Origin of the sequence: Streptomyces sp. ALB3, from assembly GCF_044385685.1 — a bacterium.
In the GTDB taxonomy this organism is placed as follows: domain Bacteria; phylum Actinomycetota; class Actinomycetes; order Streptomycetales; family Streptomycetaceae; genus Streptomyces.
The window spans coordinates 622,253-679,665 of record NZ_JBISCE010000046.1 but is presented as its reverse complement, the minus strand read 5'-3'; the positions used below and the strand labels follow the sequence as shown (position 1 = coordinate 679,665).

Sequence of the window (57,413 nt, the reverse complement as noted above, 5' to 3'; positions counted from 1 at the left end):
CCCCGTCGGGGTGTCGGAATCGGACGAAGGTCCACACGCCGGCGGACACGGCGGGGAAGTCTCCGGGGGGAGACGCCATAACCGGGGGAAGTTATGCACATTCAGGATTTGCATGGGCCGAGCGCTGTCGCCTCTTCTGCTGAGGGCCACGGGCGCCTGAGTTCCATGGGAGCGGTCGGGACGGTCGCCGCGGTCGGAGCGACGGGCGGCGCGGCCCGCTCGGCTCCGCTCCGCGTGGACGCACAGCGCAATCTCGAACACGTCCTTCGCGCCGCGCGTGAGGTGTTCGGCGAGCTGGGTTACGGCGCGCCGATGGAGGACGTGGCGCGCCGCGCGCGGGTCGGGGTCGGCACGGTCTACCGGCGCTTCCCGAGCAAGGACGTGCTGGTGCGCCGGATAGCCGAGGAGGAGACCGCGCGGCTGACCGATCAGGCGCGCTCGGCTCTGGGCCAGGAGGACGAGCCGTGGTCGGCGCTCTCCCGTTTCCTGCGGACCTCGGTGGCGTCGGGCGCGGGGCGCCTGCTGCCGCCGCAGGTGCTGCGCGTGGGTGCGGAGCAGGACGAGCAGGCCATGGCGGCGGCACCCGGAGGGGCCGGCGGGGAGACGCGCGTCCCGCATCAGAGACAGGGCGTGGACCAGCCCGGCCTGGGGACGGAAGACAGGCGCACCGCGGACGAGGAGGGGATCGACGACCCGGGGGCTGCCGAGCTGCTCGAGGTCGTGGGCAGGCTGGTCGACCGGGCCCGTGAGTCGGGGGAGCTGCGGGGCGACGTGACGGTGGCCGACGTGCTGCTCGTCATCGCCACGGCGGCGCCGGCTCTGCCGGATCCCGCTCATCAGGCAGCCGCATCGGCCCGGTTGTTGGACATCCTGCTGGAAGGTCTCCGCTCCCGACCGGCGTAGGTGCCGCCGCGCGGGTGCGTCTCGGGCAACCTCGTAGGCGGACGGTGGGCGGGGCCACGGCTCGCGACGGCCGCGCGTCCGGGCGGTTCTCCGACGCGGGAGTGGGCCCCGGCCCTCCCTGGGAAGGGCCCCTGCCTGGGAAGTCCCGGGCCCGTCCTGTGTCCGCCAGGCGGCCGGGCGGCCGTTCGCTCCTTCCCCGTCGGTACGACGCCACTCCGCCCTCGTCCCGGAGACACCACGGACGAGTGGTTGCTTCTGTTCGGGGTCCGTCGCACCAGGGCTCTGTGGCACTCTGGCCCCGTATTCGGGTCCGAAGGTGCATACGGGGGCTTCCGCGATGAGCGGTGACGCGCAGCAGGACGAACCGGCCGACGGTGGCGCTGCCGCGGACAGGAGCGGCGAGGGCAGTGGGGACACGGGGCCCGAGGCCGCCGGTCCGTCAGCCGCTCGTGTGCCCGGTCCGCCGAACCGGCTGTCATCTGCGGCCCGTTCGGGTGCCGTCCGGCCGGGCGGCACCGCCGGATGCCGCCCGGGTGCGGCGCGGCCGGACGGCCATGTCGGGAGCGGCACCGTGCTGCCCGGCCCGTGGCCGTCGGCGTCCCCGGCCGCCGGGGCGTCCGCCGGCCGGGCGCGGCCGGAGCCCTCGACGGACACCGACGCGGCGTACGCGGTCCCGCTCCAGCGCGAAGGACGCGTGGGGTCCGCCGATCCGGGCCCGTCCGACGCGCAGTTGGTCCGGAGCGTGCGCGCGGGCGACGACCGGGCGTACGAGGAACTCTTCAGGCGTCATGCGGGGGCGGTGCGCCGCTACGCCCGTACCTGCTGCCGGGACGCGCACACGGCCGACGACCTCACTGCCGAGGTGTTCGCCCGGACACTGCAGGCGGTGCGCGGTGGGAAGGGGCCGGAGGAGGCCGTCCGGGCCTATCTCATGACGGCTGTCAGGCATGTGGCCGCCGCGTGGACCCGTAGTGCGAAGCGCGAGCACCTGGTCGACGACTTCGCGGTGTTCGCGGCGCAGGCGACGCGCTCCGCCGATCTCCCGGAGTCCGACACCCTCGACCTCGGCGCCGACGTCCTGGCCATGCACGAGGCGGACCGGTCGATGGCCGTGCAGGCGTTCCGCAGTCTGCCGGAGCGCTGGCAGGCCGTGTTGTGGCACACCACCGTCGAGGAGGAGTCACCGAGCGAGGTCGCTCCGCTGTTCGGCCTCACGGCCAACGCCACGGCCGTCCTGGCCGTCCGGGCCCGGGAGGGCCTCAAGCAGGCCTACCTCCAGGCCCACGTGAGCCAGTCCCTGACGTCGGGCGGTGACTGCGCGCAGTACGCCGACCGGCTCGGTGCCCACACCCGCGGCGGACTGCGGACCCGCGCCCGGCGCGGGCTGCGCAGGCATCTGGAGGAGTGCGCCAGGTGCCGGATCGCCGCCGGTGAGCTGGACCGTGTGAACGCCGGCATCCCGGCCCTCCTCCCGGTCGCCGTCATCGGCTGGTTCGCCGCGGGATACTCCGTCAAAGCGGCGGGCATCGTGGCGGGTGGCGCGGCGGGGGCCGCCGGAGCCGGAGCCGCGGCGGCCACGGGAGGCGCCTCGTCCGGGGGAGGCACGGCGGGCGGAGCCGCCGCCTCGGAAGGGCTCGGTGCTCCGCTGAAGGCCGGGATCGCCGCCGCGGTGGCCGTGGCGGCCGCGGCCGGTCTCGTGTGGGCCCTGGCCGGTGACGACCGGCCTGCGCCGGAGCAGAAGCAGGTGGCCAAGCCACCGGCCGCAGCACCCGCCGATCCCGCCCCCACACCACCGCGGCGGACGCCTGGCCCGCAGCCGCCGGCGCCGCCCGCCCCGCCCACGCCCGAGGCCCCGGCGGCCCCCGAGCCGACTCCCACTCCCACGCCGACACCGCCGCCGGCTCCGGAGCCCGCCCCCGAGCCCGCCCCGCCGGCGCCCGGACCGGCACCGGCGCCGGTGCCAGCCCCGCAGGAACCCGCACCGCCCGCACCGCCCGCACCACCCGCGCCGCCCGCGCCGCCCGCGCCGCCCGCGGCGGAGGACTACCGGGTGAGCGACCTGGCGTACTCCGTCACCGGTGACCACTCCGGGCCCGAGATCCTCCTCGGCCGGAGCAGTGGTGTGTTCTGGCAGCGCCACGGGCTGTCGATCGCCTCCACGACGTACGCCCACGGTGTGACCGCCCCCTCCCGCTCGTCGGTCACCGTCCAGCTGAACCGGGCGTGCACCGCCTACGAAGCGATGGCCGGGGTCGACGACCTGACGCTGGGGCTCGGGGCGGTGCGCTTCTCCGTGTACGGCGGTGACGGTGCGCGGCTGTGGCGGTCCCCCGTGGTGCGGGGCGGCGACCCCGCCGTGCCGGTGAGCGTCGGCATCCAAGGCCGGCGGGCGATCCGGCTCGTCGTGGAACCGTCAGGACCGCTGGGCGGGGTCGCGCTGGCCGACTGGGCGGAGTCGCGCATCAGCTGCCGTTGAGCTCCCCGGCGGTCCCGGCCAGGGGACCGAGGACGTCGTCCGGTGCCGGGTGAGGCCAGCCACGGTGGCGGGGCGGCAGGGGCGCAGGGCGAGGGCGGTGAGCGGGGGTGCGCGTCCGCGCACCTGCGACACGCACCGCGTCGCCGTGCTCGTCCCGCACCTCGGTGACGCCCGTAGGCGCCTGGAGGGTCTGCGCACGCGACGTCCGTAGCGACGCCGGGCCGCCACGCCTGCGGGTTCCGGCAGCCCCGCACGCTCGCAGGGGCCGGCGGCGGGCCGTTACGCCTGAAGGGGTGCGGCGGGCCGTTACGCCTGAAGGGTGCGGCGGGCCGGGACGACGCCCCCCGCGACCGCCCGTTGCCGGGGGGCCGCCGTGCCCGTCCAGCAGGTGCCCCGGCGGGTGACGAGACGGCGGAGCCAGAGCTCCGTGGACGCCAGCTCGGCGAGCCCGTCCAGGGGGAGGGGTTCGCCCTCGGAGGCCGCGCGCAGCGCCTTGCGCACGACACGCGCCTCGACCAGGCCCGCGTCCGCGAGCAGTGGGGCGTCGAAGAGGGCGATCAGTTCCGGCAGGGCGGTGCGAAGCCCGATGCGCCCGGCCGCGGTCGAGGTGGCCTGGGACGGGGCGCCCCAGCCGGGTGGCAGGTCGTGGATGCCTGCGCCCGCGAGGACCCGGCGCAGGATGGCGGCCCTTGCACCCGGCTGGACCCGCAGCGACTCCGGAAGGGCGCGGGCGGCCCGTACGACCTGGTTGTCGAGATAGGGGGCGTGCAGCCGCTGGCTGCGGATCTCCGCGGCCTGTTCCAGGATCCGCTGGTCGGCCGCGTGCCGGGCCAGCGCCGCCCGTGCCCTGGCCTCCCCCGGGCGCTGGACCGACGCGGGCCGGATCGCCGCCTCCTGGAGACGAACCGATACTTCCGCGAGTGCCTCCCCGGTGAGCCAGCGGGCGGCCGGGCCGGGTCGTGACCAGGCGAGGGAGGCGAGGGAGGCGTCGGCGGGGGTGTCGAGGTCGGGAGCGTCACGATTCGCCTCGGGCAGCAGGGACGCGGCCGTTTCCAGCCCGGTGCGGTACGACGTACGGGCCAGCCTGCGGGCGGCCCGGTAGACGGCCAGCGGCACGAGGAGGGAGTGCGTGGAGGGCCCCTCGGCCCTGGCGAGCGCGGCGACGGGGCGCAGGAGGTGGCGTCTGCGCCGGTCCATGAGGAGGTCGGCCAGCCGTGCGGGGTGTGCGTCGAGGACCTGACGGGCGCCGTGCCCGACGAAGTGGTCGGCGCTGCCCGCGGCCAGCCGGCGGCGGTGGCGTTCCGCGACGACCAGGGAGGGGGCGGGCTCGTCGGTGAGCGGGCCGCTCTCCAGCGACGCGTACGGCAGGGCCTCCTCGCCCGCCGCCACGACGACGTGGTGCAGGCGGGGGTTGGCCGCGATGACCCGGGCGCGTTCCAGCTCGTCCTCGTGGCCCTGCGCGGAGAGGTCGTTGAAGGTGACGGCGAGGAGCCGCTCGCCCGCCCCGGTGCCGTGGCCCAGCACGGTGCCCGGCAGTCCGGGCAGTCCGGCGGCCAGCAGGGCCAGCGTGGCGGAGGCACTGCCGCCGGAGAGGTCGGCGCCGATGCCGGGGACCGGCGCCCCGCGGGCCGCGCGACGGTCGGCGGGTCCCATGCCCGGGACGGGCCCGGGGTCGGGCGGCAGGGTCTCCGGGGCGTGGCGCGGGGCCGTGAGCCGCGCGCGTACGGCCTCGACCAGTGCGTCGCGCACGCCTTCGACGGCACTCACCGGATCGGTCTGGGCGGCCGCCACGGCGAGGGAGGCGACCGCCTCGTACCCGGTGACCTCACGCGAGCCCTCCCGCAGGATCAGCGCGTGCCCGGGCGGGATCCGCTTCACCCCCGCGTACGGTGTGCCGTCGCCCAGTGCCTCCGGGGTCTCGGGGCAGGCAAGAAGCGCCGCGAGGTGGCCGATGTCCAGCTGCGCCTCGATGAGGTCGGCGAGCGGCAGGGCGGCGGTGGCGTACGCGGTGCCGTTGGCCCAGGGGGTGTGGAAGACGGGCCTGGCTCCGGCGAGGTCCCCGGCGACGGTGATGCGGCGGCCGATCTGGACGACGGCCGTGTAACTGCCGGGCCAGGCGGTGAGGTGGCGCAGCGCGCCGCCACGGGCGGCCAGCAGCCCGACGCGGAGCTGTTCGTCGCTGGCGCCGCAGCAGCCGAGGACGGCGAGGCGCGCGGTGGGAGCCCCCTCGGGGGTCGCGGCCGTGATGACGCGGATCTCGTCGGGGCGCCAGTCCCCCACCGCCCAGAGCGGATCCGGGTCGCCCCAGAGGAGTTGGGAGCCGACCGGATGCACGGTGCGCCCCTCCCCGTGGTGGCCGACCGCGCCCACGGTGCCGAAGCTCGCAGCGAAGCTGCTCCACCCCACCAACCAACGCATCGCCGCCTCCACAGGCCGTGGACGAACCGGCGTACCAGGACACGGGAACGCCGTTGCGGGACATGCTGCCACGACAACGGCGCCCTGGAGGGGGTACGGGCGGCGCACACCGGATGCGCATGCGCCCCTGGCAAAGGCCTGGCCACCGCGCTGCGGGCTCCTCCGCAACGGGACCCGGGCTCCGGGGAGTTGCTGCCGCCCGCCCAGGATGCGGCCCCCGCCTCGGCCGGGTCGCGGAACAGGTGCATTCCAGCCATAGCCGGGCGGCTTCGCCGACCCCTCCCCGACCGATGCTATTCGGCCATTCTCCGATCGCGAGGGAACCGCGCGTTTCGCCTCCGGGCGCTTCCGGCGGCACCCACGCGCACCCCGCCCCGGGACGCCGGACGGCTCCCCCGCCGGCCCCCGGCAGCGCCCCGGACGCATCGCCGGGGAGCCATGACGTGCGGGCCGGCGCATCCCCCCGGTGCGCCGGCCCGCACGTCGGCTTTTCGCGACCCCGCCCGTACGGCGCACAGTCCGGGAGGTGTTCGTCACCTCCCGGACCGGTTCGCCGCCCGCGGGGATTGGGGCGGCGGTCTCCCCCAGCCCACCGTGTCCAGTCCGGCGGGCCGACCCACGCAGGACCATCGAAGCGCTTGCTCACCGGCCGGGCCAGAGCGCACGGCCGGGCGCACGGCCACACATCAGGAGCACGGCGCCCCCACCTCGCGCCGCACGGACAACATTCCCGCCATACGGAGGTCTGCCCCTTAACGGTGGGGATGCGGCGAACTACGCTGGGTTTACCGATGTTCTCAGCAGGGCGGCATATTCCACGGGGCTCGGCCAAATGCGTGTGCGGCCGGAGTGCCCGGGACCGTACCTGGGGAGAACACGGTACGAATGCCGCGCGCCTGACGGTGACGCGGCTGCCGTCTGTGTGTCGAGGGGTGGCGCATGTCCAGGGAGCAACGCGGGCCGAACGAGAAGCTCGGCACGGTTCTCGCCCTCGCGGGAATCAGCAACGCCGGGCTCGCCCGGCGGGTCAACGACCTCGGAGCGCAGCGCGGTCTGACACTTCGCTACGACAAGACCTCGGTGGCCCGGTGGGTCGCCAAGGGCATGGTGCCGCAGGGCGCCGCACCCCATCTCATCGCGGCGGCGATAGGGGCCAAACTCGGCCGTCCCGTCCCGCTGCACGAGATCGGTCTGGCCGACGCGGATCCGGCCCCCGAGGTCGGTCTGGCCTTCCCCCGCGACGTGGGTGAGGCGGTGCGGTCGGCGACCGACCTGTACCGGCTGGATCTGGCGGGCCGCCGGGGCGGCGGTGGGATCTGGCAGTCACTGGCGGGTTCCTTCGCGGTGAGCGCCTATGCGACCCCCGCGTCCCGTTGGCTCATAACCCCCGCCGATCCGTCGGTCGCGCGGGACACCACCGACGCCCGGGCCGCGATCCTCGGCCCGCGGGGCGCACCCGGGGCGCAGGGCGGCGTGCCCGTCCAGCCGGGCCCGGACACGGCGGGCGGTGTCGACGGGCCGCTGCTGCGCGTCGGCCACAGCGACGTGACCAAGCTGCGTGAGGCGGCACAGGACGCGCGCCGGTGGGACTCCAAGTACGGCGGCGGCGACTGGCGGTCCTCCATGGTCCCGGAGTGCTTACGCGTCGACGCCGCGCCGCTCCTGCTGGGCTCCTACAGCGACGAGGTGGGCAGGGCCCTCTTCGGCGCCTCCGCCGAGCTGACCAGACTCGCCGGCTGGATGGCCTTCGACACCGGCCAGCAGGAAGCGGCCCAGCGCTACTACATCCAGGCGCTGCGCCTGGCCCGGGCCGCCGCCGACGTACCGCTGGGCGGTTACGTCCTGGCGTCGATGTCCCTGCAGGCGACGTACAGGGGCTTCGCCGACGAGGGCGTGGACCTCGCGCAGGCGGCGGTCGAACGCAACCGGGGGCTCGCCACCGCGCGGACCATGAGTTTCTTCCGGCTCGTGGAAGCGCGGGCCCACGCCAAGGCCGGCGACGCACCGGCCGCGGGGGCCGCGCTCCGGGCCGCGGAGAGCTGGCTGGAGCGCTCCCGGGCCGGCGACTCCGACCCCGCCTGGCTCGGGTTCTACTCGTACGACAGGTTCGCCGCCGACGCCGCCGAGTGCTACCGCGACCTGAAGGCGCCCCGCCAGGTGCGGCGCTTCACCGAGCAGGCGCTGTCGAAACCCACCGACGAGTTCGTCCGCTCCCACGGGCTGCGGCTCGTCGTGTCCGCGGTCGCCGAGCTGGAGTCGGGCAACCTCGACGCGGCCTGCGCGGCGGGGACGCGGGCGGTGGAGGTGGCGGGACGCATCTCCTCGGCGCGCACCACCGAGTACGTGCGCGACCTGCTGCACCGGCTGGAGCCGTACGGGGACGAGCCCCGCGTGGCCGAGCTCCGGGAACGGGCCCGTCCGCTTCTCGTCACCCCGGTGTGAAGGGGCCACCGGTGCGTCCCGGTTTCGCCTGATCCGGGGAGGGGACGCCACGCCACGCACACGCCGTCCCTGGTTTGAGCCCGTTGTCAGTGGGTCAGTGCACTATCGGGGTGGGAGGTGGCGTGATGATGACGCACGCGGCGTACGACTGCGATGTGCTGGTGATCGGTGGCGGAATCGTCGGTCTGTCGACCGCGTACGCGATCACGCGCACCGCGCCGGGCACCCGGGTCACGGTGCTGGAGAAGGAGTGGGGCCCGGCCAGGCACCAGACCGGGCGTAACAGCGGGGTCATCCACAGCGGCATCTACTACCCTCCGGGCTCGCTCAAGGCGCGCTACGCGGTGCGGGGCGCCGCCGAGCTGGTCGACTACTGCGCCCGGCACGGGATCGCCCACGCGGTGACGGGCAAGCTCATCGTCGCCACCGGCAGCGACGAGCTGCCCAGACTGCACGCCCTGGTGCAGCGCGGCCGGGCGCACGGGCTGCCGGTCCGGGAGCTCGGCCCCGCACAGATCGCGGAGTACGAACCCCGGGTGCGCGGTCTCGCGGCGATCCGGGTCGGTACGACGGGGGTGTGCGACTTCGCCGCGGTGGCCGTCAGCTTCGCCGCCGGGCTGAGCACCTCGGGCGGACAGATCCGTTACGGCGCGGAGGTCGTCGCCGTCGACCGGCGCCCCTGGGGTGTCGCGGTGCGCACGTCCGACGGCCAGGTGGTCAGGGCCCGGGTGCTGGTCAACTGCGCGGGGCTGCACAGCGACCGGGTGGCGCGGCTCGCGGGCGACGACCCGGGCGCACGCATCGTGCCGTTCCGCGGGGAGTACTTCGAGCTGGCCAGGCCGGAGCTGGTGCGTGGGCTCGTCTATCCGGTGCCGGACCCGGCTTTCCCGTTCCTGGGGGTGCATCTCACCCGGGGCGTCGACGGCACGGTCCACGTCGGGCCGAACGCCGTGCCGGCGCTGGCCCGCGAGGGATACGGCCCGGCGGTCGTCCACCCGCGCGAGCTGGCCGCCACGCTGACCTGGCCCGGGTCCTGGCGGATCGCCCGGCGCCACTGGAGGTACGGGGCCGGCGAGGTGCACCGTTCCCTGTCGAAGAGCGCGTTCACCCGGGCCGTCCAGCGGCTGCTGCCCGAGGTGACGGAGGCGGACCTGCGGCCCTCCCCGGCCGGGGTCAGGGCCCAGGCGGTCCTGCGGGACGGCACGCTGGTCGACGACTTCCTGATCCGGGACGCCCCGCACACCGTGCACGTGCTGAACGCCCCGTCTCCCGCGGCCACCGCGTCCCTGCCCATCGGGAGGGAGGTGGCACGACGGGCGCTGCTGCGGGCTCGCGCGACGGGGTGGACGCCTCCCGCCGTAGAATCGGGTCATTGTGTCTGATCCTGTGAACCCCACCCCAGAGACGCCCGGCTCCGCGCCGGAGACGCCGGCCGCCGCCGGACCGGACTCGGACGCGGCGGCGCGCCGCGCCGCCTCCTTCGAGCGTCAGCGCAGGCTGCGTCAGGAGCCCCGCTTCCCCGGAGGTCCGGCCGCCGACCCGGCGGGCTCGCACCACGAGCGCCGGATCCGCAGCTTCCAGCCCCGCCGCAGCCGGGTGACCGCCGGACAGGAGGACGCCCTCCAGCGGCTGTGGCCCAAGTGGGGCCTGGACATCGACGGCCGCCGCGTCCTCGATCTCCCCGCTCTCTTCGACGGGCTCCCGGTGGTGCTGGAGATCGGCTTCGGCATGGGTGAGGCGACGGCACAGATGGCGGCCGACGACCCGGACACCGGCATTCTGGCCGTCGACGTCCACACACCAGGCCAGGGCAACCTGCTGGGTCTCGCGGACCGGGCGGGAGTGTCGAACGTCCGGGTCGCCAACGGTGACGCGATCATCCTGCTCCGCGAGATGCTGGAGCCGGCCGCCCTGGACGGACTCCGGGTGTACTTCCCCGACCCGTGGCCGAAGAAGCGGCACCACAAGCGGCGGCTGATCCAGCCCGACTTCCTCGACCTGGTGGCGCAGCGGCTGAAGCCGGGCGCGGTCGTCCACTGCGCGACGGACTGGGAGCCGTACGCGGAGCAGATGCTCGAAGTCCTCACGGCGCACCCCCTGTTCGAGAACACCCAGGCGGACGGCGGCTACGCGCCCAGGCCCGCCTTCCGTCCGCTGACCCGCTTCGAGGGGCAGGGCCTGGACAAGGGTCACGTCGTGCACGACGTGCTGTTCACCCGTCGCTGATCAGCCATCACCCGGCGCTCCGCCCCGCGCGGCGTGGCCAGGTGCCGGTCGTCGTCGTTAGGGTCGTCGGGTGTCCCAGGGGTCCGTGCACCACCAGCAGCCGGCCGTCCCGGTTCTCGAGGAGCAGCAGCTCGACGAGTTCCTGGGCGCCGTCCCGGAGCGAGGCCAGTGGCGTTACCGGCCCCGCCGCGTCGGCATGCTCTGGCGCAGCAAGGCCTTCCGCGCCGGTGCGCTGATCACGGTCCTCGCTCTCTGCGGTCTGGTGATCCTGGCTCTGGTGCGTCAGCAGACGGGCACCGAGGGCTTCCTGGTGGGGCTGGGGCTGGCCGTGCTGCCCGTGCCCCTGCTGATGGGCGCGTTCCGCTGGCTGGACCGGGTCGAGCCGGAGCCATGGCGGAACCTGCTGTTCGCCTTCTCCTGGGGCGCGTGTGCCGCCGCGCTCGTGGCGATCATCGCCAACACCTTCGCCACCCGGTGGATAGCGACGGCCACCGCGGATCCGGCGAGCGCCGACACCCTCGGGGCCACGGTCGTCGCCCCCGTCGTCGAGGAGGCCGCGAAGGCCGTCGCGGTCCTGTTGATCTTCCTCTTCCGCAGACGGCAGTTCGGCGGGATCGTCGACGGCATCGTGGTCGCCGGTTTCACCGCGACCGGCTTCGCCTTCACCGAGAACATCCTCTACCTGGGCAACGCCTTCGGCGAGGACCAGCAACAGGGGACCACGGGGTTCGCCTCGGTGACGGCGGGGACGTTCTTCGTCCGCGTGGTGATGTCACCGTTCGCGCATCCCCTGTTCACGGTGCTCTCCGGCATCGGCTTCGGCATCGCGGCACTCGGCGGGCCGCGCCACCGGGTGCGCCGCGTCCTCCTGCCCCTCCTGGGGCTCGTCCTCGCGATGGGCATGCACGCCCTGTGGAACGGCTCGTCGGCCTTCGGACCGTACGGCTTCTACCTGGTGTACGGCGCGTTCATGGTGCCGTCCTTCGGTCTCGTGACCTGGCTGGCCGTCTGGTCGCGCCAGAGGGAGCTGCGCACGCTCTCCACCGAGCTGCCGGTGTACGCGGCGGCCGGCTGGCTGACCCCCGCCGAACCGCTCGCGCTGGCCTCCATGAAGGCACGCGGCATGGCCCGGGACATGGCCAGGCACTGGCACAGCCTCCCGGATCGGGCGCGCGGCAGGGAAGCGGCCCGCGCCGTCGCGGAGTACGAGTCGTTCGCGACCTCGCTGGCCATGCTGCGCCGGAGGGCCCGCCACGACGGCGCCGGACCCGACTTCGCCCTCCGTGAGCAGGAGTTGCTGCACCACCTCTGGCACCGCCGGGACATCGCGGGACCCGCCCTGGCCTACGCGGCCCACGCGACGGGCCGGCTCAGCACCCGGCGGCCGTCGGTGCCGCCTCCGTTCCCCCGCCAGTTCCCGCACGGCGGCCCGCCGCCGCAGCAGCTTCCGGCACCGCACCGGCACTACGGCGGATACAACCCGTACATGGAGGACGGCGGACACCGCCCACCGCCCGGCTGACCGGGCCCGGCCGCTCCTGCGGAGTACCGGGCCCGGTCGTCCACGGCCGCACCTGGGTCAGGCTGATGCCTCCGTCAGGTCCGCCAGCTGCCGCTCGGTCAGCCGGAGCCCGTCCACCGCCATCAGTGCGGGCAACTGCTCGACCGTACGCGCGGAGGCGATGGGCGCGGTCACGGTCGGCCGGGAGGCAAGCCAGGCCAGTGCGACCGTGGCGACCTCGGCGTCGTGCTCCCGGGCGGTCCTGTCGAGCGCCGCGAGCACCTTGCGTCCGCGCTCGGTCTCCAGGTGCTTGCCCGCGCCCTCGGCCCTCGCGCTCTCGACCGGGGCACCCGTCCGGTACTTGCCGGTGAGGAAGCCCGAGGCGAGGGCGAAGTAGGGGACGGCGGCGAGACCGGCGCGGGAGGCCGTGTCCTGGAGCGCGCCCTCGTAGGTGTCGCGCGAGACGAGGTTGTAGTGCGGCTGGAGCGCTACGTAGCGGGCCATGCCCTCGCGCTCGGAGAAGTCGAGGGAGGCCTGGAGCCGCTCCGGGCTGATGTTGGAGGCGGCGATCTCCCGCACCGTGCCGGCCTTCACCAGCTGGTCGAGCGCGGTGATGATCTCCTCGACGGGCACGCTCTCGTCGTCGAAGTGCGTGTAGTAGAGGTCGATGTGGTCGGTGCCGAGCCGGCGCAGCGACGCCTCGGCCGCCTCCTTGACCGTGGTGGGCGAGAGACCCTTGTACGCGGGGTGGGCGCCCACCTTGGTGGCGATGACGACATCGTCGCGGCGGGAGCGGGCCGCCAGCCACCTGCCGATGAGGGTCTCCGACTCACCGCCCTCGTTGCCCGGCACCCAGGCCGAGTACGAGTCGGCGGTGTCGATGAAGTTGCCGCCGGCCGCCACGTAGGCGTCGAGGACGGCGAAGGTCCGGTCCTCGTCCGCCGTCCAGCCGAAGACGTTGCCGCCGAGAGCGAGAGGGAAGACCTTGAGGCTCGAGGAACCGAGCGGGCGCAGAGAAGTCATACCCGGGGACAACCAGTCGGCTGAGGCGACTATTCCGGTTCGGCTGGACACGGTCCGGGAAGACCGCCTCCCCGGACGGACCGGCGGCCCTGACGTCGGGGGGTCGTGCGTCAGGGCCGCCGGGGTTCGGTGCGCCGGCTGCCGACGCGCGGGGTCTTCCGTACCGATCGGGCCTGCTCGGTACCGGGCCGGACGGAAGACCCCCGGGGACTCAGATGGTGAGGCCCTTGCCGCGCAGCCAGCTCATCGGGTCGACGCCCGTGCCGTCCGCGGTGTGGATCTCCAGGTGCAGGTGGGCACCGGTCACGTTGCCGGTCGCACCGACACGGCCGATCGTCTGGCCGGTGGTGACCCGCTGACCGGCGGTCACGTCCATCGAGGACTGGTGGCAGTACCAGACCTCCGTGCCGTCGTCGAGCTCCAGGACCGTGCGGTAGCCGTACGACCCGGAGTAGCCGGCGGACTTCACCGTACCGCTGTGCACGGCCTTGACCGGGGTGCCCGTCGGAGCCGCGAAGTCCAGCCCGGTGTGGTGGCCCGAGGACCACATCGAACCGGCCTGACCGTAGGTCGAGCTGATGTAGTACGACGAGGTCGGGACGGCGTAGCTGGCGGCGAGCTTCGCGAGACGCTCGGCCTCCGCCTTCTTCTTCGCCGCCTCTTCCGCCGCCTTCTTCTCCGCGGCGGCCTCGGCTTCGGCCTTGCTCTGCTGCTTCGCCGCCTGGACCGCGGCTGCCTCGACCGCCGCCTGCTCCTGTGCCGCCCTGGCCACGGCATCGGCTCCGGCCTGCTGCTGCTCGGCCTGCTGGAGGATGCGGGCGCGCAGCGCCTCCCCCGCGTCGGTGGTGCCCTGCTCGGCCTCGGCGGCGGTGATGCCCGCGGTGGTGAGCGGGGACGACGCGGCGACCGTCGCGTGGTCCGGGTCGGCGTCACCGGACATGAACGCGCCCACGCCGGGAAGGGACTTGGCGTCGGGGAGATTGTCCGCGATGGAATCGGGAAGGGAGATGGAGACGGGCGGCTTGCTCTGCGCGGTGGCCATGCCACCGGCTCCGACGGCCGCGATGACGCCGACACCGAGGACGGTGGAGCTACGGGCGAGACCGCGCTGCTTGGCTACACGGTGCCGGCCGCGTACGGGACGGACGGACTCCTCGGTGGGATTCCATTCGTCCCACGTCCTGTCCTCATCGGCGAGGCCGCCGGTCCTGAAGGATGACGGTGCCTCGGGGGCAGGCTGGTTGGACGCCACGTGGGCGCGCTCCTTTCCTTCCTTCTCGCCTACCGGGTTAGCTGACGGGTTCGGAGCAGGAAGGTCTCCTACGGGCCCCTTCGCCTCTCACGAGACACAGGTGCCCGATTCACCCCATGTAGGTGGTTCCCCGGTTCCCTTGCGGAATTCGGCGCTGCGCACGGTGCCGTCTCTTGCGACGGCGGCTACAACCGCGCTGCGTTATCGAACGTTAATAGACGACCGGGTCCGATTCCAAGCTGTTCCCACAGATCGTTGATGGCTCTGGCCCGGACTTTCAGGGACCAAAGGGGCTCAAACGGGCGAGTTGAGTACACCTCATTCGGCCATCACTTTCTGACGTTGTGTCAACTGTTATGCGCAGTGAGGTCCTTCGACTACCGACGGTCGCGACCGGTCATTCACTGTCCCGCCGCACGATCTTCACCGTCGTCCGGCGTTCCTGCTGTCCCCGCGCGGGGCGGCCGACCGCGAGGAGTGCCAGGTCGTCCGTGGACCGGCCACCGGTGTGCAGCCGTACGTCGTCGGTGAGCGCGGACAGGAGTTCGTCGGGTCCCGGGAAGAGGCGGCCGCGCAGCCGGGCCGCCGGGTCGTAGAAGACGCCCTTGGCGTCCCGCGCCTCGGAGAGACCGTCGGTGAACGCCAGGAACATCGCCCCGGCCGGCAGCGTCCACTCGTCCGACCGGTCCGGCCACGCGTCCAGGCCCATCCCGAGCGGCAGGGCGGGCACGGTGGGCGACAGCACGTCCAGCGCCCCGTCCTCGTGCAGCACGAGCGGCTCGGGGTGACCGCGGTTGACGACCCGCAGTGTGTCCGAACCCGCCGGGATCTCCGCCAGGACGGCGGTGACGAACCCCTCCATCGAGTCGAGCCCGCCCCGTCGCGAGCCCTCACGGGCCAGTGCCCGCTCCAGCCGCTGGACCACCCCCTCCAGCGACAGCTCCTGCTCGGCGGCCTCCCTGAACGCCCCGATCACGACGGCCACGGCCGCCACCGCGTCCAGCCCCTTGCCCCGCACGTCCCCGACGACCAGCCGCACCCCGAACGGCGTGTCCGCGACGGCGAACAGGTCACCGCCGACGAACTCGTCCGCCTGTGCCGCCTCGTACCGCGCCGCGACCAGCAGCCCGCCGATCCGGTCCTCGGGCGTCGGGAGCACCGCGCGCATCGCCGTCTCCGCGATCACCCGGGCCGAGGCCAGCTGCTCGTTCCCGCGGCGCACCACACGGTTGATGACCAGGGACAGCGCGGCGACGGTGACCAGGGTGAGCAGGTCGGTGACCGGCATCACCTCGGTGAGCACGCCGTCCGAGACACGGATGGCGAGCACGACGAGGATCGCGGCCGCCCCGATCCGGACGGTGCCCGCCAACGAGAAGAAGGGAGCGGCGATCAACGGGGCGGCGGCGAAGAGCGGGACGGCGGTGACCTGGGACGGCGTCGCGAGGTCGACGATCACGCCGACGCAGATCATCAGGGCGGGCAGCACGCGCACGAACCGCCGGGAACGGACGTTCCCCGCAGCGCCCCCTCGCCGTCCGTCCGGCTTCCCCACCTGTGCACTCCCACCTGGTCCACCCACGGCTGCGGACGGTACCGCGCCCCGTCCGGCCCGACCGGAGCCACGCCGCGCGGCGACCCGTCTTCGGCCGAGGAGAAGAGCGCCGGAGCCCCGTCCTCCGTGGGTCAGTCGGAGAACCGGTGCTGCGCGTGGATCGTCAGTGCGTCCCGTGCGGAGACGGCATGTCCGTCCCCGTACCGATCGTAGTTGCTCCCGGAGCGGAGACCCGTGACGTGCGTACCCGTGAGGCGCACGCGCCTGCCCGTGAGGCGCACGCGCGGGTTCCCCGGCCACCGACGGCAGAGGTACCGGCATACGACGGAGGCCCGGATCCTCGAAAGGATCCGGGCCTCCGTCTTCAGTAGCGGGGACAGGATTTGAACCTGCGACCTCTGGGTTATGAGCCCAGCGAGCTACCGAGCTGCTCCACCCCGCGCCGTTGTGATTGCAACTCTACGCCATCCCGGACGGTGCTCCGACCACGTCAGGCCACCGCTCGCCACCCCGCTCACCGCCCGGTGACCACCCCGCGTGCACCCGAGACGCCAACACACAGCGGTGCCCGCGTAGTTGCCGGGCACGGCGGCGTGCCCAAGAGTGTTGCCGCACCCCCCGAATCCCGTGTCATTCCTGCCTGAAGGGCTTCCGTAATGTCCACATCGCACAGACCCGCCCCGATTCACCCGGCCGCGCCGTCGCCCCTGCGCGTGTCCCTCGTCAGCGGAGCGTTCGGCGCCGTGTTCGGCTCACTGATCAGCGCCGCCGTCAACTACCTGGTCATCGGCGTGCCCGGCAGTGCCTCCGTCAACGCGCTCAACCACGGGATATCGGGCCTGTTCAGCGGATTCGCGGCCGGGTTCATCGGGCTCATGGTGCATCTGCGCAAGAGCGAGGCACCGGCCCTCCCGGTGCCGTCGCGGGAGGACACCGCGGCCACGCAGCAGGGATGAGCCCACCGCCGCGCCCCGGTCCGCACACGCCACCCCGTGCGAACCGGACGGGGCGGGGGCGCGGCACCCCGCGATTGCGGGGCTTCCTGAGCGGCGGGACTCTGGAGGAGCAAGCTTTCGGTGTTCGGTCCCGTCTGCGCGGCATCCCCAGTGTCGGCGCCGGCCCAGCAGCCTCACCCGATCCGATCGTGCCAGGGGAGGCCGGGCGCACCCGCGCTAGGAGACCACCATGGACGGCACCCTTCTCGAGTCGATGAGAACCGCTCTGCGGGGACCGGTCATCGGCCCGGACGACGAGGAGTACGGGCAGGCCCGCGCGGTCTACAACGCCATGATCGACAAGAAGCCGGCGGCGGTGGTCAAGTGCCACGACACGGCGGACGTCATGGCGGCGGTCGACTTCGTCCGCGAGAACGGCCTGGACGTCGCCGTCCTGGGCGGCGGCCACAGCGGCCCCGGCCTCGGGCTCTCCGACGGGGCCGTCACCCTCGACCTCTCCCCCATGCGGGGTGTGCGGGTCGACCCGGCCACCCAGACCGCGCAGGCCGACGGCGGCGCGACACTCGGCGACTTCGACCACGCCACCCACGCGTTCGGTCTCGCCACCCCCGCGGGCATCATGTCCACGACCGGGATCGGCGGTCTCACCCTCGGCGGCGGCCACGGCTACCTCACCCGCAAGTACGGCCTCACGGCGGACAATCTGGTGTCCGCGGACGTGGTCCTGGCCGACGGCAGCTTCGTCGCCGCGAACCCGAGCGAGCACGCCGACCTGTTCTGGGCGCTGCGGGGCGGCGGCGGCAACTTCGGTGTCGTCACCTCGTTCGACTTCGAGCTGCACCCCGTGGACACGGTGGGGGTCGCCATCACCCTGTGGCCCCTGGACCTCTTCCACGACGTCATGCACTGGTACCGCGACTTCCTGCCGCAGGCGCCTGACGACCTCTACGGCTTCTTCGCCTCGCTGACCGTCCCGCCCGGGCCGCCCTTCCCCGAGGAGATCCACGGGCAGAAGATGTGCGGCGTCGTCTGGTCCTCGACCGCGGACCCGGAAGCGCTGGAGGAGACCCTGGCCGCCGTCGGCGAGCCGGGACCGCCCGCGTTCCACTTCACGGCGCCGATGCCCTACCCGGCGCTGCAGTCCATGTTCGACGCGCTGATGCCGGCCGGGCTCCAGTGGTACTGGCGCGGCGCCTTCTTCGACCGGATCACGGACGACGCCGCCGACGTGCACGCCTCCTTCGCGGAGAGGCTCCCCACCGGACTGTCGACCATGCACCTGTACCCGGTCGACGGGGCGGCCGGCCGTGTCGGCCCCGACGACACCGCATGGGCCTATCGCGACGCGCGCTGGTCAGGCGTCATCGCCGGCATCGACCCCGACCCGGCCAACGCGGCTGCGCTGCGGGAGTGGGCCGTCGGCTACTGGGAGGCGCTCCACCCGCACTCCATGGGTGGCGGCTATGTGAACTTCCTGGGGACCGGCGAGTCCCAGGACCGCGTCCGGGCCACCTACCGCGGTCACTACGACCGGCTCTCCGAGGTCAAACGGGTCTACGACCCGCACAATCTCTTCCACGCAAACCAGAACATCGAGCCCGCACCGCCGCACTGACCGTCATGCCGGAGTCCAATTCCGGGTGGAAGCCGTGCCGGGAGGGTTACAGTCTGCATGCACCGCATGATGATCCGGCCGCCCCCGGAGCGGCGCGGGACCGGTAGCGGCACTTCGTCGCCGTACCGGTCGGGACCAGTCCGGCACATTCCGCAGTGGCTCGGTCACGGGGCTCTCACCGCACACCTACGTACAGGACTCCTGAGATGACCGACATGCCTGCCCGCACGACCCAGCGGCGCCCCGCCGGCACGTCCGCGACCGCGACCGCGACCGCCGAGCCGGGCGCTCCGGCCCCGCTGCCCACGCCCCAGTACGCGGGCCTGTTCATCGAGCCCGACCTGCCGCCGGTCACCGACGAACCCGAATGACCGGGGGACCGTGAGCCGCCCCGGGTGACCGGTCCGGCCGCACGGTCGTTGGGTGACCATGCGCATCCGTATCGGCGTGGTCGTCTTCGCAGTGGTCCTGCTGATCGCCGCGTTCATCTCGAACATCCCGTCCGAGGCAGAGACCGAGCTGGCCTGCCGCCGGGCCCTCGACAACACGTCGACGTGGACCGACCGGCCGGACATCTGCCTGGAGGTCTCCGCGGAGACCTACCGGACGTTCCTCCTGATGTACGAGCTGCGGGAGGAGGGCCTGGACTAGACGGGCCCGGGCCGCAGGGGGCCGGGACTCCCTGCCACCCGCCGGAGGCCGTCCGGACCGGTCAGGCCGGTCAGGCCGGGAGATACCGCCGGACGGCTCCCCGGACGGGTGGCCCCGCCCCCGCGCGACGCCCCCGCACGACGCCCGGTCACAGCCACCGGGACCGAGCCGGGCAGGCGCGCGGCGGAAGGGGCACGGGGAAGGGGTGCCGACCCGACGGTGCGCCCTGCGGACGGGGCGGGCAGCACCCCTCGGCCCGTCAGCCCTGCTGTTCCTTCCACTCCGCCTGAGCCTCGTCCAGGCGCTCGGCGAGCGTGTCCAGGAAGTCCTTGGCGCTCGTCCTGCCGAGCAGCACCTTCTGGAAGCCCGATTCGCTGTCGGCCTTGGAGAGGGTGTTCCAGTCCGGCAGGTAGTAGGGCAGCTGCACGATCTTGGTGTCCCCGGAGAACAGCGCCTCCGCACCGAGCTTGGTGGTCTCGGCCTTGTCGAGCCAGGGGTCCTCGGCGGCCTCCTTGTTGGCCGGGATGAGCCCCGCGGACTCGCTGAACTTCGAGTTCGAGGCGTGGGAGGCGGCGAACTCGATGAACTTCCAGGCCGCCGCCTTGTTCTCCGACGACTTGACCAGCCCCAGCCCGGAGACCGGGTTGGAGACCATCACCCGCCTGCCGTCGGCCAGTTCGGGCTGCGGGATGCCACGGAACGCCTCGACACCGAGCGAGCTGACGTGGTCCTGGTAGGAGCCCAGGTTGTGGTTGAGCATGGCGATGCTCCCCGAGTCGAACTGGGCGACCATCTTCGTGAAGTCGTTGTTGAGGTCGGCCTCCGGAGTGGCCTTCCTGTAGAGGCCGGCGTACTTCTCGAGCGCCGCGACGTTCTTCGGATCGTTGACCGTGGTCCTCGTCCCCGACTCGTCCCAGAAGGATTCGATGCCCGACTGCCCGTACATCGCGTCGAGGGCCTGGGCGATCGAGCCGGGGCCACCGCGGATGGTGTAGCCGAACCGGTTCTTCTGCTTGTCCGTCAGCTTCGCCGCCGCCTGGTAGAACTCGTCCCAGGTGTCCGGCGCACCCAGCCCGGCCTTCTCGAACAGGTCCGTGCGGTAGTAGAGGACGCCGTTGGTGGCGGAGATCGGCACGGTGTACACCTCGTCCCGGCCCGCGGCGCTCCGGACGTTCTCGAGCATCGCGTCGTTCAGCTTGCCCTTGAGGGAGCTGCCCTCGATCCGGTCGTCCAGCGGCTCCAGCGCGTCCTGAGCGGTGATCCCCGCGACCATGGCTGCGCCCACACCGCCGACGTCCGGCAGGCCTCCGCCCTGGATGGCGGTGTCGTACTTGGACTGCGCCTCGGTGGAGGCGATGCCCACGTACTGCACGTCGATGTCGGGGTTCACCTTCTCGAAGTCGGCGATGATCTCCTTCCAGATCGCCGTCCGGACACCGCCGTTCTCGTCCCAGAACACGATCTTCCCGGTGCCCGGGCCTTCGGCGCCCTTCGCGCCGGTGATGCCGCTGCCGTCGTCACCGCAGGCGGTGGCCGTGAGGGCCAACGCGGAGACCAGGGACATCGCGGCGGCGAGACGGCTGGTGCGGGGGTTGATCATGGTCGGCTCTCTTCTCTCGGTGCTCACCTGTGGGGGGCTGGGCAGCAGGGCGCCGCAGCGTGAAGCAGTGCGGGACGAAGGGACTGCGGGGACGACGGGGTTGCGGGGGAACGGACAGGACCACGGCAGTCCTGAGGAGCTGGAGGGGACCCCTGCCGGGGCACGTGCGAACGGAGAACACCCTCCTGCCGGGTGCGTACGAACCGGAAGCCCGCCCTCCTGCCGACACGCGTGCGACCGCCGCTCCCCCGACGCCTCCCCGGCCCGGACACCACCGGCCGACGCGGCGCCGGCCCTCTCGGTCCGGGCCGACGGGGGCGCTCAGCGTCTCCTGCGACGCCGGGGGCGGCAGGGGAGAGGACTCAGGACTGGCTGCATGCGGCGCTCGGCTCTCATATCGCGTCTCATATATGACATACGAAGGGCAACGCGACGAACGTAAGTCGGCACACTTCCCCGGTCAATGCCCGTGCAGGAGAAAGTTCTTGCGCCCGGGCACGCAGAAGCGCCCCATCCCCGGCGGAGCCGGAACCGGATGGGGCGCTCTGATGGTCGTACGGGACGTGCCGGCGGACGTGATCAGGCCTCGACCGAGACCTTGCCGGCCGTGGCGGGGCCCGTCCTGTCGCCGTCGGCCGTGGGGCGGACGAGGCCCGGGATGAACGCGGCGACCGCTGCCGCGACGAGGGCGACTCCGCAGCCGATCATCAGGCCGACCCGGAAACCGTCCTCGGAGGCGAGCGAGAACCCGCCGAGGTCCATGGTCATCTGCGCCAGCACCACACCGATCACGGCTGAGCCGATGGTGGTGCCCAGGGAGCGCATCAAGGTGTTGAAGCCGTTGGCCGCGGCGGTCTCCGAGAGCGGGACCGAACTCATGATCAGGGCCGGCATCGCGCCGTAGGCGAGGCCGACGCCGCTGTTGATGACGATACCGACGATCATCAGGCCCCAGGCGGAGCCCATGAGGAACAGGGAGATGCCGTAACCCAGCGAGATCACCAGTGCGCCGAGGACGAGCGCGATCTTGGGGCCGCGCGCATTGATCAGTTTCCCGCCGAGCGGCGAGACGATCATCATCATCACGCCACCGGGAGCCATCCAGAGGCCGGCGGCGAGCATCGACTGCCCCAGGCCGTACCCCGTGGCCTCGGGGAACTGAAGCAGTTGCGGCGCGATCAGCATGAACGCGTACATGCCGACGCCGACCAGGATCGACGAGACGTTGGTCAGCAGCACGCGCGGGCGGGCGGTGGTGCGCAGGTCGACCAGCGGGTCGCGGGTACGCAGCTCGTAGAACCCCCAGCCGCCGAGGGCCACGACCGCCACGGCGAACAGACCGAGCGTGGTACCCGAACCCCAGCCCCAGTCCGCGCCCTTGGAGATCGCCAGCAGCAGGGAGACGAGGCCGATGGCGAGCCCGATGGCTCCGGGCGCGTCGAAGCGCTGCCCCTTGGCGCCGGCAGGGACGTCCGGCACGAAGCACCGGATGAGGACGGCGACCACCAGCGCGAGGACCGCGGAACCCCAGAACAGCACGCGCCAGCTGGTGTACTCCGCGACGGCGGCGGAGATCGGCAGCCCGAGGGCGCCGCCGATGCCCATGGAGGCACTGACGAGCGCGATGGAACCGCTGAGCTTCTCGGCGGGCACCACGTCGCGCAGCAGTGCGATACCCAGCGGCACCATGCCCATGCCCATGCCCTGGAGCCCGCGCCCGATGATCATCGGGACCACGGAGGAGGCGAGCGCACACACCACCGAGCCGGCGATCAGCGGGACCGCGCAGGCCAGCAGCATCCGCCGCTTGCCGAGCAGGTCACCGAGCCGGCCGGTGACCGGCACGCACACGCCGGCGACCAGGAGGGTGACCGTGACCACCCAGGCCGCGTTCGAGGAGGAGGTGTCGAGGATCCGCGGCAGCTCGGCGATCAGCGGGGTCACCAGCGTCTGCATCACCGCGGCGACGCTGCCGGCGAGCGCCAGTGTCGTGATCACACCGCCTGCGCGGGCTGTGGGCTGGGGGGCATCCATATCGCGGGTCCTCGGCTATCTGTCGGTGGAAGACTTGGCATCGTACACGCCTATTGCATCATGCATATGGTGTGGCATATGCACTTCGCCGTGACCATACGATGAAGCCGGCACGCACGACGGCACGACGACACACCGGCCTCGCCCGGCAGGAAGCAGGAGGTGCCCGCAGATGAAGAGGGCAACGCAAGAGGTCGAGTACGAACAGATGCTGCTCAGCCGCCACGGCCTGCTGGCCCACAGGAAGGGGCGCCGCAAGGACGGCCTCCTGGAGCGCAGCGCGTACGTCCTGCTGAGCCGCATCCGCGTCCAGGGCCCCATGTCCGTCGGCGAACTCAGCGAGGCCTTCGACCTCGACGTCTCCACCCTCAACCGGCAGACAGCCGCGGTCATGCGCGCCGGATTCGTCGAGCGCATCCCCGATCCGGACGGGGGCATGGCGCGCAAGTTCCGCATCACCGAGGAGGGCGCGAGGACCCTCGACGCGGAGCGGGAGGGCATGGTCAGCGCCCTGGAACGGGTCATGGCCGACTGGCCCGACGAGGACATCTCCGCCTTCGCCGGCTATCTGCGCCGCTTCAACTCCGACATCGAACGCATCGGCGGCCGCCCCTGGCCGAGGCCCTGAGCCGCGCCACGGGCATGCGCCCCTCCCTCCGGACGGGCATCCATGCGGACAGTATCTGACCGCATCGGGTGTCATCGTGCGTGTGCGGCCGGGAGACCGGCGACGGACGACGTAGGGAGACGGGCATGACGTTCCTGGTGGCGGGCGCGACCGGCACGGTCGGGCGGCAGGTGGTGGCGGCACTGCGGGAGGCCGGCGCGCCGGTTCGGGCTCTGACCCGGAAGCCCGGGGCCGTGTCGTTCGGCCCGGGGGTCGAGGTGGTCGGCGGCGACCTCACCGACGCCGCGTCGCTGGCGTCGGCGCTGCACGGCGTGGCCGCCGTGCACCTGATCAACTTCGGGGGCGACGACTACGCCCCTCTGGACAACGGCGCGGACCTGGTGGCGGCCATCGAGGACGCGGGAGTCCGCCGGGTGACCATGCTGGCAGGCTGGTCGGAGTCGACCCTCGAGCCGGCCGTGCGGGCATCAGGGCTCGCGTGGACCATGGTGGCGCCGACCGAGATCATGGCCAACGCCCTGGAGTGGGCGGACGAGGTACGCGGTGGACGGGTCGAGCGGCCGTACGGGGACTCACGCACCGCCATGGTGCACGAGGGGGACATCGGCGCGGTGGCCGCCACCGCGCTGATCGAGGACGGACACGCGGGCGCGGAGTACCTGCTGACCGGTCCGGAGCGGATCTCACTGCGGGAGAAGATCGCCTTGCTGGGCTCGGCGGCCGGCCGGAAGGTCGAGTTCGTGGAGCTGACGCCGGACCAGGCGCGGGTACGGATGCGGGCGCAGGGCGTGCCGGCGCACATGATCGACTTCCAGCTGGAGGTGTTCGCCGCGCCGCCGGTCGAGTACAACACCCCGAACGGCGTGATCGAGAAGGTGACGGGACGTCCGGCACGCGGCTTCGCCCGGTGGGCCCGGGAGAACGCGGCCGCGTTCCGCTGAGCCGCCCCCGGCTCGTCCACTCCCGGCCGGGGCTCCGCCGCGCGCTCGCCGGCACTCCGGTGGAGCACGGGGTGGCGAAGGCATCCGCCCGGCCACGCATCGCTCACGCACAAGCGCGAGACGATGTACCGGCCAGAACCGTGTCACCAGGAGCGAACGGCGGCGACCGACCCTCCAGCCTGTACGGCGAGCCGCCTCCGTTGCGGCAATGGCCGGTCAGGAAGTCACGGGTCGCGACGCATCGCGTCTAGGCGCAAGCAGTGTCATTGCCGCGATCCCTGCCGTGAACAGGAGCGCGGCGGCGACGGCGGCGCCAGGGGAGCTCACTCCGTGCAGCGGCCAGGTCCAGGGAAAGGGGCGTCCCCCGGGACCGAGGCCGATGAGTGCGCAGAGAACGGGCACGAGGGCGACGGTCAGCGGACCGTACACGCGCCCGGCGAGGTACTGAACGATGAGCCCTACACCCAGGTATCCGAGGAGATTCCGTGCCGCGGCGAGGGACATGGAGGAATCCGCCGCACAGGCGGCGCCGAGGCCCAGGGTGGCGGCCAGCAGGGCAGTTGCCGCCAGCATGCCGGCCTGGTACCGGGTCACGGGACGGACCGCGGTGGTGTCGTAGATGCGAGGCACCCGGTCGAGCGCGTGGAGAGCGAATGCCGCGGGGACGGCGGGGAGTACGAGGGCCACGGGGATTCCTGCGCTCCTCCCGGCGAGGAGGGAGGGGATCGGCAGGGCGGAGCCGCCGAGGAGTGGTACCAGCAGCATGGTGGCGATGAGGACTGCTGCGGTGAGGGGTGTGGCGTGTGCGCGGTGCCACCAGTTCACGATGCGGCTGCCTCGGTGTAGGAGGCGGGGGCGAGGTCGGGCAGGACTTCGCAGTCGTGGACGGAGCGCATGTTGCGTTCGTACCAGGCGTGCTGGGTTTGTGTGGGCAGGGCGCGGATCTGTTCGGCGAGGGTGATCGCTTCGAGGGGCCAGCGCCGGGCGAGATCGCTCTTGGGGACGCCGCCGGCGAGGGAGAGCCAGGCGTATATGGCGATCACGGCTTGGTCGCCGGGGTATGCGGCGCCTTGGCGCAGTGCGCACGGGGGTGCTTCGTCGGGCAGTGGACTGGTGGCGACGTTCGAGGCGACGTTGGCCTTGTCGGGCTGGGAGTCGCCGAACTCGATCTGCCGGGCCGGGGTGACGCCGACACTGGCCAGCTGGGCGGTGGTCTCCTGGGCCCACTGGCTGATATCTGTCCGTCGGGTGTTCTGCTCGGGCCACAGACAGATCTGCGGGTTGTGCCCTGTGCAGGTGCGCAGGGCGGTGTCGCGGGGCTGGGTGCCATGGAACCCGAGGGGAACGGCCAGGGCCAGCGCGGCAGTGGTGGCTACGGTGAACCCGGTCAGGGAGAGCAGGGGGCGCCAGAGGCGGTGGTGCAGTGCTGAGCTGAGGACGACGGCCGTCACGATCGCGAGAGAGAAGGTGACGGTGGCCGCCAGGCTGCGGATGGAGGGTTCCTGGTCGAGGCCGCAGCACTCGGTGACGCCTTGTCCGTTGAGGTGGCGCAGCCAGGGGAGGCCGCCCAGGGCCGCCGGCCAGAATCCCCACAGGTAGCCGAAGATCAGCATGGTGGCGGCGCCGAGAAGTCTCGGCATGCGGGATCCGACGAACCAGCCCAGGGCGATGTGGGCCAGGACCACGCTGTAGGAGACGGCGAGGATCGCCGGGTTCGGGAATCCTGACGTGGACGTCACCGATGCCATGACGACGGCGAAGGGGGCGATCATCGCGATCAGGCCGAGTAGGGCGATGGGGCCGAGGTGCAGGGTGGCCACGCAGAGCAACCCGCGGGCCGGGGCCAGCACGGTGATCCCGCCCTGCTTGAGCCGGGCTGCTTCCCAGGCCGCTCCCGCCCCGCACGCGGCGCTGATGAAGCCGACGACGACCGTGGTCCGGGAGCTGATGGAAGGCCAGTAGGCGATGACTGACTCGGTGTTCTGCGCACTGAACCACACCAGCACGGGCACCAGGACGAGGGCGGCCCACGCTGCGGGACCGGAACGCAGCAGTGCCGAGATACGCACGGTTCAGACCTCCCCTCGGACCATGCCGCGGTAGGCGCTTTCCGCCCGCCGCTCGTACGGGGTGCCGGCGGGGGCGGTGGAGAAGAAGTCGCTCACCGGCCCTCGGAACACTGGCCGGCCGCGGTCGAAGACGATGACGGTGTCGTAGATGTCGGCGAGGTCCTCGGTCTGGTGCGTGGAGACGACGAAGTGCACCGAGTTGCTCAGTTCGGCCAGCAGATCCCGGAAGACACCGCGCTGGACGGGGTCGAGGCCGGCGGTCGGCTCGTCCAGGAGCACGACCTCGGCCTGGTGAACCAGCGTCTGCGCGATGCCCAGGCGGCGCAACTGTCCTCCGGAGAGCTCATGGCTCTTACGCCGGCCCAGTTCCGTGAGGCGGACCCTTCCCAGCGCGGTGGCCGAACGGTCCCATGCCTCGCGTTTGGACAAGCCTTTCAGCCAGCCCACGTAAGCGGCTTGCTCCCGCACCGTCAGGGCCGGAATGGCCTTCACTTCCTGCGGCAGCCAGCCCACCTTCTGCCGGAAAGCCCGACGGTCCCGTCGCCGGACACTGTCCAGACGCCCCAGAGTGATGTGCCCGGATACGGGGGCAAGGGAGGACGCTCCGAGAGAGAGCAGCGTCGACTTCCCCGCCCCGTTCGGGCCGAGGAGGACTGTGCAGCCTTGCGGGAGGTCCATCGTCAGCCCGTCGAGCACGGGAGTGCCGGACCGGTAGGCGAAGGAACAGTCCGTGTAGTGCAGTGGCACGCGAACCCCAGGTGAGTGATGACTACAGGCCCAGACGGTGGTGAGGGGCGAGTGGTTGCAGCCACTCACCCCTCACCACCGCGAACAGGCCAGTGGCGAACAGTGACCGTGGAGACGCTGAGGAACGCGGCAGTCGTGTCCTGCGCGTCAAGCGGCACGAAGGGTGGGACGGCAGTAGCGGTGTGCGGGTCACCCCGTTGAGTGGCCAGGAGAGGACCTCGACCCGGTCGCGCTGCATGACCCAGGCGCCCGTCGGACTGTCGTCGGCCGGGAGGTCCTCATCCAGGGCGCCGGCCAGGAGGACGTCCGCTTCCATGGCCCGCTCCAAGCTGAGAGCAGTGCGGGCGTGCTGCCCGACTGCAGGAGCTGGTGGCGGTGCATGAGCATCAGCCTGCCCGCCCCGCGACGCAGGCGAGTGCCCCATGAGCGTCGCCCGCCTCTGCGGCACCCGATGACTCCGTCCCGGCCGACGCGACCTCCCCAGGCAACCCCGGCCGGGACGGTTCGATCCCCCCAACAGCAGAGGAGAACCACCGTGACCGTATTACCCGTGATCGCCCGCGTACTCATCACAGACGCAGAAATCACCAACTGCCGCAGCACCGTCATGGACGCCGACCCGGACATGACCGAGGAGATCGCCGGCCGCATCGTGGAGGAGGGCCTCAAGTCCGTGGCCGCCTGCGCGCAGAACCCGGCAACCGGACTGGACCCGTCGCGTCGCTTTCTCGGGGCAGCAAGGGGCCAGCAGTGCTCACGCAAGAGGCCCGGAAAAGGGGGACCCCAGCTCTCATGTGCCCTGAGCTGGGGTCCAGTGGTAGGCCGTGTGGGACTCGAACCCACAACCAACGGATTAAAAGTCCGCTGCTCTGACCAATTGAGCTAACGGCCCCTGATGGATCACCCCCGAGCATAGCTCCCCCGGGCCCGGCAGCCGATCGGGTATCGGGTGCCGGGCCCTGTCGTGGTCCGGGCGGGGTGGGTCAGCCCTTCGATTCGCCCTTGCTCGTGCGCTTGTGCGCCGGGGCGTCCGGTTTCAGGAACCAGTGCCGGGCGGACACCAGCCACCAGACGGCGGCGAAGCCGAGGACCACCAGGACGGCCAGGGGCGCGTAGTTGAAGCTCTCCCAGGTCACCGGGGACACCTGGGGCAGCATGAAGAGCACCGTGATCACCCCGACCCACGTCACCGCGACGATCCCGATGGGCCGGGACCACCGGCCCAGGTGCCAGGGGCCCCGGACGAAGTCGTCGCCCCGCAGCAGCCTGAGCAGGGTGGGGATGACGTAGGCGATGTAGAGGCCGATGACCGCGATGGAGGTCACGGCGGCGTACGCGGTGACGTTGATCAGATACGGGAGACCGAGGGCCAGGGCGCCGAGAGCGGCCAGCCACACCGCGGCCACGGGGGTCCGGGTACGGGGACTCACCGTGTGCCACACCCGGGAGAAGGGCAGCGCCCCGTCGCGCGAGAAGGCGTAGATCATGCGGCTGTTGGCGGTCACCGAGGCCATCCCGCAGAACAGCTGGGCGCCGATCACGACGAGCAGCAGGAGCTTTCCCGTGGTGGCGCCGAGCGCGTCCAGCAGGATCTGGGCCGGCGGGGCGCCGGTCGGGGAGTTCAGGGCGCCGTCGTACGACTGGATGGCGAAGGTGAAGCCCAGGAGGAGGACGAAACCGGCGATCCACGACGTCCAGATCGACTGCACGATGCCGCGCGGTCCCGCCACGGCCGCGTCGTGGGTCTCCTCCGTCATGTGGGCGGAGGCGTCATAGCCCGTGAAGGTGTACTGCGCCATCAGCAGGCCGATCATCACGACGTAGAAGCCGCTGCCCCAGCCGGTGTTGTTGACGAACTCGGTGAAGACGTACGACGCCGACCGGTGCGAGTCCGGCACGAAGGTGAGCGCGCCCACGATGACGGCGACCCCGAACACGTGCCACCACACGCTGACGTTGTTGAGGACGGCGACGATGCCGACCCCGAAGGTGTTCAGCAGGCCGTGCAGGACCAGGATCGCGGCGAAGAGCAGGATCGTGCGGCCGGGAGTGACCTCGAAGCCGAACTGCAGGTTCAGGTACGCCCCGAGGAAGGACGCCGCCCCGAAGTCGATGCCCGCGGTGACGGCGACCTGGCCGAGCACGTTGAACCAGCCCGCGAACCAGGCCCACGCCGCCGCCGAACGCGGTGGGGCGAGGCGGTGCGCCCAGAAGTACAGGCCCGCCGAGGTGGGGTACGCCGAACAGATCTCGGCCATCGCCAGGCCGACGAACAGCGTCATCAGTCCGACACCGACCCACCCCCAGGTGATGACGGCGGGGCCGCCGGTGTTCATGCCGAACAGATACAGCGTCAGGCACCCGGAGAGCACGGAGATGATCGTGAACGAGACGGCGTAGTTGGAGAAGGCGGACATCCGGCGGGCGAGGACCTGGGTGTAGCCGAGCTCGGCCAGCCGTTCCTCGTCCGTGGGCGCGGCGGCGGGGGCGGACGTGGGCCCGGAGCCCGGCGGGACATCCGGCGGCGGGGCCGCGACTGCGGCGTCATCGTTTGTCATGCCCCCAGCGATGCCCTCGCCGGGGGCACGGCATGCGCCCCTCACTCCACGCGTTGCGCGGCTAGAGGATCGTGGGGTACGCCGTCCAGCCCGGCCCCACCTTGGCCCGCGCCTCGAACGTTCCCGTCCCCGTCCCGTCGTACCGCCAGAGCACCCCGGACGTGTCCCTCGCGAGCAGGTCGTTCCGTCCGTCGCCCGTGATGTCGCCGACCGGGGCGAGCGCGTCGTACTGCTGCCAGCCGGAGCCGATCCGCACCTTGGCGGCGACCCTGCCCGTGCCTGTTCCGGCGTAGCGCCACAGGACTCCGGCACTGTCGCGGACCAGCAGGTCACCGGCACCGTCGCCGGTCAGGTCACCCGCGCCCACGACCGTGAGCCCGTTCCAGCCGACACCGATCTGGGTCCGTGCCTTCAGCCTGCCCGTACCGTCGCCCGGATACAGGAAGAGGTAGCCGGTGGAATGCTGACGCGCCAGCAGGTCCGCCACCCCGTCGCCGTTGAGGTCACCGGGCGCGAACATGTCGTACGCCTTCCAGCCGGAGCCGATCACCTCGTAGTCCGTGGGGGCCCCGCTGCCGTCGGCGCACGGGCCGTCGAGCCGCATCAGTGTGCCGTCGTTCTTCGCCGCGAGGTAGTCGTTGCACCGGTCGCCACCGAGGTCGCCGGTCGGAAGGATCCTTGTCGCGGCCGTGTCCTCGAAGCCCCAGTGACCGCTGAGCGGACCGACGGTTCCGGGCAGCCGTCCGTCCCGGCGTCCGATCGCACCGTCCGCCATGACGACGAAGAGGTCGCCCAGCCCGTCCCTGCCGAAGTCACGCCAGGCCGCCGCGCCCGTGGTGAACGAGACCTCTCCGCTCCGGACCAGCGCGGCGCCGTGCCCGTCGGCCGGCTGCACGGTCAGTGTCCAGCCGTACCGGCCGTTGACGGCGGGGCGGCCCGTGTCGTCGAGGCCGTCCCACTCGGCCGAGAGCCCGCCCCTGACCTCGCCGCCCGTGACCGTGCGGACCACGTTCCCGGTCCGCCGGTCCGTGAAGACGGCCTTCCACGACGAGGCGGGTTTCGACAGCTTCCCGCCGTACGTCCAAGCGCCCGAGACGGCACCCGGCAGGCCCGTCCACGCCTCCTCATGAGCCGACAGAGGCTGGGTGGGCACCCCGGTGGGCACGATGTGCACCCGTTGGCCCGCGTCCACGTAGGCGAGGTGGCCGCCGTACTTGTCCACCGTCCACGCCACCCGGCGCTGCGGGTCCGTGGTCGCGGGAAGGTCCCCCACGACGCGGGACACCTCGGAACCGGCGGCCGCCGAGGCCACCAGGTCGGTCAGCGTCAGCAGCCCGGCCGCCTTGTCGTGGCGTACGAGGTACCCGTCGCCCAGCAGCGCCTCGCCCGCGAGCACGGTCTGCGGCTTCCCCGTCGTCCGGTCGAACACCCCGGCCCGGCCCGCCGCCGGACACGACCAGTACAACCAGCGTCCGAGTGCCTGCAGATCGTCCGGCGCGCAGCCGGTGCCGAGGGACAGCGTCGCCGTGGTCCTGCCCGTGGCCAGGTCGTAGGAGGTGACCGTGCCCGGCTCCGTCCCGGCGCTCCACAGGGTTCCGGCCCACAGGGCGGACGCCACGGGTGTCCTGGTCAGGAGCTTCTGCCCGCCGTGGGTCCGGTAGACGATCTGCTGGTTCGACGCCGCGTGCGTGTAGACGGAGTAGGCGCCGTCGGTGTCCGTGAGGGTTCCCCCGGTGAGCCCCGTGTGGAAGGAGCTCGCGCGCGACACCCGTATCTCGTCGCCGGCGCCCGAGGGCTGCCGGTTGAGGACCACCGGCTCGCCGTCGCCGGTGCCGTGGATGGCGTGACAGTCGGGATCCCCGGGCCCGCAGTCGCTCACGAACGAGATGAACGACTCGGTGGCCGGCCCGTAGGCGGGCGTCCCCTGGACCGCTGTCGAACGCTCGGTGCCCACGCGGAGCGTGCGCGGGCTGGAGGCGACGGTGAGCTTGCCCGCCGCCAGGCCGATTCCCTCCAGGTCCACGGGCAGTGCGGACAGGTCGACCACGCGGGTGGGCTGCGGGACTCCGTCCGGCCCTTCCACGACCCGGTACACCCCCCAGGTCGTGTCCGTCGCGTAGCCGGTGGCCCCACCGACGACCACGGCTGAACCGTCCTGCGCCGCCGCGATGTCCGTCCTGGCCGTCTTGAGCACCTGCCGGGCGGGACCGCCGTCGAGGGGCGTCGCCATCAGCGCGCTGCCACCCTTGTTGTGCAGCAGCCAGTCGCCGACGACGGCGAGGTGGTAGCTGTTGCGTTCGGCCGGCGCCGGCGCGGTGAGGACCTTCGGAGTGGCGCCGAGGTCGGAGCGGGGGACCACGCTGATCGTCGAGTCCGCGCCGTAGGAGAACCAGACCACGTGCCGGGGCGTCAGCAGGTAGCCGGGCGCGGCACCGCTGATGTGGGCGGAGCCGCCCGCGTCCATGTGCGCGGTGTCCACGTCGACCAGCGCCATCCTGGCGACGCCCTCATGGACGAAGCGCAGCAGGATGCCGTCCTCGTCACCCGCAGCCGCGGCCTGGGACAGGAAGTACTTGGAACCCTCGGGAAGGCCGGTGACCGTGCGGTCCCGGGTCGTCCCGTCGTCCCGGGCGTCCAGGAGGTGGGCCTCGGGGGCCGCCGTGCTGGTCGTCCCGCCGGACTCCACGGTCTGCAGCTTCACCGCGACGACCGTGTGCCCGTACACACCGGAGAAGGTGAGGCCCTCCGGGATCGTCACGAACTCCGTCGTGCCCGCCGCCATGTCGCGCAGCTCGACCTCGCCGTCCCGCAGATAGGCGATGGTGTCGGTCCCGGTCCCGTACATCCGGGTGACGGCACCCGTGCCCGTCGGTCCCGCGGGGAAGTGGACGCCGTCCGAGAGACGGGTCCAGCGGTAGTCGGCCTTGCCGGGGACGCGGCTGAAGACGCCCAGCTCACCCACGGCGTCCGCCTCACGGGCGCCGTTCGTGGAGACCAGGGTGAAGGGCTGTACGGAGCTCCGCAGTCCGGCCGGCACGACCACGGGGTCGGCGGCCTCCGCGGCAGATGACGGAACGGCGTTCTGCGCGGCCTGCGGCGCGGCGGAGACCGCCGGCGACAGACCCGCGGTGACGGACAGCACGAGCGATGCGGCGACGACGCCGGATCTGAGGGCGCGGTGGGCCACTCGGGTTCCTCCCCTGGACTGACACGAGTACGCAGGCATGGAGGACCGAGGAATGGCTGTCGTAGAACCGGACCGCCCCCCGGGCGCACTCGGCCGCCCGCCACTGCCCCCCGGCAGTACCCCCACGCAGGTCGACGGATCCTAACAGGGCCGGCACAGGCGCGGTCAGGGGATGACGCGGCAGGGGATGACGCGGCAGGGGATGACGCGGCAGGGGATGACGCGGCAGGGGATGACGCGGCAGGGGATGACGCGGCAGGGGATGACGCGGCAGGGCCCGTACAGCACCCAGGTGCTGTACGGGCCCTGCCGCGTCAGTCGGTCAGCGACGGTCAGCCGTTGCGCTTCCAGCGCGGCTTGTCGTCGCGGCGGCCGAAGGTGCCGGTGCCGGTGCCCGTGCCGGTGCCACCGCGGTGGTCGTCACGGCGGCCGGTCGGGCGGTCGCTGCCGCCGGAGCGGAAGCCGCCCGAGGGACGGTCGTCACGACGGTCGCGGTTGAACGGACGGTCGCTGCCGCCGGAGCGGAAGCCGCCGGACGGACGGTCGTCACGACGGTCGCGGTTGAACGCCGGGCGGTCGTTGTCACGACGCTCGAACGGACGGCCGCCCCGGTCGTCACGACGGTCGCCACCGGTGCTGCCACCGGAGCGGAAACCACCGGACGGACGGTCGTCACGACGGTCGCGGTTGAACGCCGGGCGGTCGTTGTCACGACGCTCGAACGGACGGCCACCCCGGTCGTCACGACGGTCGCCACCGGTGCTGCCACCGGAGCGGAAACCACCGGACGGACGGTCGCTGCTGCCGCGGAACGACGGACGGTCGTTGCTGCCCCGGTAGCCGGCACCGCCGGAGGGACGGCCACTGCGCTCGCCGACACGGTCGTTGCCACCGCGGTAACCACCACGGTCGCCACGGTCGTTGCCGCCGCGGTAACCGCCACGGTCGTTGCCGCCCCGGTCGTCACGGCGGTTGAAGTTGCCCCGGTCGTCGCGACGGTCGTCGCGTGCGGCCGGCTGCTCGGGCACGGACACGGCCGCGACGAGCGCGGCCTCGGCCTCGGCGGCCACCTCGGCCACCGCCGCCTCCGGGTCGTCGCCCCGCTCGCGGGCGGCACGGGCGACCAGCCTGTCGGCCTCCTCGCGCAGCTCCACGGCGCGCCGCTGCACGCGCTCCAGCTGCTTGGTGAGGTCGGCGGCCTCGCGCTCGGCCTGCTTGGCCGCGTTGTTCGCGGAGTCCGCCTGCACCTCGGTCAGCGAGCGGGCGCCGGTGATCTCGGCGACCTCGGGCTCGAAGACGCCCGCGCCCTGCACGATGTGGCGCGAGGCGTCGACGCCCGCGTCCTCCATGAGGCGGAAGATCTGGCGGCGCTGGTGCGGAAGCGCCAGCGAGACGACGACACCGGACTTGCCGGCACGCGCGGTACGGCCCGAGCGGTGCAGGTAGTCCTTGTGGTCACCGGCCGGGTCCACGTTCAGCACGAGGTCGATGCCGTCGACGTGGATACCGCGGGCGGCGACGTCGGTGGCGACGAGGGCGTTGACATAGCCCTTCTTGAAGTCCTCGAGGACGCGGGTGCGGGCACCCTGCGTCATGCCGCCGTGCAGCGCGTCGGCCTTCACGCCGGACTCGATGAGCTGCTCGGCGATGCGGTCGGCGCCCAGCTGGGTGCGGACGAAGATGATCGTGCGGCCCTTGCGGGCGGCGATCGCGGCCGTGACGGGAGCCTTGTCCTTCGGCTTCACGACGAGGACGTGGTGCGACATGGTCGAGACGTTGCCCTGGGCGCTGTCCACCTCGTGGGTGACCGGGTTGCTCAGGTAGCGCTTGACCAGCGTGCCGATCTCGTTCTCCATGGTGGCGGAGAAGAGCATGCGCTGGCCGCCGCCGGGGATCTGGTCGAGCAGCTCGGTGACCTCGGGCAGGAAGCCCAGGTCCGACATCTGGTCGGCCTCGTCGAGGACCGCGACCTGGACGTTCTCCAGGGAGCAGGCGCCCCGGTTGATGATGTCGCGCAGACGGCCCGGCGTGGCGACGAGGACGTCGACACCGCGCTCCAGCGCGTAGATCTGGTTGCCCATCGACGTACCGCCGCAGACGACCTTCATCTTGAGGCCGAGCACGTCACCGTACGGCTGGAGGGCGTCCGCGACCTGCATCGCGAGCTCACGGGTCGGCGTGAGGATGATCGCGCGGGGCTTCTTCTTCTCGGTGTGGCCACCGGACAGCGCGGCCAGGGTGGGCAGACCGAAGGAGAGCGTCTTGCCGGAGCCGGTCCGGCCACGGCCCAGGATGTCCTTGCCGGCCAGGGCGTCCGGGATGGTCGCGGCCTGGATCGGGAAGGGAGCCGTCACACCGTTCTGCGCGAGCTTGCGGACGATGCCGTCGGGCAGTCCGAGCGAGGCGAACGTGACGCTCGGCTCGGCGTCCTCGGCGACCTCTTCGGAGGTGGCCTCTTCGGTGGCGACCTCTTCGGTGGCGACCTCTTCGGTGGCCTCCGCGGCGGGAGCCTCGGCCGCGGGGGTCTCCACGGCCGGGGTCTCGACGGCTGCCTCGGGGGCCTGGGCCACTACGGCCTCGGCTGCCTGCACGACCTCGATGTTCTCGACGTCGTTCTCGGGCATGACGGTGTGGTCAGAACTGGAAATTGACATGCGAAATGCGAAACCTTCCGGAGTCTCGGCACGCGCCCGTAACTCCGTGTTTTCGCAATTTCGACCGCCTCAATGCGGTCCAGCCACGGTAAGGGAGAGTACGCGCCACACGGCGCTCTTCTGTGTCGGCGCCGGGCATAGGATCAAACGATCTACTACCATACGCACCCTCCCCCCATTCGCGCAAACCGGGTCTGCCGCGAGCCGCCTCACACCGGCGCCACCTGCGGTGATGCCCGGGGAGTGGGCCACACCTCAACCCGCCCCGGCGCCCCCATCGCATCCGTGCGGGACTGCGCGGCCGGCGACGCCGACGGCGGCTCCGGCGGGGGCGAGGGTTCCGGCTCGGGCGAGGGCGGGGGCTCCTCGGGGACGACCGGCGGGGGCGGCGGCTCCCCCGGGGCCGGCACGCTCGGCTCCGGGACGGGCACGTGGCCGCCCAGGGTCGGCTCCGGGGTACCCGGGCCGCCGGGAGCCGGGCGGGCGTCCCCGGGCGCCGCCGAGGGGGCCCGGCGCGAGGCCTTGGCGTCCGGCTCGCGGGGCGCGCCCCGGTCGGACTGCGCCTCGGCACGGCCGCCGGACGACCCGGACCGGCCGGTGCCGGACACGGCGGAGCCGTCCGGCCGGGCCGACGCGCCCTTCTCACCGGCGGAACGCGACGGCGCCGGCTTCCCGGCGTCGTCGCCGACGCTCACACAGCCTGTGGTGGCGGCGATCGTCAGCGCGGTGACGGCTGCCCAGCGGACGCGGGCGGACAACTGGCGCACGAGGTGACACCTCCGGGGAGGGGAGAGCGGGGACGGGGGAGCGACGTGTTCAACTCCCCTGCCCCCGCCGGGGACACGCCCGGACACCACACCCGCGCGCACGCCGGCCGGCCGGGTCAGACGCCCGGGCCCCCGGAGCCCCCCGCCAGTTCCGTCCCCAGGAACACCGCCCCCAGCCCCACCAGCAGCGACACGAGCACATTGGCCCCGGCCAGGAAGCCGCGGCCCGTCTCCGCGAGCCGCAGGGTCTCGTAGGAGAAAGTCGAATACGTGGTCAGCGCCCCGCACAGGCCGGTGCCCAGCAGCGCGTACACGGGGGTGGACACCGCCGCTCCCGCGAGGATCCCGAGGATCAGGCTGCCCGCCGCGTTGACGGCGAAGGTCCCCCACGGGAACACGTACGGCAGTCCGGCACCGTGCCGCGCCTGAACCGCACGGTCCGTCAGATAGCGCAGCGGTGCTCCGACGGCGCCTCCCAGGGCCACCAGGAGCCAGTTCACCCGGCCCGCCCCCGTCCGCCGGCCAGCGACCGGGTCAGCGAGGCCGCCCCCCACACGGCGCCGAGCGCCGCCACGGCCGTCGCCGCCGCGTACGCCGTCGCCGTCGCGACTTCCTGACGCACCAGCAACCGGGACACGTCGGCGGCGTACGCCGAGAACGTGGTGAACCCGCCGAGCACGCCCACCCCCAGGAACGGGCGTACCAGTGGGTGCGTGACCACCTTCCGCTCGACGGTCAGCACCATCAGCACGCCGATCAGGGCGCAGCCCGTCACGTTGACGGCGAAGACCGCCCAGGGGAAGCCGTCGTCGGGGGCCGGCCAGGCGAGGGACGCCGCGTGGCGCGCCGTGGCCCCGAGCGCACCGCCCGCCGCGACCGCCCCCAGGACCCGCCCCGGGCCGGCGCCACGCGTCCCGGCGCGCAGCGCGGGCACGGGGGGACCGGCGGCCGGCCGCTCGGGCGGAGGGCTCTGGGTGCTCACCCGTAGCCCAGCTCGTGCAGCCGTTCGTCGTCGATGCCGAAGTGGTGGGCGATCTCGTGGACGACGGTGATCTCGGTCTCGGCGACCACGTCCTCGCGGGTCTCGCACATCCGCAGCGTCGGGCCCCGGTAGATGGTGATGCGGTCCGGCAGCACCCCCGCGTACCACTCGCCGCGCTCGGTGAGGGGTGTGCCCTCGTAGAGTCCGAGCAGCTCCCGGTCCTCCGGATCCTCCGGCTCCTCCTCAACGAACACCGCGACGTTGTCCATCAGCCGCATCAGCTCCGGCGGGACCCGGTCAAGAGCCAGGCTCACCAGCTCTTCGAACTCCTCGCGCGTCATCTCCAGCACCCCGCCATTGTCACGTACGCCGCACGGAACGGGCGGGCCGCACCCCGCCCCGGGGCCACCCGCCCGGCCCACACCTCCCCGCCCGCCCGCATGCCCGCCGCCCGATCGGGGCATACGCGCCCAATGGCACGCCCGTTCCACGCCGCAGCCGCCCGCGTCCGCCGCCTCCGCCGTCCCCGTCCACGCTCCGCCGCCGCCGGCGGACTCGCCCCCACGGCGCACCCCTGGAAGCGCGCGCTCGGCCTGCTGGCCGTGGTCGTGCTCGGCGCCTGGCTCGGACTGCTGGTCGTCGGCAGTGTGCGTACGCCCGTGGGTCCCATGGACACCACCATGACCCTGCGTCCGTCCGTGAGCGGCGGGACCAAGATCAACGTGTCACCGCTGGGCGCCCTGGAACTGGACTCCCACCACGCCCCGGTCCGCCTGGACGTGGACGTCGACCAGCTGGACCCCGGGCGCGCCCAGGCCCTGGTGAAACACCCCGAGCGCCTCTCCGGTCTCCAGGACGAGGTCACCGACGACGTGGCCGCCGGCACCCGCGAGCTGGCCGTCCGCTCCTGCGTGGCCGTGGTCTCCGGCGCCACCGCCCTCGGCCTGGTCGCCTACCGGCGCCCGCGCCGCGCCCTGGCCGCCGGAGGACTCGCCCTGGCGCTGCTCGCCGCCTCGGGCGTCAGCGCCTACGCCACGTGGAACCCGAAGTCCGTCCTGGAGCCGAAGTTCTCCGGGCTGCTCTCCAGCGCCCCGTCGGTCGTGGGCGACGCCCGCTCGATCGTCACCGAGTTCGACGTCTACCAGCAGGAGCTGGCACGGCTCGTCACCAACGTCACCAAGCTGTACGACGCCACGTCCACCCTCCCCGTGTACCAGCCGGACCCCGCGACCATCCGGGTCCTGCACGTCTCCGACATCCATCTCAACCCCGCCGCCTGGCACATCATCGGCTCACTCGTCGAGCAGTACGAGATCGACGTGATCATCGACTCCGGCGACACGATGGACCACGGCACGGCGGCGGAGAACGGCTTCCTCGACCCCGTCCGTGACCTCGGCGCGCCCTATGTGTGGGTGAGGGGCAACCACGACTCCAAGGAGACCCAGGCGTATCTGAGGAAGACCAGGAACGCGCACGTCCTGGACGAGGGCGCCGCCGTGAGCGTGGGCGGGCTGCGCATCGCCGGGACCGGGGACCCCCAGTTCACCCCGGACCGCTCCCGCCCCACCGGCGGCAAGGCGTCCGAGCAGCTCGCGGGGATGCGCCTCGCCTCGGCGCTGCGTGACCAGGAGCGGGCGGGCACCCCGGTGGACATCGCGGTGGCCCACGATCCGAACGCGGCACGGGAGACGGACGGGACGGTCCCGCTCGTCCTGGCCGGTCACGTGCACCACCGGGTGAACGAGCTCCTGCCCCTGGGGACGCGGTTGAAGGTCGAGGGCTCCACGGGCGGCGGCGGGCTGCGCGCCGTGCAGAACGAGAAGCCCGAGAAGGTGCGTGCCTCGGTGCTCTACCTGGACCGCCCGACCCGCCGTCTGCAGGCCTGGGACGAGATCACCCTCGGAGGACTCGGCCTGACGACGGCCGAGGTCAGCCGCCATCTCCCGGAGGAGAACCTGAAGAGTCCATCCCCTTCCCCGAGCGTCTCGACGACGTCCCCGTAAACCGTTTTGGCGATACCTCCCTGCATCCCATATGCTTCTCACGTCCCCGACGCGCTGGAAAGCGCGCAGGTGGGCCCTTAGCCCTCATCGTCTAGTGGCCCAGGACGCCGCCCTTTCAAGGCGGTAGCACGGGTTCGAATCCCGTTGGGGGCACGCTTAACCGTGTGCGAGACTTGTCTCGCACATTAGCTTGGTCCTGTGGAGCAGTTTGGAGTGCTCGCCACCCTGTCAAGGTGGAGGCCGCGGGTTCAAATCCCGTCAGGACCGCTGCAGCCCTTATGAGCTGCGTGGCTGGGTAGCTCAGTTGGTACGAGCGATCGCCTGAAAAGCGATAGGTCGCCGGTTCGATCCCGGCCCCAGCCACCACCCGAAGGCCCCGTCCCCGGACGGGGCCTTCGTCGTACCCGCTCCCCTTCTCGTCCCTCTCAGCCGTCGCGCCGCCGCCGCACCGCCTGCACGGTCAGCCCGAGCAGCACGAGGGCGGCCAGGGCGGTCAGGGCCGCCGCGTCCGGCACCCGCTCGCCGAGGCGCTGGGCCCACTGCTCGACGGCGAACGAGTCGTCCACACCCAGGAGTCCGGGCAGCGTGGTCGTCCCGTCGTACACGAGGAAGACCACCCCGAGTCCGATGAACAGGAGACCGGAGAGCAGCGAGGTGCTGTGCAGTCCGAAGCGGCCGGCCCGCAGCGTCCGGCCGCGGAGCCACGCCCGGCGTCCGAGGTCGAAGCGCTCCCAGAGGAGGGCGAGCACGAACAGCGGGAGGGCCATGCCCAGGGCGTAGACGGCGAGCAGGAGTCCGCCGTAGGCGGGGCTTCCGCTGACGGCGGCCACCGTGAGGACGCTGCCGAGGATGGGGCCCGCGCAGAAGCCCGCCAGCCCGTACACCGCGCCCAGGGCGTAGACCGACACGACGGTCGTGGGCCGGATCCGGCCACTGAGGGCGGCGATCCGCCGGGAGGCGAAGCCCAGGCCGAGGATCTGGGCGAGGCCGAGCCCGATGATCAGCCAGCCCCCGCCGAGGACGAGCGCGTCACGGTGCCCGTGGAAGAGCCGTCCGGCGTACGAGCCCGCGGCGCCGAGCGGGACGAGGGTGGTGGCGAGACCGGCGTAGAAGACGCCCGTACGCGCCAGGAGCCGGGAGGGGGAGTCGACGGAGTACGCGAAGAAGGCCGGGAGAAGAAGGGCGCTGCAAGGGCTGACGAGGGCCAGCAGGCCGCCGAGCAGCGCGGCGAAGTAACCGATGTCCGGGGTCACTTCGCGGGTTCCCCGGCGCTGCCGACGTTCGCTTCCTCCGCTGCCGCCGCCTCGATGGCCTGGGTGAACACGGCTGTGGGCTGGGCTCCGGCCACGGGGTGACCGTTGATGAGGAAGGACGGGGTGGACGTGGCGCCGATCCCGTAGGCCTGCTCCCGGTCCGCGCGGACCGCTTCGGTGGCCGCCGCGCTGTCGGTGTCGCGGGCGAAGCGGTCGAGGTCCTTCACGCCCGCCTGCCGGGCGAGGTCCCTGAGGTGGTCCCGGCCGAAGCCCTTCTCCTTGGCCCCCTCGGCGAAGGCGGCCCGGTGGAAGGCCCAGAAGCGGTTCTGCCGGCCCGCCGCCCAGGACGCGCGCGCGGCCGCCTCCGAGGTCTCGCCGAAGATCGGGAAGTTGCGCCACTCGATGCGCAGGGTGCCGTCGGCGACGTACCGCTCGATCAGTTCGGGTTCGATGTCCCGGGCGAACTTCCCGCAGTAGCCGCACTGGAAGTCCGCGTACTCGATGAGGACGACGGGCGCGTCGGTGCGGCCCTGGGCCAGCTTGTCGCCGGCGTCGCGCCGGGCGAGTTCCGACAGCTGCCGGCGGACGTCCGGGTCCGGCCCGGCGGTCGTGACGGCGGCCGTGGTGCCGGAGGCGGGCTCCTCCGGGGCGGTCGCCCGGTAGGAGACGAACCCGAGCAGTCCGGCGGCGAGGACCACGACGAGGCCGAAGAACACGGGCTTCCTCACGGAGGACGGCCGCTTCGCGGACGGTGACGGGCGGGTGGGCGTGGGCATACGGCGCTCCGTGCGGGTGCGGGGAGGGGCGGGGAGGACTGCGGGAGGTGAGGGGCGCTGCGGTTCCGCGATGGGGGCAGAGGGGCCGGGCCCGCCTACGCTTCCGGCACCCGGCGTCCGGCGGGAGCGGATATGTCCCGGTACATGGGGGCCGCCTCGCACGGGAACGGATGATCACCTGCCCGAAATGGTACGCCGTGTGGCCACGCCCTCCCGCTCGGTCACCGGCGCCACCCGGCGGCCACCCCCCGGGGAGCGGTCGCCGACGCCGCGGCAGGGCCTCCCGGAAGCGGTGTGACACGGCCCGGGCGAAATACGTTCGCCACTCCTCGCGCCCGGGTGAGATCCTGGGGTCCGTATGTCTACTTCCTTCGCCGATCTCCAGTCCCAGCTCGGGCAGCTCTCGCTCCGCGACGCGCACCGGCTCGGCCGCCGTCTCGAGGGTGCCCGCCGCATCCGCAAGCCCGAGGCCCGTCAGTCCGTGCTGGACGAGATCTCCGCCGAGGCCGGCAAGGCATCCGAGCGGCTCGCCGGGCGAGCCGCGCGGATGCCCGCCCTGTCGTACCCGGAGCAGCTTCCGGTCAGCCAGAAGAAGGACGAGATCCTGGAGGCGATACGCGACCACCAGGTCGTGATCGTCGCGGGCGAGACCGGCTCGGGCAAGACCACCCAGATCCCCAAGATCTGCATGGAGCTGGGGCGCGGCGTCCGGGGCATGATCGGGCACACCCAGCCCCGCCGGATCGCGGCGCGCACGGTGGCCGAGCGCGTCGCGGAGGAGCTGGACACCCCGCTCGGCGAGGCCGTCGGCTGGAAGGTGCGCTTCACCGACCAGGTGAATCCGGACGCGACCTTCGTGAAGCTGATGACCGACGGCATCCTGCTCGCCGAGATCCAGACGGACCGCGAGCTCCTCGCCTACGACACGATCATCATCGACGAGGCCCACGAGCGGTCGCTGAACATCGACTTCCTGCTGGGCTACCTGGCCCGGCTGCTGCCCAAGCGCCCCGATCTGAAGGTCGTCATCACCTCGGCGACCATCGACCCGGAGCGCTTCGCCAAGCACTTCGGCGAGGCACCGATCGTCGAGGTCAGCGGGCGTACGTATCCGGTCGAGGTGCGCTACCGCCCTCTCCTGGAAGAGGACTCCGACGACTCCGACCGCGACCAGATCACCGCGATCTGCGACGCCGTCGACGAGCTGGACCACGAGGCACCCGGCGACGTCCTGGTCTTCCTCTCCGGGGAGCGCGAGATCCGCGACACCGCGGACGCCCTGAACAAGCGCAACCTCAGACACACCGAGGTGCTCCCCCTGTACGCGCGCCTCTCGCACGCCGAGCAGCACCGCGTGTTCCAGCGCCACACCGGACGCCGCATCGTCCTCGCCACGAACGTCGCCGAGACCTCGCTGACCGTCCCCGGCATCAAGTACGTGATCGACCCGGGCAACGCCCGCATCTCCCGCTACAGCCACCGGACCAAGGTCCAGCGGCTGCCGATCGAGCGGATCTCCCAGGCCAGCGCCAACCAGCGCAAGGGCCGCTGCGGCCGTACGTCGGACGGCATCTGCATCCGGCTGTACTCCGAGGACGACTTCCTCACCCGCCCGGAGTTCACCGACCCCGAGATCCTGCGGACGAACCTGGCGTCCGTCATCCTCCAGATGACCGCGGCCGGCCTCGGCGACATCGAGAAGTTCCCCTTCATCGACCCCCCGGACCACCGCAACATCCGCGACGGCGTCCAGCTGCTCCAGGAGCTGGGCGCGCTCGACCCGGCGGAGAAGGACCCGAAGAAGCGCCTCACACCGCTGGGCCGCAAGCTCTCCCAGCTGCCCGTCGACCCCCGCCTGGCCCGCATGGTCGTCGAGGCCGAGAAGAACGGCTGCGCCCGCGAGGTCATGGTCATCGCCGCCGCGCTCTCCATCCAGGACCCGCGCGAGCGTCCCTCCGAGAAGCAGACGCAGGCCGACCAGCATCACGCCCGCTTCAAGGACGAGACGTCCGACTTCCTGGCGTTCCTGAACCTGTGGCGCTACATCCGGGAGCAGCAGAAGGAGCGCGGCTCCTCCAGCTTCCGCCGGATGTGCAAGCAGGAGTACCTGAACTTCCTGCGGATCCGGGAGTGGCAGGACATCTACGCCCAACTGCGCACGGTCGCCAAGCAGATGGGTATCGAGCTCAACGAACAGGACGCGCCGGAGCAGTCGGTGCACACCTCGCTGCTGGCCGGCCTGCTGTCCCACATCGGGCTGAAGGACACCGAGAAGAACGAGTACCTGGGTGCCCGCAGCGCCAAGTTCGCGATCTTCCCGGGTTCCGCGCTGTTCAAGAAGCAGCCGCGTTTCGTGATGTCGGCCGAGCTGGTCGAGACGTCCCGGCTGTGGGCGCGGGTCAACGCGAAGGTCGAGCCGGAGTGGATCGAGCCACTCGCGCAGCACCTGCTGAAGCGCACGTACAGCGAACCGCACTGGGAGAAGGACCAGGCCGCGGTGATGGCGTACGAGCGCGTCACGCTCTACGGGGTGCCCATCATCGCCCAGCGCAAGATCAATTTCGGCCGTATCGACCAGGAGGCGTCGCGCGATCTGTTCATCCGGAACGCCCTGGTCGAGGGCGACTGGCGCACACACCACCAGTTCTTCCACGACAATCGCAAACTCCTCGGCGAGGTCGAGGAGTTGGAGCACCGCGCGCGGCGCCGCGACATCCTCGTGGACGACGAGACGCTCTTCGACTTCTACGACCGGCGGATTCCCGAGCACATCGTCTCCGGAGCCCACTTCGACTCCTGGTGGAAGCACAAGCGCCGCGACGAGCCGGACGCGCTCGACTTCGAGCGCTCGATGCTCATCAACGAGAAGGCCGGGGCCGTCACCAAGGACGACTACCCGGACTCCTGGCGGCAGGGGAAGCTCAAATTCCGGGTGACCTACCAGTTCGAGCCCGGCGCGGACGCCGACGGGGTCACCGTCCACATCCCGCTCCAGGTCCTCAACCAGGTCACGTCCGAGGGCTTCGACTGGCAGATCCCCGGCCTGCGCCAGGAGGTGGTCACCGAGCTGATCCGCTCGCTGCCCAAGCCGATCCGCCGGCACTACGTCCCCGCCCCGGACTACGCGGCGAAGTTCCTCGACCGTGCGGTTCCCCTGCAGGAGCCGCTGCCGCTCACGCTCGCCCGTGAGCTCCAGCGGATGGTCGGCGTGCCGGTCACCGCCGACGACTTCGACGTGGACCGGGTCCCGGACCACCTCAAGATCACGTTCCGGATCACCGACGAACGGCGCCGCAGGGTCGCCGAGGACAAGGACCTCGAGGCGCTGAAGGTCCAGCTGCGCCCCAAGGCCCGCCAGGCCCTCTCCAAGGCCGCAGCGGCCACCGCGGGGCCCTCGGGCGAGTCCGTCGAGCGTTCGGGCCTCACCGACTGGACGATCGGCACGCTGAACCGCGTCTTCGAGACCCGGCGTGCGGGCCAGCCCGTGAAGGCCTATCCGGCCCTGGTCGACCAGGGCGACACGGTCGCCGTGCGCCTGTTCGACACCGAGGCCGAGCAGCAGCAGGCGATGTGGCGCGGCACCCGCAGGCTCATCCTGCTGAACATCCCCGTCAACCCGGCCAAGTTCGCCTCGGACACACTCACCAACCAGCAGAAGCTGGCGCTCTCCCGCAATCCGCACGGCTCCGTCCAGGCGCTGTTCGACGACTGCGCGACGGCGGCCGCCGACCGGCTCATCGCCGCGCACGGCGGCCCTGCCTGGGACGAGGCGTCCTTCCGGAAGCTGTACGACAAGGTGCGTGCCGACCTCGTGGACCTCACCGTCCGCACGATCGGCCAGGTGCAGCAGATCCTGGCCGCCTGGCAGGCCTGCGAGCGCCGGCTGAAGTCGACGAACAGCCTGGTCCTGATCAACAACGTCACGGACGTGCGGGACCATCTGGCCCGTCTGGTCCCGCCCGGGTTCGTCACCGCGACCGGCCTGCGCAGGCTGCCGGACCTGATGCGCTACCTGGTCGCCGAGGACCGCCGGCTCCAGCAGATGCCGACGAACGTCCAGCGCGACACCACGCGCATGGAGAAGGTCCACGAGATGCAGGACGAGTACGCCTGGCTGCTCGAACAACTGCCGAAGGGACGGCCCGTCCCCCAGGAGGTCCTGGACATCCGCTGGATGATCGAGGAGCTGAGGGTGAGCTACTTCGCCCACGCGCTGGGCACCGCGCAACCGGTCTCGGACAAGCGGATCGTGAAGGCGATCGACGCCGCCGCACCGTGAACGGGCCCTCCGCGGGGCCGTGACGGCGCCCGTACGGTGAGTGAGTTCGACCTGGCCCTCGGACCTCCTGTAGAGTCTGGATTCGCAGCAGGCCGCAAGGCAGGCAGCGAAAACCTGGTCCTGTGGAGCAGTTTGGAGTGCTCGCCACCCTGTCAAGGTGGAGGCCGCGGGTTCAAATCCCGTCAGGACCGCAGTAGACGGAAGCCCGGATCCCCTGGATCCGGGCTTCCGTGCGTCTTGACGCCGGCCTCCGCCGCGGGTAACTCCGTAGGACGGAGTCCACCCTTGCTCCCCCGACGGCGGGTGGCCGGGTCCACCGGGAGGCCGCACTCATGTCTGCGCCCACGGAAAGGCACGAGACCCGCGCGCTGCTGCGCGCCCACCTGGCGGCCGCCTCCGGCTACCGCCACCTCACCAGGCACTGCCCGATCTGCCATCGCCTGCTGCGACTCGCGATGGAGCCCCTGACGGCCGCACAGGCGCCCTGCACGCGCCCGGAGCCCGACGAGCCCACACCGGCCCCGGGGAGCCGCCACCAGGCCCCCGGGAGGGGATCCGGGACAGCCCTGCCGCCGCCGCCCGCCGCGGGCGGCGAGGAGGGCGGGCCGCAGGACGGGGAGCAGACCGGCACGGGCCATCACCCGGGACGTCCCGCCGGCCTCTCGGAGGACCGCGTCGGGGACCCCGCCGGAGACCGCCCGGAGAGCCGCCCGTAGGACGGAAGTCCCCTCGCGACACGGCCATCCGCCGCAGCCGGACGCTCGCAGGCGGTGGCAGGCTCGTGGGGTGGCAGCACCGCGCCGGTGTGACGCGAGTCACCAATTCAGTTTTGCGAAGAGGGCACTTTACGCACTTCCTACAACTGGCGAATTTAATATGTGCAATTGCACTGCCTCAGAAGCACATCCCGGACCGTTCCGCCCGAGCCGGCCCACGACGGCCGGGACCCGGGCGAACAGGCCCGAACAGGCCCGCCCACAGTCGCACGCGGCTCCCCCGCAAACCGACCCGTCGGCAGGTTCGGGCAGCGACCCGGACCGTTCGGGCAGTCGGCAGGCCTCTTCCGCCCCCTGCGCCGGCACGCGCCCCGGCCGGTCCCCGTCGCGCCTCCACGCTTCCCCGGGCACAAAAAAGATCGCGCTGGACCCGGCGGAGTCCAGCGCGATCGAACGACGTACCCGCATGTCACAGGCATGGCGCCCGTTGGGGCGGGCACCCGTCGCATGGAGCTATGAGTGGGTGTGCCGGGGGTTGGGGGACCCGCCGGCGCCCTGTTGTGGCTGCGGCGACAGGGGTGTGTCAGGCCTCGCTGCGCTGCTGCGGAATACCCGCAAGCAGTGCGCGGACCTCTGCCTCGCGGTACCGGCGATGCCCACCGAGCGTGCGGATGGACGTGAGCTTGCCAGCCTTTGCCCAACGGGTGACCGTCTTCGGGTCCACGCGGAACATCGTGGCAACCTCAGCCGGGGTCAGCAGCGGCTCGGCATCAGGGGTGCGAGCGGTCATGAGCGGCCTCCTCGGGAGAACCGAACCATCTCGGTTCTTTCCTCTAAATTCTGCACCTTGACCCGCGTTGCCCGAAATGGCGGACGCGGGCCGAGTCGGTTATAGGACGAACGGCTTGTCTTCGGCACTACAACTACACCATCCGTCCAGCCACGTCGGCCAAACCGATGGAATTGCCCTCCCAGGTGTTCATCAGCGACGGAAGCCGATGGACCATGCCATAGCGGACAGTCACGCCCCAGTAACGATCAGTCACAGGGTGACCAGGAGTCGTCAGAAGTCGTCAGACCCCCCATAGCGTGCAATGCTGAGCATTCCGCCCAAAGTTGGGCGGACAGAGTCCTCCCCGGACTCCTTGTCCTATTTTGGCATGAGGAGTAGGGAAGGGCGCAAGGGCCCTGTTAGTGCTGTCCGTCACGCTTGAGGCAAAGGCCCGGTTCGGGACGTAGGTCCCAGCCCCTCGGAGGCCTCTTTCCGCCCCACCTGTCGCACGCGTCACATGCGACGCCGGTTCACGGGTCGTCAGTTCCCGTCAGGGCATCTCCGTTCACCTCCGCCGGGCTCCCTCGGTGCCCGCGGATGTCGGACACCTCACAGGATGTCTCTTCCCTGCGGATAGCGCCTCTATGCGACGGTGCGTTCCTATTCACACCGCTTCGGGCTAGTTGGAGGATTGTAGGTCACGCACCGCACGCCAACGGTCGGCGAGACGCCCGTACGCGACTCCGGCCGCGTCCCCGTCCCCGGAGCGCAGTGCCGCGATGCCCTCGGCCACATCCGCGGCCGACCGGTCCGCGGCGAGCTGCTCGCCGCTCAGTGCGTGGACCAGGCCGCCGTAGTCGAGCTCGACCATGGAGCGCGGATGGAACTCCTCCAGCCACCGCCCCACCTCCACGAGCCCCTCGGTCAGCGGTCCTTCGTCGACGGTCTCCCGCAGCGTCCGCAGCGCACGCGCCAGCCGGCGCCGGGCCTGCACCATCGGGGTCCGGTACCGCAGCAGCCGGCCCTCGTCGGCACCGGCGGCCACGTACTCCCGCTCCTCGTCGTCGAACAGGACGAACCAGCGCACCGGCACGTGCCACACCGTGGTCCGGATCCAGGGCCGGGCGTCCGGGTTCCGCTCGGCCCACCGCTCGTAGTCCGCGGCAGCCTGCCCCCGCACCACCGGGGGCAGCACCGCGTCCAGCACCGTGGCCGGAAACAGACCCCCCAGTTCGCTCATGGCCATCCAGCCCCGCATCCGGGTCCGCCACGGACAGACGCAGATGACGCCGTCGACCACCGCGACGAAGGCGTCCCCGCTCTCGCGCACCGGCACCGCCACCGGCGGGGTGGGGACCAAGTCGGCCAGCGAGCGGCGCAGTTCGTCCTGGGCCGTGGGGAGGTCCACGCGCCGGGCGTAACGCGTCCAGTGGCCCCGCTCGGGTTCACGGAAGGCGGCGAGCGGCTCGTACACCCGCAGGTAGGACGCGTAAGGGACGAGCACCGAAGACACCACCGACATGCGGTAAATCGTGTCACGCCGGTACTCCACAGGGGGGTGATCCCGGTCAGGGAACAGATCTGCGGGCCGCGAGGACTTACGCTCTTGCCCATCGGACCGGCCGGTGGCGGTCGGTCCGGGGCCCTCCCCACCTTCAGGAGGGTCCTCCGCCGCTTCGTACTTGGGAGTCACCACAGTGACCGATGTGACCGACGGCATCCTGCGCACCCTGTTCCACTCGGATCAGGGGGGCCACGAGCAAGTCGTGCTCTGCCAGGACCGTGCCAGCGGCCTCAAGGCCGTCATCGCCCTCCACTCCACCGCCCTGGGCCCGGCTCTCGGCGGGACCCGCTTCTATCCGTACGCCTCCGAGGAGGAGGCCGTCGCGGACGCGCTGAACCTGGCGCGCGGCATGTCCTACAAGAACGCCATGGCCGGCCTCGACCACGGTGGCGGCAAGGCCGTCATCATCGGCGATCCCGCACTCGTCAAGTCCGAGGAACTGCTCCTCGCCTACGGACGCTTCGTCGCCTCACTCGGGGGGCGCTATGTGACCGCCTGTGATGTGGGCACGTACGTCGCCGACATGGACGTCGTCGCCAGGGAGTGCCGCTGGACCACCGGCCGCTCCCCCGAGAACGGCGGGGCGGGCGACTCGTCCGTCCTCACCGCCTTCGGTGTCTTCCAGGGCATGCGGGCCTCCGCGCAGCACCTGTGGGGCGACCCCACGCTGCGCGGCCGCAAGGTCGGTGTCGCGGGCGTCGGCAAGGTCGGCCATCACCTGGTCGAGCACCTTCTGAGCGACGGTGCCGAAGTCGTCGTCACGGATGTGCGCGAGGAGTCCGTACGCCGGGTGACCGATCTCCACCCCGAGGTCTCCGTGGCCGTGGACACGGACGCGCTCATCCGCACCGAGGGGCTCGACATCTACGCCCCGTGCGCGCTCGGCGGCGCGCTGAGCGACGAGAGCGTTCCCGTGCTCACCGCCAAGGTGGTGTGCGGCGCGGCCAACAACCAGCTCGCGCACCCAGGGATCGAGAAGGACCTCGCCGACCGCTCGGTCCTGTACGCACCGGACTACGTGGTCAATGCCGGCGGCGTGATCCAGGTCGCCGACGAACTCCACGGGTTCGACTTCGACCGGTGCAAGGCGAAGGCCGCGAAGATCTTCGACACCACGCTGGCCATATTCGCACGTGCGAAGGCGGACGGTATCCCGCCGGCGGCGGCGGCCGACCGGATCGCCGAACAGCGGATGGCGGACGCACGCCGTCACTGACCCGTCACCGCGACGTCAGGCCTCCGTCACCGGCCCCTGCGAGAACCCGGCGGCGGAGGCCCGCACGCGGGCGGGGGACGGCCGGGCGGGCCGGGGCCGGCGGCCGGCGGACCCGGAGGGAGACAAGACTCACTCCGGTCGGCGGGTCGGCCGTCCGCAAGAGGTTAAAATCGGGCTTGACCAGCGAGGACGGGCTCCTCTTCGGTCCTGCGCGGAGGCACGTGATGCGGGCGGCGTACCGTATGGCCGAGGAAGCAGGTACCGTTAAAGCCACGGGCGCGGTCTCTCTGCCGAGAGTCCGTCCTGAAACATGAACGCGTGTCAAGACTCTGGGGCCGTCGAGCCCCGTCACCGAGGGGGTCGAGCCATGGGGCGCGGCCGGGCAAAGGCCAAGCAGACCAAGGTCGCCCGCCAGCTGAAGTACAGCAGCGGCGGGACAGACCTGTCGCGTCTGGCCAATGAGCTGGGCGCATCGCCTTCGAGTCAGCCACCGAACGCCGAGCCGTTCGAGGACGACGACGAGGAAGATGACCCGTACGCACAGTACGCGGATCTGTACAACGACGACGAGGACGCGGACGAGGACGGCCAGTCCGGTCCGTCGTCACAGCGCCGCGGCGCTTGACCTCGCGCTGACACATCAACCCGGTCCGGGCCTGCCCGGACCGGGTTCTGTGCTGTCCCGGTACGGACGGACGGAGCACACCGTGTCCGGCCGGGGGGGTGCCGCGTACCGGCGCCGGTCCGGTGGGGTGCCGGACCGGCGGTGGTGGCGTCCTACCGTGCGTAACCACCGGTCAGCTCGGCGCCCGTGCGATGGTCGCCGCGCTCGGTGATCTCACCGGCGACCCAGGAGTCGACGCCCCGGTCGGCCAGCGTCGTGAGAGCCGCGTCCACCGAGTCGGCCGGCACGATCGCGATCATGCCGACACCCATGTTGAGCGTCTTCTCCAGCTCCAGCTGCTCGACCTGGCCGGCCTTGCCGACCAGGTCGAAGACGGCGCCGGGCGTCCAGGTGCCACGGTCGACGGTGGCGTGCAGCCCGTCCGGGATCACCCGGGCCAGGTTGTTGGCGAGGCCGCCGCCGGTGACGTGGCTGAAGCCGTGCACCTCGGTGGTGCGGGTCAGCGCGAGACAGTCCAGGGAGTAGATCCTGGTGGGCTCGAGGAGCTCCTCGCCGAGCGTCCTGCCGAACTCCTCCACCTGGCGGTCCAGGGTCCAGCCGGCCCGGTCGAAGACCACGTGGCGGACGAGCGAGTACCCGTTCGAGTGAAGACCGGAGGAGGCCATGGCGATCACGGCGTCACCCTTGCGGATACGGTCCGGGCCCAGCAGCCGGTCGGCCTCCACCACACCGGTCCCGGCGCCCGCGACGTCGAAGTCGTCGGGGCCCAGCAGACCCGGGTGCTCGGCCGTCTCGCCGCCGACCAGCGCGCAGCCCGCGAGGACGCACCCTTCGGCGATGCCCTTCACGATGGCCGCGACACGCTCGGGATGCACCTTGCCGACACAGATGTAGTCGGTCATGAAGAGCGGCTCCGCGCCGCAGACGACCAGGTCGTCCACGACCATGCCGACGAGGTCGTGCCCGATGGTGTCGTACACGCCCATCTGCCGGGCCAGATCGACCTTCGTGCCGACGCCGTCGGTGGCGGAGGCGAGCAGCGGGCGCTCGTAGCGCTTGAGCGCCGAGGCGTCGAAGAGGCCGGCGAATCCGCCGAGACCGCCGAGGCCGGCGACCTCGGGGCGCTGCGTCTTCTTCACCCACTCCTTCATCAGCTCGACGGCGCGGTCACCGGCTTCGATGTCGACGCCCGCCGCGGCGTAGGAAGCACCTGTTGTCTCAGACATGGCCCGGGATCTTTCGTGTGGGAATACGGGGCTGGTGGGGAAGCCGGCCGGTCCGGGTCACGGACGACGCAGCGCGTCGGCCGCCGCGGTCGCGGCGGGGCCGGCCGCCAGCTCGGTCTCCAGCAGCTGCTTCCCGAGCAGTTCCGGGTCCGGAAGCTCCATCGGGTACTCGCCGTCGAAGCAGGCGCGGCACAGGTTCGGCTTGGCGATCGTCGTCGCCTCGACCATCGCGTCGAGCGAGATGTACGCCAGGGAGTCGGCACCCATGGAGGTGGCGATCTCGTCGACGGACATGCCGTTGGCGATCAGCTCGGCGCGCGTCGCGAAGTCGATGCCGAAGAAGCAGGGCCACTTCACGGGCGGGGAGGAGATCCGGATGTGGATCTCCGCCGCACCCGCCTCGCGGAGCATCCTCACCAGGGCGCGCTGGGTGTTGCCGCGGACGATCGAGTCGTCGACGACCACGAGGCGCTTGCCCTTGATGACTTCCTTGAGCGGATTGAGCTTCAGCCGGATGCCCAGCTGGCGGATGGTCTGCGAGGGCTGGATGAAGGTCCGGCCGACGTAGGCGTTCTTGACCAGGCCGGCCCCGAACGGAATTCCGCTCGCCTCGGCGTAACCGATGGCCGCGGGGGTCCCCGATTCCGGCGTCGCTATGACCAGATCGGCCTCCGCGGGGGCCTCGGCCGCCAGCTTCCGGCCCATCTCCACCCGGGAGAGGTAGACGTTCCGCCCGGCGATGTCGGTGTCGGGGCGGGCCAGGTAGACGTACTCGAAGACGCAGCCCTTAGGCTTCGCTTCTGCGAATCGAGAGGTGCGCAGGCCGTTCTCGTCGATGGCGACGAGCTCGCCGGGCTCGATCTCGCGGACATAGCTGGCACCGCAGATGTCCAGGGCGGCGGACTCGGAGGCCACCACCCAGCCACGCTCCAGGCGGCCCAGGACCAGGGGGCGGATGCCCTGCGGGTCACGGGCCGCGTAGAGGGTGTGCTCATCCATGAAGACGAGCGAGAAGGCGCCCTTCACATCGGGGAGCACCTTCGCGGCGGCCTCCTCGATGGTGAGCGGCTTGTCGTCGCCGTCTCTCTGGCCGGCGAGCAGCGCGGTCACGAGATCGGTGTCGTTGGTCGCCGCGACCTGGGTGGCCCGCCCGTCCTTGCGGGGGAGGTCGGCGACCATCTCGGCGAGCTGGGCCGTATTGACCAGGTTGCCGTTGTGACCGAGGGCGATCGAGCCGTGCGCGGTGGCACGGAACGTCGGCTGCGCGTTCTCCCACACCGAGGCACCGGTGGTGGAGTAACGGGCATGACCGACCGCGATATGGCCCTGGAGCGATCCCAGAGACGTTTCGTCGAAGACCTGCGAGACCAGTCCCATGTCCTTGAAGACCAGGATCTGCGACCCGTTGCTCACTGCGATGCCCGCGGACTCCTGTCCACGGTGCTGCAGGGCATACAGTCCGAAATAGGTGAGCTTGGCGACCTCTTCGCCCGGAGCCCAGACACCGAAGACGCCGCAAGCGTCCTGGGGGCCTTTCTCTCCGGGGAGCAGGTCGTGGTTGAGTCGTCCATCACCACGAGGCACGCCACCGAGTGTAGGGGAGATCGACCACCGGTCCGAATTGGGTGAGGGCCCGGCACCGGTCGCGGGCGGTCCCCGGCTGCGGCTCCCGGGGGCACCCATGCCGTCGCCGGACGGTCACGCGGCGTGATCACGGAGGTGCCGGCGCCGGGGCTCCGAAGTGCCGCGGGGCGGGCGACGGCGGGGCGGGCGACGGTTACCGGCGGGTCGGACCTCCGGGCCGCCCGGCCCCGGAACCGCCCCCGTCGCGGACCCCGGTGACCCGGGACGTCGGGCGGAGCGGGCGGCGGCCGGACGCCCGTTTCGTGGCGAGCCTCACACCGCGAGACCTCGGCCGCGGCCCTCGATGACCCACAAGAGCCGCCCGCGGCGCACCGCCCGCCGTCCCTGCGGCCCGGCGAGCGGGGAAGCCCGGAGGCGGGGCGGGCCTCGCCGTCCCGCAGTTCGAGACCACCGTTGACAGGCCCATGGCCCGTTGGCAGGCTCCTGCCTCATGCAGCCCCCCGGTGATCATTCGGTCACGCTCGTGGAGCGCCGCCACGTCGATCTGGGACGTGTCGCGAGCGCCCTCTGTCGCTGCGCCTGAGGCCGCCACGCCTCCGGCGCCGCTCGTAGGGCTTTCGCCCCGGGCTCCGGCACCCGTGCGCGCCCATCCCTTCTCCTCCCCTTCCACCCCCTCATGACCTGGCGCGCCCACTCGCGGGCCGCCTCCTGACGGGGTCCGCCGTCTTTGCCTCGCGCCTCGCCGCTGACCGGCGTCCGAGGCCTGCCCTGGAGACCTCATGACCACTCGTGATTCGAATGCAAGTTCGGATAAACGTTCCGGCTCCCCGCTGAGCCGGCGCGCCTTCACCACCGCGGTGGGGGCCACCGCCGCCACCGCGGCCGTCGGTGTGCAGACCTCCGTCCCGGCGGCCGCCGCTCCGGTGACGACCTCCGGCGACCTGGCGCGGGAGCGTCCGTTCCGCGCCGCGCGCGGCAGGCACGCACGCCGTCCGAACATCCTGTTCATCCTCGGCGACGACCTCGGCTGGGCGGATCTCTCCTCGTACGGGGCGCCGCACATCCGCACCCCCCACCTGGACAGGCTCGGGCAGCAGGGTGTGCGCTTCACCCAGTCCTACTCCGGGTCGGCCACCTGCTCCCCCACCCGGTTCAGCCTCTACACGGGGCGTTATCCCGGACGTACGAGGGGCGGGCTCGCGGAGCCCATCGCCGACAGGTCCGCCGGCCTGGAACCCACCCACCCGACCCTGGCGTCCCTGCTGCGGGGCGCCGGCTACTCGACCGCCCTCATCGGCAAGTGGCACTGCGGCTACCTGCCGGACTACAGCCCGACCAGGTCGGGTTACGACGAGTTCTTCGGCAACTTCGGCGGAGCCCTGGAGTACTACTCCAAGCTCGGTCTCGGCGGCGAGTACGACCTCTACGAGGGCGATGCCGAGTACAAGGACCTGCGCTACTACACCCGGATCCTGACGGAGCGCGCGAGCGAGTACGTGCGGCGTGACCACAGCGAGCCGTGGCTGCTCAACCTGAACTTCACGACCCCCCACTGGCCGTGGATCGCCGAGGGCGACACCGAGGCCGGTGCCGAGGTCGTCCGCCGGATCAAGGCGGGCGACCGGGGCGCCCTGCGGCACGCCGACGGCGGCTCGGTCGAGAAGTACACGGAGATGGTCGAGGACCTGGACCGCTCGGTCGGGGAGGTGCTCAAGGCCCTGAAGAAGTCGGGCCAGGAGGAGGACACCCTGGTGTTCTTCGCGAGCGACAACGGCGGTGAGCGGTTCTCCTACAACTGGCCGCTGTCCGGCAGCAAGGGCTCGCTCCAGGAGGGCGGCATCCGCGTCCCCTCGGTCCTGCGCTGGCCGGCGCGCGTCGACGGTCGCCAGGTCAGCGATCTCCCGGTGTTCTCCCCCGACTGGACGGCGACCCTGCTGGAGCTCGGCGGGGCGCGGCCGGACCCCGCATACCCGCTCGACGGCGTCAGCCTCGCGGGCTACCTGCTGCGCGACGAGGCGCCGAAGGAGCGTGACCTGTTCTGGCGCGTGCGCGGGGAGCGGGCCCTGCGGCGCGGCGACTGGAAGTACTACCGGGGGAGGAGCGGGGTCGACCAGCTCTTCGATCTGGCCGGCGACCAGCGCGAACAGGCCGACCGCGCGGCGGCCGAACCGGAGCGGCTGGCCGCGTTGCGGGCGTCGTGGGAGCGGACGGCCTCAGGTCTCCTCCCGTATCCGACGGGTTCCTGAGACAGCGCGCCGTCCCGCCCGCACCCGCCCCGGCCGGTCACTTCCCTGCGGCCGGGGCCGAGGCGGCGAGTCCCTTCCCGTTCGCTGCCTCGATCGACAGGGACCGGTGACTGACCTCGTACGTCGTCCTCCCCGCCAGGACGCCGTTCAGCGCGCGCTCGAGCTCCATCTCGGGGCCCGGGCACATCTTCCTGGTGGAGGCGAGCGCACCGAAGGTGATGGTGGAGCCGGAGACCTCGGCCGTGCCGTGGAAGGAGTTGCAGCCGAGGTTTCCCTCCACCGAGCCGTCCTTGCCGAAGGTGAGGTGCGCCTTGCCCTCCGTCCCGGCGGGCAGGGAGGTGGCGACGCTGCCGGACACGAGCCCGGTGACCTTCCAGGTGGTGCCGGCCAGTGGGGCCGGGGGCTCGGAGGTGAGGGCGATGGAGTCGCCCCCGGCCGTCGTCAGGGTCAGGGTCTTCCCGTCGCCCCGGCCCGCGACGGCGGCCGTGAGTTCCCCGCTGAGGGCACGGCCCATCGCCTTCTCGAACTGCTGGACGTCCTTCTCACACCCCATCTCCGTGGTCGTGCCGGGGCCGACGGTCACCTTGTCGCCCTCGACGGTGACGTCCGCGGTGAAGCGGTTGCACCCGAGGTTGCCCGTGGCCTTCCCGGCGGAGTCGATCTCGACGTGGGCTCCGGCGGGCGCGGCGGTCTTCTTCCCGCCGACGGTGAGGGAGGACACGGTCCAGTGGACACCGGTCACGCCCGGTCCGGTCCGCACGGAGCCGCTGCCGTCCCCGGAGTCTCCGGACCCCGCCCCGGTGCCCGACTCCGTACCGCAGCCGGCCAGGGTGAGGGTGCCCAGAACGGCGAGGACGCTGACAGCCATACGTTGTGTGCGCATGGCCATGGGACGGATCGAGCAGCCGATCCGGTTCCCCTCAGCCCATCAGCGGCAGCAGCGGGGCGAGGTCGGCCCGCTCACCGCTGGCGCTGACCCGAGCGGAGTCGAGCGCCTCGGCCCACCGCGTACGTCCGGTGGCCAGCCGCATCCAGGTGAGCGGGTCCGTCTCCACGACGTTCGGCGGCGTACCCCGGGTGTGCTTGGGACCGCCGAGGCACTGGACGACGGCGAAGGGCGGCACACGCACCTCCACCGAGCCGCCGGGCGCCCTGTCCGCGAGCGCGTCGGCGAGCAGGCGGGTACAGGCGGCGAGCGCCTGACGGTCGTACGGGATGTCGAGGCCGGTCGCCCGGCTGAGATCGTCGGTGTGGACGACGAGCTCGACGGTGCGGGTGACCAGGAAGTCGCCCAGCCGCATCGTCCCGGCCCCGGTCGTCACCAGCCTGTCGCCCTCACTCCCGGGGACCAGCCGACCGAACCGGTCGGCCGTCTCCCCGTACAGCGCGACGAGGTCGGGACGGGCCTCTGCCAGTTCACGGGCCTCGTCGGCGATTCCCTTCGCCCGGCCCGCGGTGGAGAACGGCCACTCCAGCAGGGTGAGCTGCGGCTTGGGCCCTGGCGGCTCCGGCAGCACCAGCTGTCGGCTGACGCGGTCCAGCGCCATGGTGAGGTGGACGGCGAGCTCCCGCACGGTCCACTCCCCGAGCCCGGAAGGACCGGCCAGCTGGTCCTCCGTCAGCCCGGCCACCGCCTCCCGGATCCGGTCGAACTGGGCCAGGACCGCGACGCGGGTCCGGCTGACGTCATAGGCGCGCGGGCGTTTCCTGGCCGGGGGCATACGGCCGAGACTAACCGGCACCGGTGACAACGCGGGCCCTGCCCGGGGCGCTCAGCTCCGCCCGAAGTCCGAGGTCTCGGGGAGGACGAGGCCGGTGCAGCCGCGGCGTCCGGTGGCGTCGTCGACGTACGCGCGGAAGAAGGACTCCAGCCGGTCACGGAGGATGCGGTCGTACGGGTAGGACACCTGCATCAGGTGCAGGGCCGGCCGGCCGTCGCAGACGGAGGAGGCCCACCAGGTGAGC

General features: G+C 72.0%; 44 protein-coding genes, 6 tRNA genes and 1 riboswitch (1 of these 51 cut by a window edge). Of the genes, 23 read left to right on the top strand and 27 right to left on the bottom strand.

Translation table 11 applies throughout. The features are described from left to right. Positions 1–93: 93 nt before the first annotated feature. Both ACHFIV_RS33105 and ACHFIV_RS33100 read left to right on the top strand, forming a co-directional pair. Positions 94–903 carry a TetR/AcrR family transcriptional regulator gene (locus ACHFIV_RS33105; protein ID WP_398976561.1) on the top strand — a complete coding sequence of 270 codons (810 nt, stop codon included), beginning with the start codon at positions 94–96 and terminating at the stop codon, positions 901–903. Between the two features lie 337 nt (positions 904–1,240). Continuing rightward, positions 1,241–3,379 carry a sigma-70 family RNA polymerase sigma factor gene (locus ACHFIV_RS33100; RefSeq protein ID WP_398976559.1) on the top strand — a complete coding sequence of 713 codons (2,139 nt, stop codon included), beginning with the start codon at positions 1,241–1,243 and terminating at the stop codon, positions 3,377–3,379. 306 nt (positions 3,380–3,685) lie between these two features. Here ACHFIV_RS33100 and ACHFIV_RS33095 read toward each other — a convergent pair whose 3' ends face one another. Next, positions 3,686–5,797, bottom strand: coding sequence for an asparagine synthase-related protein (locus tag ACHFIV_RS33095; RefSeq protein WP_398976557.1), 2,112 nt, complete (start codon positions 5,795–5,797; stop codon positions 3,686–3,688). 939 nt (positions 5,798–6,736) lie between these two features. On the opposite strand from ACHFIV_RS33095, the gene ACHFIV_RS33090 reads away from it, so the two are divergent. The 4 genes from ACHFIV_RS33090 to ACHFIV_RS33075 all read left to right on the top strand — a co-directional run bounded on the left by ACHFIV_RS33090 (position 6,737) and on the right by ACHFIV_RS33075 (position 11,987). Beyond that, the gene (locus tag ACHFIV_RS33090) at positions 6,737–8,239 is read left to right on the top strand and encodes a sporulation protein (RefSeq protein ID WP_398976555.1); all 1,503 of its coding nucleotides are present in this window, start codon (positions 6,737–6,739) and stop codon (positions 8,237–8,239) included. A gap of 125 nt (positions 8,240–8,364) precedes the next feature. Next, a complete protein-coding gene (lhgO, locus tag ACHFIV_RS33085; RefSeq protein WP_398976554.1) occupies positions 8,365–9,621 on the top strand; it encodes an L-2-hydroxyglutarate oxidase in 1,257 nt (418 codons plus the stop codon). Then, positions 9,614–10,465 carry a tRNA (guanosine(46)-N7)-methyltransferase TrmB gene (trmB, locus tag ACHFIV_RS33080; RefSeq protein ID WP_398976551.1) on the top strand — a complete coding sequence of 284 codons (852 nt, stop codon included), beginning with the start codon at positions 9,614–9,616 and terminating at the stop codon, positions 10,463–10,465. Before lhgO ends, trmB begins: the two co-directional genes overlap by 8 nt. Positions 10,466–10,535: 70 nt before the next feature. After that, a complete protein-coding gene (locus ACHFIV_RS33075) occupies positions 10,536–11,987 on the top strand; it encodes a PrsW family intramembrane metalloprotease (RefSeq protein ID WP_398976549.1) in 1,452 nt (483 codons plus the stop codon). Between the two features lie 57 nt (positions 11,988–12,044). On the opposite strand, the gene ACHFIV_RS33070 is transcribed toward ACHFIV_RS33075, so the two are convergent. The 4 genes from ACHFIV_RS33070 to ACHFIV_RS33055 all read right to left on the bottom strand — a co-directional run bounded on the left by ACHFIV_RS33070 (position 12,045) and on the right by ACHFIV_RS33055 (position 16,238). Next, positions 12,045–12,989 carry an aldo/keto reductase gene (locus tag ACHFIV_RS33070; RefSeq protein ID WP_398976547.1) on the bottom strand — a complete coding sequence of 315 codons (945 nt, stop codon included), beginning with the start codon at positions 12,987–12,989 and terminating at the stop codon, positions 12,045–12,047. Positions 12,990–13,200: 211 nt separating this feature from the next. Further along, entirely contained in the window at positions 13,201–14,241 is a 1,041-nt protein-coding gene (locus ACHFIV_RS33065; protein WP_398976545.1) for a M23 family metallopeptidase, read from the bottom strand. 11 nt (positions 14,242–14,252) lie between these two features. Then, a riboswitch (cyclic di-AMP (ydaO/yuaA leader) is annotated at positions 14,253–14,405 on the bottom strand. Between the two features lie 233 nt (positions 14,406–14,638). After that, positions 14,639–15,736: a PP2C family protein-serine/threonine phosphatase gene (locus ACHFIV_RS33060; protein ID WP_398976543.1), complete on the bottom strand. Its 1,098-nt coding sequence runs from the start codon at positions 15,734–15,736 to the stop codon at positions 14,639–14,641. A 428-nt stretch (positions 15,737–16,164) separates the two neighbouring features. Next, positions 16,165–16,238: transfer RNA gene (locus ACHFIV_RS33055), tRNA-Met, on the bottom strand. Positions 16,239–16,452: 214 nt separating this feature from the next. On the opposite strand from ACHFIV_RS33055, the gene ACHFIV_RS33050 reads away from it, so the two are divergent. The 4 genes from ACHFIV_RS33050 to ACHFIV_RS33035 all read left to right on the top strand — a co-directional run bounded on the left by ACHFIV_RS33050 (position 16,453) and on the right by ACHFIV_RS33035 (position 19,018). Then, positions 16,453–16,752 carry a hypothetical protein gene (locus tag ACHFIV_RS33050; protein WP_398976541.1) on the top strand — a complete coding sequence of 100 codons (300 nt, stop codon included), beginning with the start codon at positions 16,453–16,455 and terminating at the stop codon, positions 16,750–16,752. Positions 16,753–16,981: 229 nt separating this feature from the next. Further along, positions 16,982–18,367, top strand: a complete 1,386-nt coding sequence (locus tag ACHFIV_RS33045; protein WP_398976539.1) for an FAD-binding oxidoreductase — start codon at positions 16,982–16,984, stop codon at positions 18,365–18,367. 206 nt (positions 18,368–18,573) lie between these two features. Further along, entirely contained in the window at positions 18,574–18,738 is a 165-nt protein-coding gene (locus tag ACHFIV_RS33040) for a hypothetical protein (RefSeq protein ID WP_398976537.1), read from the top strand. Between the two features lie 58 nt (positions 18,739–18,796). Continuing rightward, complete coding sequence (locus ACHFIV_RS33035; RefSeq protein ID WP_398976629.1) at positions 18,797–19,018, top strand: hypothetical protein; 222 nt, start codon at positions 18,797–18,799, stop codon at positions 19,016–19,018. Positions 19,019–19,277: 259 nt separating this feature from the next. On the opposite strand, the gene ACHFIV_RS33030 is transcribed toward ACHFIV_RS33035, so the two are convergent. Together ACHFIV_RS33030 and ACHFIV_RS33025 are read right to left on the bottom strand one after the other, a co-directional pair. Next, positions 19,278–20,618, bottom strand: a complete 1,341-nt coding sequence (locus tag ACHFIV_RS33030; RefSeq protein ID WP_398976534.1) for an ABC transporter substrate-binding protein — start codon at positions 20,616–20,618, stop codon at positions 19,278–19,280. A gap of 579 nt (positions 20,619–21,197) precedes the next feature. After that, positions 21,198–22,652, bottom strand: coding sequence for an MFS transporter (locus ACHFIV_RS33025; RefSeq protein WP_398976532.1), 1,455 nt, complete (start codon positions 22,650–22,652; stop codon positions 21,198–21,200). A 172-nt stretch (positions 22,653–22,824) separates the two neighbouring features. On the opposite strand from ACHFIV_RS33025, the gene ACHFIV_RS33020 reads away from it, so the two are divergent. Further along, on the top strand, positions 22,825–23,280 hold the full coding sequence (locus ACHFIV_RS33020; protein WP_398976530.1) for a MarR family winged helix-turn-helix transcriptional regulator: 456 nt from the start codon (positions 22,825–22,827) through the stop codon (positions 23,278–23,280). A 125-nt stretch (positions 23,281–23,405) separates the two neighbouring features. Further along, on the top strand, positions 23,406–24,221 hold the full coding sequence (locus ACHFIV_RS33015) for an NmrA family NAD(P)-binding protein (protein ID WP_398976527.1): 816 nt from the start codon (positions 23,406–23,408) through the stop codon (positions 24,219–24,221). A gap of 216 nt (positions 24,222–24,437) precedes the next feature. Here the strand turns inward: ACHFIV_RS33015 and ACHFIV_RS33010 are convergent, their stop codons facing one another. The 11 genes from ACHFIV_RS33010 to ACHFIV_RS32960 all read right to left on the bottom strand — a co-directional run bounded on the left by ACHFIV_RS33010 (position 24,438) and on the right by ACHFIV_RS32960 (position 37,535). Further along, positions 24,438–25,046 carry a hypothetical protein gene (locus ACHFIV_RS33010; protein ID WP_398976525.1) on the bottom strand — a complete coding sequence of 203 codons (609 nt, stop codon included), beginning with the start codon at positions 25,044–25,046 and terminating at the stop codon, positions 24,438–24,440. After that, complete coding sequence (locus tag ACHFIV_RS33005; RefSeq protein WP_398976523.1) at positions 25,043–26,290, bottom strand: DUF7224 domain-containing protein; 1,248 nt, start codon at positions 26,288–26,290, stop codon at positions 25,043–25,045. Before ACHFIV_RS33005 ends, ACHFIV_RS33010 begins: the two co-directional genes overlap by 4 nt. A 3-nt stretch (positions 26,291–26,293) precedes the next feature. Next, positions 26,294–27,037, bottom strand: coding sequence for an ATP-binding cassette domain-containing protein (locus ACHFIV_RS33000; protein WP_398976521.1), 744 nt, complete (start codon positions 27,035–27,037; stop codon positions 26,294–26,296). 815 nt (positions 27,038–27,852) lie between these two features. After that, a tRNA-Lys gene (locus tag ACHFIV_RS32995) sits at positions 27,853–27,929 on the bottom strand. 91 nt (positions 27,930–28,020) lie between these two features. Further along, positions 28,021–29,595 carry an amino acid permease gene (locus ACHFIV_RS32990; protein WP_398976519.1) on the bottom strand — a complete coding sequence of 525 codons (1,575 nt, stop codon included), beginning with the start codon at positions 29,593–29,595 and terminating at the stop codon, positions 28,021–28,023. Positions 29,596–29,656: 61 nt separating this feature from the next. Further along, positions 29,657–32,782 carry an FG-GAP-like repeat-containing protein gene (locus ACHFIV_RS32985; protein WP_398976517.1) on the bottom strand — a complete coding sequence of 1,042 codons (3,126 nt, stop codon included), beginning with the start codon at positions 32,780–32,782 and terminating at the stop codon, positions 29,657–29,659. A gap of 332 nt (positions 32,783–33,114) precedes the next feature. Next, positions 33,115–35,436: a DEAD/DEAH box helicase gene (locus ACHFIV_RS32980; protein ID WP_398976515.1), complete on the bottom strand. Its 2,322-nt coding sequence runs from the start codon at positions 35,434–35,436 to the stop codon at positions 33,115–33,117. Between the two features lie 209 nt (positions 35,437–35,645). After that, entirely contained in the window at positions 35,646–36,203 is a 558-nt protein-coding gene (locus ACHFIV_RS32975; protein WP_398976513.1) for a hypothetical protein, read from the bottom strand. Positions 36,204–36,319: 116 nt separating this feature from the next. Continuing rightward, entirely contained in the window at positions 36,320–36,703 is a 384-nt protein-coding gene (gene crcB, locus ACHFIV_RS32970; protein WP_398976511.1) for a fluoride efflux transporter CrcB, read from the bottom strand. Then, the gene (locus tag ACHFIV_RS32965; RefSeq protein ID WP_398976509.1) at positions 36,700–37,185 is read right to left on the bottom strand and encodes a CrcB family protein; all 486 of its coding nucleotides are present in this window, start codon (positions 37,183–37,185) and stop codon (positions 36,700–36,702) included. Before ACHFIV_RS32965 ends, crcB begins: the two co-directional genes overlap by 4 nt. Further along, the gene (locus ACHFIV_RS32960; RefSeq protein ID WP_015578045.1) at positions 37,182–37,535 is read right to left on the bottom strand and encodes a metallopeptidase family protein; all 354 of its coding nucleotides are present in this window, start codon (positions 37,533–37,535) and stop codon (positions 37,182–37,184) included. The genes ACHFIV_RS32965 and ACHFIV_RS32960 overlap by 4 nt, the downstream gene beginning before the upstream one ends. 123 nt (positions 37,536–37,658) lie before the next feature. Between ACHFIV_RS32960 and ACHFIV_RS32955 the strand changes: the two genes are divergently transcribed. From ACHFIV_RS32955 to ACHFIV_RS32940, 4 genes are all read left to right on the top strand, one after another. Beyond that, the gene (locus ACHFIV_RS32955; RefSeq protein WP_398976507.1) at positions 37,659–39,191 is read left to right on the top strand and encodes a metallophosphoesterase family protein; all 1,533 of its coding nucleotides are present in this window, start codon (positions 37,659–37,661) and stop codon (positions 39,189–39,191) included. Between the two features lie 80 nt (positions 39,192–39,271). After that, positions 39,272–39,344, top strand: a tRNA-Glu gene (locus ACHFIV_RS32950). Positions 39,345–39,383: 39 nt separating this feature from the next. Further along, a tRNA-Asp gene (locus ACHFIV_RS32945) sits at positions 39,384–39,458 on the top strand. Between the two features lie 22 nt (positions 39,459–39,480). Beyond that, positions 39,481–39,557, top strand: a tRNA-Phe gene (locus tag ACHFIV_RS32940). 59 nt (positions 39,558–39,616) lie between these two features. Here ACHFIV_RS32940 and ACHFIV_RS32935 read toward each other — a convergent pair. Together ACHFIV_RS32935 and ACHFIV_RS32930 are read right to left on the bottom strand one after the other, a co-directional pair. After that, complete coding sequence (locus tag ACHFIV_RS32935) at positions 39,617–40,444, bottom strand: cytochrome c biogenesis CcdA family protein (protein ID WP_398976505.1); 828 nt, start codon at positions 40,442–40,444, stop codon at positions 39,617–39,619. Further along, entirely contained in the window at positions 40,441–41,220 is a 780-nt protein-coding gene (locus ACHFIV_RS32930) for a DsbA family protein (RefSeq protein ID WP_398976503.1), read from the bottom strand. The genes ACHFIV_RS32935 and ACHFIV_RS32930 overlap by 4 nt, the downstream gene beginning before the upstream one ends. Before the next feature lie 358 nt (positions 41,221–41,578). Between ACHFIV_RS32930 and hrpA the strand changes: the two genes are divergently transcribed. The 3 genes from hrpA (at position 41,579) to ACHFIV_RS32915 (ending at position 46,215) form a co-directional block, all read left to right on the top strand. Then, on the top strand, positions 41,579–45,499 hold the full coding sequence (hrpA, locus tag ACHFIV_RS32925; protein ID WP_398976501.1) for an ATP-dependent RNA helicase HrpA: 3,921 nt from the start codon (positions 41,579–41,581) through the stop codon (positions 45,497–45,499). A gap of 116 nt (positions 45,500–45,615) precedes the next feature. Continuing rightward, positions 45,616–45,690: transfer RNA gene (locus ACHFIV_RS32920), tRNA-Asp, on the top strand. A 141-nt stretch (positions 45,691–45,831) separates the two neighbouring features. Beyond that, positions 45,832–46,215, top strand: a complete 384-nt coding sequence (locus tag ACHFIV_RS32915) for a DUF6274 family protein (protein WP_398976499.1) — start codon at positions 45,832–45,834, stop codon at positions 46,213–46,215. 583 nt (positions 46,216–46,798) lie between these two features. On the opposite strand, the gene bldC is transcribed toward ACHFIV_RS32915, so the two are convergent. Then, the gene (bldC, locus tag ACHFIV_RS32910) at positions 46,799–47,005 is read right to left on the bottom strand and encodes a developmental transcriptional regulator BldC (RefSeq protein ID WP_003949541.1); all 207 of its coding nucleotides are present in this window, start codon (positions 47,003–47,005) and stop codon (positions 46,799–46,801) included. A 661-nt stretch (positions 47,006–47,666) separates the two neighbouring features. Beyond that, a complete protein-coding gene (locus ACHFIV_RS32905) occupies positions 47,667–48,509 on the bottom strand; it encodes a hypothetical protein (RefSeq protein WP_398976497.1) in 843 nt (280 codons plus the stop codon). Between the two features lie 175 nt (positions 48,510–48,684). Between ACHFIV_RS32905 and ACHFIV_RS32900 the strand changes: the two genes are divergently transcribed. After that, positions 48,685–49,767 carry a Leu/Phe/Val dehydrogenase gene (locus tag ACHFIV_RS32900; protein WP_398976495.1) on the top strand — a complete coding sequence of 361 codons (1,083 nt, stop codon included), beginning with the start codon at positions 48,685–48,687 and terminating at the stop codon, positions 49,765–49,767. 367 nt (positions 49,768–50,134) lie between these two features. After that, on the top strand, positions 50,135–50,392 hold the full coding sequence (locus tag ACHFIV_RS32895) for a DUF3073 domain-containing protein (RefSeq protein ID WP_031097368.1): 258 nt from the start codon (positions 50,135–50,137) through the stop codon (positions 50,390–50,392). 152 nt (positions 50,393–50,544) lie between these two features. On the opposite strand, the gene purM is transcribed toward ACHFIV_RS32895, so the two are convergent. Further along, complete coding sequence (purM, locus tag ACHFIV_RS32890; protein WP_398976493.1) at positions 50,545–51,618, bottom strand: phosphoribosylformylglycinamidine cyclo-ligase; 1,074 nt, start codon at positions 51,616–51,618, stop codon at positions 50,545–50,547. 57 nt (positions 51,619–51,675) lie between these two features. Further along, entirely contained in the window at positions 51,676–53,202 is a 1,527-nt protein-coding gene (gene purF, locus ACHFIV_RS32885; protein ID WP_398976491.1) for an amidophosphoribosyltransferase, read from the bottom strand. A 490-nt stretch (positions 53,203–53,692) separates the two neighbouring features. Between purF and ACHFIV_RS32880 the strand changes: the two genes are divergently transcribed. Together ACHFIV_RS32880 and ACHFIV_RS32875 are read left to right on the top strand one after the other, a co-directional pair. Next, the gene (locus ACHFIV_RS32880) at positions 53,693–53,785 is read left to right on the top strand and encodes a putative leader peptide (RefSeq protein ID WP_398976489.1); all 93 of its coding nucleotides are present in this window, start codon (positions 53,693–53,695) and stop codon (positions 53,783–53,785) included. Positions 53,786–53,981: 196 nt separating this feature from the next. Next, a complete protein-coding gene (locus ACHFIV_RS32875) occupies positions 53,982–55,448 on the top strand; it encodes a sulfatase-like hydrolase/transferase (protein WP_398976487.1) in 1,467 nt (488 codons plus the stop codon). Positions 55,449–55,485: 37 nt separating this feature from the next. Here the strand turns inward: ACHFIV_RS32875 and ACHFIV_RS32870 are convergent, their stop codons facing one another. The 3 genes in view from ACHFIV_RS32870 to ACHFIV_RS32860 are tightly spaced (at most 51 nt apart) and all read right to left on the bottom strand, a layout consistent with a single transcriptional unit that may run on beyond the window. Further along, entirely contained in the window at positions 55,486–56,331 is an 846-nt protein-coding gene (locus tag ACHFIV_RS32870; protein WP_398976485.1) for an META domain-containing protein, read from the bottom strand. A gap of 37 nt (positions 56,332–56,368) precedes the next feature. Then, complete coding sequence (locus tag ACHFIV_RS32865) at positions 56,369–57,169, bottom strand: maleylpyruvate isomerase family mycothiol-dependent enzyme (protein WP_398976483.1); 801 nt, start codon at positions 57,167–57,169, stop codon at positions 56,369–56,371. Positions 57,170–57,220: 51 nt separating this feature from the next. Beyond that, a protein-coding gene (locus ACHFIV_RS32860; protein ID WP_398976481.1) for a hypothetical protein crosses the window boundary here: on the bottom strand, positions 57,221–57,413 show its final stretch. 1,076 nt of this gene lie beyond the right edge of the window; only the last 193 of its 1,269 coding nucleotides appear in the window; its start codon lies off the right edge, out of view — the gene reads right to left on this strand; it ends in the stop codon at positions 57,221–57,223.

Coding starts and splice junctions, on each gene's coding strand:
- hrpA (WP_398976501.1), top strand. CDS start 41,579: ATGTCTACTTCCTTCGCCGATCTCCAGTCCCAGCTCGGGCAGCTCTCG.
- ACHFIV_RS33030 (WP_398976534.1), bottom strand. CDS start 20,618: ATGATCAACCCCCGCACCAGCCGTCTCGCCGCCGCGATGTCCCTGGTC.
- ACHFIV_RS33100 (WP_398976559.1), top strand. CDS start 1,241: ATGAGCGGTGACGCGCAGCAGGACGAACCGGCCGACGGTGGCGCTGCC.
- ACHFIV_RS33020 (WP_398976530.1), top strand. CDS start 22,825: ATGAAGAGGGCAACGCAAGAGGTCGAGTACGAACAGATGCTGCTCAGC.
- ACHFIV_RS32870 (WP_398976485.1), bottom strand. CDS start 56,331: ATGCGCACACAACGTATGGCTGTCAGCGTCCTCGCCGTTCTGGGCACC.
- bldC (WP_003949541.1), bottom strand. CDS start 47,005: ATGACCGCTCGCACCCCTGATGCCGAGCCGCTGCTGACCCCGGCTGAG.
- ACHFIV_RS33050 (WP_398976541.1), top strand. CDS start 16,453: ATGTCCACATCGCACAGACCCGCCCCGATTCACCCGGCCGCGCCGTCG.
- ACHFIV_RS32875 (WP_398976487.1), top strand. CDS start 53,982: ATGACCACTCGTGATTCGAATGCAAGTTCGGATAAACGTTCCGGCTCC.
- ACHFIV_RS32915 (WP_398976499.1), top strand. CDS start 45,832: ATGTCTGCGCCCACGGAAAGGCACGAGACCCGCGCGCTGCTGCGCGCC.
- ACHFIV_RS32990 (WP_398976519.1), bottom strand. CDS start 29,595: ATGACAAACGATGACGCCGCAGTCGCGGCCCCGCCGCCGGATGTCCCG.
- ACHFIV_RS32930 (WP_398976503.1), bottom strand. CDS start 41,220: ATGCCCACGCCCACCCGCCCGTCACCGTCCGCGAAGCGGCCGTCCTCC.
- ACHFIV_RS33105 (WP_398976561.1), top strand. CDS start 94: ATGCACATTCAGGATTTGCATGGGCCGAGCGCTGTCGCCTCTTCTGCT.
- ACHFIV_RS32880 (WP_398976489.1), top strand. CDS start 53,693: ATGCAGCCCCCCGGTGATCATTCGGTCACGCTCGTGGAGCGCCGCCAC.
- ACHFIV_RS33090 (WP_398976555.1), top strand. CDS start 6,737: ATGTCCAGGGAGCAACGCGGGCCGAACGAGAAGCTCGGCACGGTTCTC.
- ACHFIV_RS32905 (WP_398976497.1), bottom strand. CDS start 48,509: ATGTCGGTGGTGTCTTCGGTGCTCGTCCCTTACGCGTCCTACCTGCGG.
- ACHFIV_RS33070 (WP_398976547.1), bottom strand. CDS start 12,989: ATGACTTCTCTGCGCCCGCTCGGTTCCTCGAGCCTCAAGGTCTTCCCT.
- ACHFIV_RS33040 (WP_398976537.1), top strand. CDS start 18,574: ATGACCGACATGCCTGCCCGCACGACCCAGCGGCGCCCCGCCGGCACG.
- ACHFIV_RS33025 (WP_398976532.1), bottom strand. CDS start 22,652: ATGGATGCCCCCCAGCCCACAGCCCGCGCAGGCGGTGTGATCACGACA.
- ACHFIV_RS33095 (WP_398976557.1), bottom strand. CDS start 5,797: ATGCGTTGGTTGGTGGGGTGGAGCAGCTTCGCTGCGAGCTTCGGCACC.
- ACHFIV_RS33035 (WP_398976629.1), top strand. CDS start 18,797: ATGCGCATCCGTATCGGCGTGGTCGTCTTCGCAGTGGTCCTGCTGATC.
- purM (WP_398976493.1), bottom strand. CDS start 51,618: ATGTCTGAGACAACAGGTGCTTCCTACGCCGCGGCGGGCGTCGACATC.
- ACHFIV_RS32865 (WP_398976483.1), bottom strand. CDS start 57,169: ATGCCCCCGGCCAGGAAACGCCCGCGCGCCTATGACGTCAGCCGGACC.
- ACHFIV_RS33045 (WP_398976539.1), top strand. CDS start 16,982: ATGGACGGCACCCTTCTCGAGTCGATGAGAACCGCTCTGCGGGGACCG.
- ACHFIV_RS32895 (WP_031097368.1), top strand. CDS start 50,135: ATGGGGCGCGGCCGGGCAAAGGCCAAGCAGACCAAGGTCGCCCGCCAG.
- ACHFIV_RS33015 (WP_398976527.1), top strand. CDS start 23,406: ATGACGTTCCTGGTGGCGGGCGCGACCGGCACGGTCGGGCGGCAGGTG.
- ACHFIV_RS32955 (WP_398976507.1), top strand. CDS start 37,659: ATGGCACGCCCGTTCCACGCCGCAGCCGCCCGCGTCCGCCGCCTCCGC.
- lhgO (WP_398976554.1), top strand. CDS start 8,365: ATGATGACGCACGCGGCGTACGACTGCGATGTGCTGGTGATCGGTGGC.
- ACHFIV_RS32980 (WP_398976515.1), bottom strand. CDS start 35,436: ATGTCAATTTCCAGTTCTGACCACACCGTCATGCCCGAGAACGACGTC.